General features: G+C 71.0%; 52 protein-coding genes and 1 pseudogene (2 of these 53 only partly in view). 22 read left to right on the top strand and 31 right to left on the bottom strand.

The genetic code is table 11. The features are described 5' to 3' along the window. The 3 genes in view from ABFX55_RS49340 to ABFX55_RS49330 are tightly spaced (at most 13 nt apart) and all read right to left on the bottom strand, a layout consistent with a single transcriptional unit that may run on beyond the window. A protein-coding gene (locus ABFX55_RS49340; protein ID WP_346131155.1) for a hypothetical protein crosses the window boundary here: on the bottom strand, positions 1-832 show its 5' portion. Its footprint begins 389 nt before the window's first position; the window shows 832 of its 1,221 coding nt (coding positions 1-832); it begins with the start codon at positions 830-832; its stop codon lies off the left edge, out of view. 13 nt (positions 833-845) lie between these two features. Continuing rightward, a complete protein-coding gene (locus ABFX55_RS49335; RefSeq protein WP_346131153.1) occupies positions 846-1,226 on the bottom strand; it encodes a cupredoxin domain-containing protein in 381 nt (126 codons plus the stop codon). Further along, complete coding sequence (locus ABFX55_RS49330; protein WP_346131151.1) at positions 1,223-3,181, bottom strand: right-handed parallel beta-helix repeat-containing protein; 1,959 nt, start codon at positions 3,179-3,181, stop codon at positions 1,223-1,225. Before ABFX55_RS49330 ends, ABFX55_RS49335 begins: the two co-directional genes overlap by 4 nt. A 106-nt stretch (positions 3,182-3,287) precedes the next feature. Between ABFX55_RS49330 and ABFX55_RS49325 the strand changes: the two genes are divergently transcribed. Beyond that, positions 3,288-6,146: an AfsR/SARP family transcriptional regulator gene (locus tag ABFX55_RS49325; protein WP_346131149.1), complete on the top strand. Its 2,859-nt coding sequence runs from the start codon at positions 3,288-3,290 to the stop codon at positions 6,144-6,146. Between the two features lie 197 nt (positions 6,147-6,343). Here the strand turns inward: ABFX55_RS49325 and ABFX55_RS49320 are convergent, their stop codons facing one another. From ABFX55_RS49320 to ABFX55_RS49310, 3 genes are all read right to left on the bottom strand, one after another. Next, a complete protein-coding gene (locus ABFX55_RS49320) occupies positions 6,344-6,949 on the bottom strand; it encodes a TetR/AcrR family transcriptional regulator (protein WP_346131147.1) in 606 nt (201 codons plus the stop codon). Positions 6,950-6,956: 7 nt separating this feature from the next. Then, complete coding sequence (locus ABFX55_RS49315; protein WP_346131145.1) at positions 6,957-8,495, bottom strand: MFS transporter; 1,539 nt, start codon at positions 8,493-8,495, stop codon at positions 6,957-6,959. A 94-nt stretch (positions 8,496-8,589) separates the two neighbouring features. Beyond that, positions 8,590-9,792, bottom strand: coding sequence for an MFS transporter (locus ABFX55_RS49310; protein ID WP_346131144.1), 1,203 nt, complete (start codon positions 9,790-9,792; stop codon positions 8,590-8,592). A 125-nt stretch (positions 9,793-9,917) separates the two neighbouring features. On the opposite strand from ABFX55_RS49310, the gene panB reads away from it, so the two are divergent. Beyond that, the gene (gene panB, locus ABFX55_RS49305; RefSeq protein WP_346131142.1) at positions 9,918-10,742 is read left to right on the top strand and encodes a 3-methyl-2-oxobutanoate hydroxymethyltransferase; all 825 of its coding nucleotides are present in this window, start codon (positions 9,918-9,920) and stop codon (positions 10,740-10,742) included. A gap of 4 nt (positions 10,743-10,746) precedes the next feature. Here the strand turns inward: panB and ABFX55_RS49300 are convergent, their stop codons facing one another. Both ABFX55_RS49300 and rph read right to left on the bottom strand, forming a co-directional pair. Beyond that, positions 10,747-11,646 carry a serine/threonine dehydratase gene (locus ABFX55_RS49300; protein WP_346131141.1) on the bottom strand — a complete coding sequence of 300 codons (900 nt, stop codon included), beginning with the start codon at positions 11,644-11,646 and terminating at the stop codon, positions 10,747-10,749. Positions 11,647-11,748: 102 nt separating this feature from the next. Continuing rightward, positions 11,749-14,367: a rifamycin-inactivating phosphotransferase gene (rph, locus tag ABFX55_RS49295; RefSeq protein WP_346131140.1), complete on the bottom strand. Its 2,619-nt coding sequence runs from the start codon at positions 14,365-14,367 to the stop codon at positions 11,749-11,751. A gap of 50 nt (positions 14,368-14,417) precedes the next feature. On the opposite strand from rph, the gene ABFX55_RS49290 reads away from it, so the two are divergent. Further along, entirely contained in the window at positions 14,418-15,233 is an 816-nt protein-coding gene (locus ABFX55_RS49290) for an oxidoreductase (RefSeq protein ID WP_346131138.1), read from the top strand. Positions 15,234-15,283: 50 nt separating this feature from the next. Here ABFX55_RS49290 and ABFX55_RS49285 read toward each other — a convergent pair whose 3' ends face one another. Continuing rightward, positions 15,284-16,456 carry a trans-sulfuration enzyme family protein gene (locus ABFX55_RS49285; RefSeq protein WP_346131136.1) on the bottom strand — a complete coding sequence of 391 codons (1,173 nt, stop codon included), beginning with the start codon at positions 16,454-16,456 and terminating at the stop codon, positions 15,284-15,286. A gap of 60 nt (positions 16,457-16,516) precedes the next feature. Between ABFX55_RS49285 and ABFX55_RS49280 the strand changes: the two genes are divergently transcribed. The 6 genes from ABFX55_RS49280 to ABFX55_RS49255 all read left to right on the top strand — a co-directional run bounded on the left by ABFX55_RS49280 (position 16,517) and on the right by ABFX55_RS49255 (position 22,137). Continuing rightward, complete coding sequence (locus ABFX55_RS49280) at positions 16,517-17,926, top strand: aminotransferase-like domain-containing protein (protein ID WP_346131134.1); 1,410 nt, start codon at positions 16,517-16,519, stop codon at positions 17,924-17,926. A gap of 169 nt (positions 17,927-18,095) precedes the next feature. Beyond that, positions 18,096-18,779, top strand: coding sequence for an alpha/beta hydrolase (locus ABFX55_RS49275; protein ID WP_346131132.1), 684 nt, complete (start codon positions 18,096-18,098; stop codon positions 18,777-18,779). Further along, positions 18,776-19,654, top strand: coding sequence for an ABC transporter ATP-binding protein (locus ABFX55_RS49270; protein WP_346131130.1), 879 nt, complete (start codon positions 18,776-18,778; stop codon positions 19,652-19,654). Before ABFX55_RS49275 ends, ABFX55_RS49270 begins: the two co-directional genes overlap by 4 nt. Then, the gene (locus ABFX55_RS49265) at positions 19,647-20,390 is read left to right on the top strand and encodes an ABC transporter permease (RefSeq protein ID WP_346131128.1); all 744 of its coding nucleotides are present in this window, start codon (positions 19,647-19,649) and stop codon (positions 20,388-20,390) included. Before ABFX55_RS49270 ends, ABFX55_RS49265 begins: the two co-directional genes overlap by 8 nt. A gap of 11 nt (positions 20,391-20,401) precedes the next feature. Continuing rightward, positions 20,402-21,535 (top strand): sensor histidine kinase, encoded by a 1,134-nt coding sequence (locus ABFX55_RS49260; protein ID WP_346131126.1) that lies wholly within the window; start codon positions 20,402-20,404, stop codon positions 21,533-21,535. Then, positions 21,532-22,137 (top strand): response regulator transcription factor, encoded by a 606-nt coding sequence (locus ABFX55_RS49255; protein ID WP_346131124.1) that lies wholly within the window; start codon positions 21,532-21,534, stop codon positions 22,135-22,137. Before ABFX55_RS49260 ends, ABFX55_RS49255 begins: the two co-directional genes overlap by 4 nt. A gap of 24 nt (positions 22,138-22,161) precedes the next feature. Here the strand turns inward: ABFX55_RS49255 and npdG are convergent, their stop codons facing one another. Beyond that, complete coding sequence (gene npdG / locus ABFX55_RS49250) at positions 22,162-22,824, bottom strand: NADPH-dependent F420 reductase (RefSeq protein WP_379479182.1); 663 nt, start codon at positions 22,822-22,824, stop codon at positions 22,162-22,164. Between the two features lie 118 nt (positions 22,825-22,942). On the opposite strand from npdG, the gene ABFX55_RS49245 reads away from it, so the two are divergent. Next, positions 22,943-23,521 (top strand): hypothetical protein, encoded by a 579-nt coding sequence (locus ABFX55_RS49245; RefSeq protein ID WP_346131120.1) that lies wholly within the window; start codon positions 22,943-22,945, stop codon positions 23,519-23,521. Here ABFX55_RS49245 and ABFX55_RS49240 read toward each other — a convergent pair. Next, entirely contained in the window at positions 23,462-24,415 is a 954-nt protein-coding gene (locus ABFX55_RS49240; RefSeq protein WP_346131118.1) for a LysR family transcriptional regulator, read from the bottom strand. The genes ABFX55_RS49245 and ABFX55_RS49240 overlap by 60 nt on opposite strands. A 71-nt stretch (positions 24,416-24,486) precedes the next feature. On the opposite strand from ABFX55_RS49240, the gene ABFX55_RS49235 reads away from it, so the two are divergent. After that, positions 24,487-24,732 (top strand): CBU_0592 family membrane protein, encoded by a 246-nt coding sequence (locus ABFX55_RS49235; protein WP_183658564.1) that lies wholly within the window; start codon positions 24,487-24,489, stop codon positions 24,730-24,732. Beyond that, positions 24,729-25,385 (top strand): cyclase family protein, encoded by a 657-nt coding sequence (locus ABFX55_RS49230; RefSeq protein WP_346131116.1) that lies wholly within the window; start codon positions 24,729-24,731, stop codon positions 25,383-25,385. Before ABFX55_RS49235 ends, ABFX55_RS49230 begins: the two co-directional genes overlap by 4 nt. Positions 25,386-25,421: 36 nt before the next feature. Here the strand turns inward: ABFX55_RS49230 and ABFX55_RS49225 are convergent, their stop codons facing one another. Next, a complete protein-coding gene (locus ABFX55_RS49225; protein ID WP_346131114.1) occupies positions 25,422-25,634 on the bottom strand; it encodes a hypothetical protein in 213 nt (70 codons plus the stop codon). On the opposite strand from ABFX55_RS49225, the gene map reads away from it, so the two are divergent. Then, positions 25,633-26,481, top strand: coding sequence for a type I methionyl aminopeptidase (map, locus tag ABFX55_RS49220; RefSeq protein ID WP_346131112.1), 849 nt, complete (start codon positions 25,633-25,635; stop codon positions 26,479-26,481). The genes ABFX55_RS49225 and map overlap by 2 nt on opposite strands. A 56-nt stretch (positions 26,482-26,537) precedes the next feature. On the opposite strand, the gene ABFX55_RS49215 is transcribed toward map, so the two are convergent. The 5 genes from ABFX55_RS49215 to ABFX55_RS49195 form a co-directional block, all read right to left on the bottom strand. Beyond that, positions 26,538-26,927: a sensor histidine kinase gene (locus tag ABFX55_RS49215; RefSeq protein WP_346131110.1), complete on the bottom strand. Its 390-nt coding sequence runs from the start codon at positions 26,925-26,927 to the stop codon at positions 26,538-26,540. 201 nt (positions 26,928-27,128) lie between these two features. Continuing rightward, entirely contained in the window at positions 27,129-29,120 is a 1,992-nt protein-coding gene (locus ABFX55_RS49210) for a bifunctional copper resistance protein CopD/cytochrome c oxidase assembly protein (protein ID WP_346131108.1), read from the bottom strand. Then, entirely contained in the window at positions 29,117-29,704 is a 588-nt protein-coding gene (locus ABFX55_RS49205) for a copper resistance CopC family protein (RefSeq protein ID WP_346131106.1), read from the bottom strand. Before ABFX55_RS49205 ends, ABFX55_RS49210 begins: the two co-directional genes overlap by 4 nt. 44 nt (positions 29,705-29,748) lie before the next feature. Continuing rightward, positions 29,749-31,032, bottom strand: a complete 1,284-nt coding sequence (locus tag ABFX55_RS49200) for a helix-turn-helix domain-containing protein (protein WP_346131104.1) — start codon at positions 31,030-31,032, stop codon at positions 29,749-29,751. A 264-nt stretch (positions 31,033-31,296) separates the two neighbouring features. Then, positions 31,297-32,805 (bottom strand): PucR family transcriptional regulator, encoded by a 1,509-nt coding sequence (locus ABFX55_RS49195; RefSeq protein ID WP_346131102.1) that lies wholly within the window; start codon positions 32,803-32,805, stop codon positions 31,297-31,299. A gap of 94 nt (positions 32,806-32,899) precedes the next feature. On the opposite strand from ABFX55_RS49195, the gene ABFX55_RS49190 reads away from it, so the two are divergent. The 3 genes from ABFX55_RS49190 to ABFX55_RS49180 are packed head-to-tail and all read left to right on the top strand — an operon-like array spanning position 32,900 to position 36,785. Beyond that, complete coding sequence (locus tag ABFX55_RS49190; protein WP_346131100.1) at positions 32,900-35,083, top strand: molybdopterin cofactor-binding domain-containing protein; 2,184 nt, start codon at positions 32,900-32,902, stop codon at positions 35,081-35,083. A 42-nt stretch (positions 35,084-35,125) separates the two neighbouring features. Further along, positions 35,126-35,359 carry an EF-hand domain-containing protein gene (locus tag ABFX55_RS49185; protein WP_183658544.1) on the top strand — a complete coding sequence of 78 codons (234 nt, stop codon included), beginning with the start codon at positions 35,126-35,128 and terminating at the stop codon, positions 35,357-35,359. A 52-nt stretch (positions 35,360-35,411) separates the two neighbouring features. Continuing rightward, entirely contained in the window at positions 35,412-36,785 is a 1,374-nt protein-coding gene (locus ABFX55_RS49180; RefSeq protein WP_183658541.1) for an NCS2 family permease, read from the top strand. Here the strand turns inward: ABFX55_RS49180 and ABFX55_RS49175 are convergent. Continuing rightward, positions 36,782-37,813, bottom strand: coding sequence for an excalibur calcium-binding domain-containing protein (locus ABFX55_RS49175; protein WP_346131098.1), 1,032 nt, complete (start codon positions 37,811-37,813; stop codon positions 36,782-36,784). The genes ABFX55_RS49180 and ABFX55_RS49175 overlap by 4 nt on opposite strands. A gap of 137 nt (positions 37,814-37,950) precedes the next feature. Here ABFX55_RS49175 and ald point away from each other — a divergent pair, with 137 nt between their 5' ends. After that, positions 37,951-39,066, top strand: a complete 1,116-nt coding sequence (gene ald, locus ABFX55_RS49170; RefSeq protein WP_346131096.1) for an alanine dehydrogenase — start codon at positions 37,951-37,953, stop codon at positions 39,064-39,066. A 94-nt stretch (positions 39,067-39,160) separates the two neighbouring features. Here the strand turns inward: ald and ABFX55_RS49165 are convergent, their stop codons facing one another. Continuing rightward, positions 39,161-39,880 carry a thioredoxin-like domain-containing protein gene (locus ABFX55_RS49165; protein WP_346131094.1) on the bottom strand — a complete coding sequence of 240 codons (720 nt, stop codon included), beginning with the start codon at positions 39,878-39,880 and terminating at the stop codon, positions 39,161-39,163. A gap of 95 nt (positions 39,881-39,975) precedes the next feature. Between ABFX55_RS49165 and ABFX55_RS49160 the strand changes: the two genes are divergently transcribed. Both ABFX55_RS49160 and ABFX55_RS49155 read left to right on the top strand, forming a co-directional pair. After that, positions 39,976-40,599 carry a DUF305 domain-containing protein gene (locus ABFX55_RS49160; RefSeq protein WP_346131092.1) on the top strand — a complete coding sequence of 208 codons (624 nt, stop codon included), beginning with the start codon at positions 39,976-39,978 and terminating at the stop codon, positions 40,597-40,599. Between the two features lie 14 nt (positions 40,600-40,613). Continuing rightward, entirely contained in the window at positions 40,614-40,907 is a 294-nt protein-coding gene (locus ABFX55_RS49155) for a DUF3467 domain-containing protein (protein WP_183658527.1), read from the top strand. Here the strand turns inward: ABFX55_RS49155 and ABFX55_RS49150 are convergent. The 4 genes and pseudogenes from ABFX55_RS49150 to ABFX55_RS49135 form a co-directional block, all read right to left on the bottom strand. Continuing rightward, the gene (locus tag ABFX55_RS49150) at positions 40,877-41,947 is read right to left on the bottom strand and encodes a threonine aldolase family protein (RefSeq protein ID WP_346131090.1); all 1,071 of its coding nucleotides are present in this window, start codon (positions 41,945-41,947) and stop codon (positions 40,877-40,879) included. The two genes, ABFX55_RS49155 and ABFX55_RS49150, sit on opposite strands and share 31 nt — an antisense overlap. After that, on the bottom strand, positions 41,944-42,573 hold the full coding sequence (locus tag ABFX55_RS49145) for an SDR family NAD(P)-dependent oxidoreductase (RefSeq protein WP_346131088.1): 630 nt from the start codon (positions 42,571-42,573) through the stop codon (positions 41,944-41,946). The genes ABFX55_RS49150 and ABFX55_RS49145 overlap by 4 nt, the downstream gene beginning before the upstream one ends. Then, on the bottom strand, positions 42,570-42,821 hold the full coding sequence (locus ABFX55_RS49140) for a DUF6421 family protein (RefSeq protein ID WP_346131086.1): 252 nt from the start codon (positions 42,819-42,821) through the stop codon (positions 42,570-42,572). The genes ABFX55_RS49145 and ABFX55_RS49140 overlap by 4 nt, the downstream gene beginning before the upstream one ends. 88 nt (positions 42,822-42,909) lie before the next feature. Continuing rightward, positions 42,910-44,535, bottom strand: a pseudogene (locus tag ABFX55_RS49135) (DUF6421 family protein); the annotation flags it as partial. Positions 44,536-44,778: 243 nt separating this feature from the next. Here ABFX55_RS49135 and ABFX55_RS49130 point away from each other — a divergent pair. Continuing rightward, positions 44,779-45,483, top strand: a complete 705-nt coding sequence (locus tag ABFX55_RS49130; protein WP_346131084.1) for a hypothetical protein — start codon at positions 44,779-44,781, stop codon at positions 45,481-45,483. On the opposite strand, the gene ABFX55_RS49125 is transcribed toward ABFX55_RS49130, so the two are convergent. The 3 genes from ABFX55_RS49125 to ABFX55_RS49115 form a co-directional block, all read right to left on the bottom strand. After that, on the bottom strand, positions 45,423-46,085 hold the full coding sequence (locus ABFX55_RS49125) for a response regulator (protein WP_183658513.1): 663 nt from the start codon (positions 46,083-46,085) through the stop codon (positions 45,423-45,425). The two genes, ABFX55_RS49130 and ABFX55_RS49125, sit on opposite strands and share 61 nt — an antisense overlap. Before the next feature lie 63 nt (positions 46,086-46,148). After that, positions 46,149-47,666, bottom strand: a complete 1,518-nt coding sequence (locus ABFX55_RS49120; protein WP_346131494.1) for a serine/threonine protein kinase — start codon at positions 47,664-47,666, stop codon at positions 46,149-46,151. Then, entirely contained in the window at positions 47,666-49,129 is a 1,464-nt protein-coding gene (locus tag ABFX55_RS49115) for a zinc ribbon domain-containing protein (RefSeq protein ID WP_346131082.1), read from the bottom strand. Before ABFX55_RS49115 ends, ABFX55_RS49120 begins: the two co-directional genes overlap by 1 nt. A 92-nt stretch (positions 49,130-49,221) precedes the next feature. Here ABFX55_RS49115 and ABFX55_RS49110 point away from each other — a divergent pair, with 92 nt between their 5' ends. After that, positions 49,222-51,228, top strand: coding sequence for a hydantoinase/oxoprolinase family protein (locus ABFX55_RS49110; protein ID WP_346131080.1), 2,007 nt, complete (start codon positions 49,222-49,224; stop codon positions 51,226-51,228). Then, the gene (locus ABFX55_RS49105; RefSeq protein ID WP_346131078.1) at positions 51,225-53,048 is read left to right on the top strand and encodes a hydantoinase B/oxoprolinase family protein; all 1,824 of its coding nucleotides are present in this window, start codon (positions 51,225-51,227) and stop codon (positions 53,046-53,048) included. Before ABFX55_RS49110 ends, ABFX55_RS49105 begins: the two co-directional genes overlap by 4 nt. On the opposite strand, the gene ABFX55_RS49100 is transcribed toward ABFX55_RS49105, so the two are convergent. The 5 genes in view from ABFX55_RS49100 to ABFX55_RS49080 are tightly spaced (at most 54 nt apart) and all read right to left on the bottom strand, a layout consistent with a single transcriptional unit that may run on beyond the window. Continuing rightward, positions 53,008-53,355 carry a Uma2 family endonuclease gene (locus ABFX55_RS49100; RefSeq protein WP_346131076.1) on the bottom strand — a complete coding sequence of 116 codons (348 nt, stop codon included), beginning with the start codon at positions 53,353-53,355 and terminating at the stop codon, positions 53,008-53,010. The two genes, ABFX55_RS49105 and ABFX55_RS49100, sit on opposite strands and share 41 nt — an antisense overlap. Before the next feature lie 24 nt (positions 53,356-53,379). After that, positions 53,380-53,592, bottom strand: a complete 213-nt coding sequence (locus tag ABFX55_RS49095) for a hypothetical protein (RefSeq protein WP_346131074.1) — start codon at positions 53,590-53,592, stop codon at positions 53,380-53,382. A gap of 54 nt (positions 53,593-53,646) precedes the next feature. Continuing rightward, positions 53,647-54,285, bottom strand: coding sequence for an adenosylcobinamide amidohydrolase (locus ABFX55_RS49090; protein WP_346131072.1), 639 nt, complete (start codon positions 54,283-54,285; stop codon positions 53,647-53,649). Continuing rightward, positions 54,282-55,046, bottom strand: coding sequence for an ABC transporter ATP-binding protein (locus ABFX55_RS49085; RefSeq protein WP_346131070.1), 765 nt, complete (start codon positions 55,044-55,046; stop codon positions 54,282-54,284). Before ABFX55_RS49085 ends, ABFX55_RS49090 begins: the two co-directional genes overlap by 4 nt. After that, positions 55,043-55,199, bottom strand: the 3' end of a protein-coding gene (locus tag ABFX55_RS49080; RefSeq protein ID WP_346131493.1) for a FecCD family ABC transporter permease. 803 nt of this gene lie beyond the right edge of the window; only the last 157 of its 960 coding nucleotides appear in the window; its start codon lies beyond the right edge, outside the window; the stop codon is at positions 55,043-55,045. The genes ABFX55_RS49085 and ABFX55_RS49080 overlap by 4 nt, the downstream gene beginning before the upstream one ends.

The raw sequence follows: 55,199 nt of genomic DNA, 5'->3' as shown, positions 1-55,199 counted from the left end.
CCACTCCCCCGATCGCCACCAGCAGGCCGAGCGTGCCGAGGCCCGTCCGGCCCAGCGGGCCGGTCTGCAGCGCGTTCACCCAGAAGGGGGCTCCGGCGAAACCGTCGTAGCCCGTGCTGCCGAGCAGCACGCACACGGTCGCCACCAGCCCGGGGGCCTGGGCGATGGCGTCGAGCCCGTTGAAGGGGCTGCGCAGCACGAGCGTGCCGTCGGCCCTGCGGCCGAGGGGCGACAGGTGACCGACGAGCGTGGAGTAGACCTCGAACGGGTCGCCTCGCTCGAGCCAGGCGTGGCCGTAGACGACGGTCCCCGCCACCTGCGCGGCGCCGTACGCCAGCAGGAAGATCAGCAGCGTCGCGGAGGCGGCGGGTTCGGGCGAGACCAGCTCCATCCAGGTGAAGGCGAGCAGCCCCGCCGCGGCGGGCCAGTACCCGAGGCGGGCGGGCAGCGGACGGCGCGGCCTGTCCGGCAGCAGCCTGAACGGGCCTGCCAGCCGCCACACGGGTCCGAACAGCAGTGAGGCGGGTACCAGCCCCACCCAGAAGATCACGTAGACCAGGTACGGCGCGGCGTTGTCCTCGGCGGGACCGAGGAGCAGCCAGCCGAGGGTGTAGAGCGCGAGGACCGCGGAGACCACGCGGATCGCCCTGGCGGGAGGACGCCACGACAGCACCCGCCCCGCCCTGTCGCCGCTGAAGCGGGAGTCCGCCCACAGCAGGCCCAGCGCGAGGAACGACACGACCAGCGCCGCGAAGGCCCCCGCGTAGGCGTAGAAGAGCGGGATCGGCAGGTCGCTGCGGTTGCCGATCCCGTGCGCCAGCACTCCTGTCATTTCCGCCGGCCCGTCATTTCACTGCCAGCTGGATGAGGACGAGCTTGCCGCCGTGGGTCTCCACCTCGAAGACACCCGACATATCAGCCTTGAACCTGATATTTGTGGGTTTCCCTGGCTGGAGTGTCTGCCTGATGTCGAAGCCGTGCACGTGCAGCTCGTCGGCGACGTCGCTGGTCACGGTCAGGCTGACGGTCTGGCCCCGCCTGACCTCCAGCCAGCCCGGCGGCGGCGTCACCCGCCCCCCGGCGATGGTGATCTCCGCGCTCGGCTCGCCGGGCCGCGGCGCGCCCGTGGCCACCTCGTGCCCGGTGCCCGGCTTGTGATGGGTCTCCGAGATCGGCCCGCACCCCGCCACCAGCACGCACGCCAGCAGGACCACCGCGCGCCTCACGCCGCCGCCTCTTCCCGCTCGGCCCTGCGCCTGGGCGCCACCACGACCACCGCGCACAGCACCCAGACGCCTGTGAGCAGCCCGCGGACCCAGCCGGGCCCGATCGGGATCAGCGGCAGCATCCACACCGCCCTGTCGAAGGCGTCGACCAGGTGCAGCAACCCGAGCACGACGGTGAACCAGCCGAACGCGCCGCGCATGATCCAGCCCGCGCCGAGCAGCCAGAGCCCGGTCAGCGCCAGCGCGGCGGCGGGCAGCACGGAGTAGCCGTCGAGCGCGCCGAGCACGTCGAGGGCCAGCCCCGCCAGACCCACCACGGTCAGCGGCAGCGCCCAGCGCGAACGCAGACGGCGCCGCCACAACAGCACCGCCATCAGGGCGAGCACGAGAGAGCCGCCCAGCGCGAGCTGCACCTCCACCCTGGCCAGACCGCTGGAGCCGAACCACCAGCAGCCACCGGGCAGCCGGCGCTCGCCGATGCTGTAGTCGTTGCACAGGTACATCTGCACGAGCTTGACCGGCTCGGCCACGACCCTGGCGGGTCCCGTGGCGCCGCAGCCCGGCAGAGCGGCGGGGCTGGCGACCCGCACGCCCTCCCAGCAGTTGGCGCTGCCCTGGCCGTCCCAGTAGACGTCGGCGCCGTTGTCCTTCAGCAGGTTGCCCGTGTAGAGGTTGTGGTGGGAGGTGTCGAACTGCTTGTCCCACGCCTCCTCGCCCCTGATGAAGGCGGGTACCGCCATCAGGTTGAAGGCGGCGTTGTCGTGGCCCCAGATCTGGTTGTTCCTGAAGACGTTCCAGTTGCCGCCCGCGGTGATGATGCCGCTGCCGGGTGGCAGGCCGATCTGCGGGCAGACCACGCCCTTCTCGTAGCCGCGCTCGGCGGGAGGCTTGGCGCAGGTGCCGTCCCTGACGTGCTCGTAGTAGGCGGCGTTGTTGTCGTAGATCTTGTTGTTCTCGAACTTGGCGTGGTTCTGCGGCAGGCCGGGGTGTCCGGGAAAGGCGCTGTCCATGGTGGCGCCCGCGAGGTTGCCCCAGAACTCGCTGTCGTGCACCCAGACCGAGTCGCCCGCCGTGCCCGAGTAGCCGACCATGTTGTGATGGCTCTTGCAGCGCCTGATCTCGATGGCGTAGCGCGGCACCTCGTAGCCGAGGCCGTCGTTGATGTTGGAGGCGCTGCCGGGGTAGATGCCCGAGTCACCGTTGCCGTACGACTCGCAGTCGGTGTAGAGGCCGTGGTCGCTGGCGAAGGTGAGGAAGCCGTACTCGTCGTTCCACCTGGTCAGCATGCGGTCGATGACGAAGCCGTCGGTGGCGAGGATGTAGAGCGAGTTGAAGGTCGTGCGCTGGGCGGTGAAGTTCCTGAAGTAGACGCCGTCGGTCATGTCGGCGCGGATGGCGTTGAGCTTGCGGTACTGCGCGTCGATGATCACGTCGAGCGGGCCCGCGCCCGTGCCCTCGATCTGCAGGTCCTTCTTGCCGAGGATGGCGACCAGGTTCTGGTTGTGCGGGCACTGGACCTGCTGCTCGTAGGAGAGGATCTGGTAGCCCCAGCTCGACCAGCGGGCCTTGAGGTCGGCGCACTCCCCTGTGGGCGCGGGCTGACCGGGCTCCTCCAGGTAGAGGCCGGGCAGGATGGCGATGTTCATCCCGGGTCCATCGACCCTGTCCACCGCTTCCTGCAGGTGCCTGAACCCCTCTTTCTGGCACCTGGCGAAGAGCCTGAGGTTGCGCTGACGCAGCTCATCCGGGAATTTCGCGATTCGCCGTTGGAAATCTGACTTGTCCGTCTTGCAGACCAGCAGGTCGGGCTCGCCCTGCCGGTACACGGGAACACTGCCCGTGCCGTCCGGCAGCTTCACCTCCCGCTCTTCGTGGGCGAGGGCCGCTGAGGCCGGGAGCAGGAGGACGAGGACCAGGCCCAGGAGGGATAAGGTCCGGCGCGCGATGAGGGGCATGGCGGCGAGACTAGAACATTGCTCACGTTCTGCCTAGAGCCTGGCTGAAACGCCTGCTCAGATGACCCAATGCCGACCCAACGCCCGCTGGCTACGGTGGCGTGCCATGTCCTTCGCCACGGTTGAGTTCGGGATCCTGGGCCCGCTGGAGGTTCTCGTCGGCGGTGAGCCCGTGCACGTCGGAGGCCCGAGAGCGCAGGCCGCGCTGGCCCTGCTGCTGCTCGGCCCCGGCAGAGCGGTCTCCGTCGAGCGGCTGGTCGACGTGCTGTGGGGGGAGGATCCTCCGAGCTCGGCCCGCGGCCAGGTGGCCATCGTGGTCTCCACGCTGCGCAGGTCGCTGAGAGAGGCGGGCGCCGATCCCAGCGTGATCGAGACGGTCGCGGCGGGCTACCGGGTGCCGCCCGCCGTACGGCTGGACGCGCTCGAGGCGGAGCGCGGCATCGCCGATGCGCGCGCCGCGGCCGCCGCGGGACGGCAGGCGGAGGCGGCCTCGGCCATGCGGCGGGCGCTGGCCCTCTGGCGCGGCCCCACGCTGGCGAACCTGGGCAGAGCGGTCCCCGGCACCGCCGTCTGGGAGGAGCTGCGGCTCGCCGCCACCGACGAGTGCGTGGAGCTGGAGCTGGCCCTCGGCAGGCACGGCGAGCTGGTGGCCGAGCTGACGGCCCTGGTGGCCGAGCACCCGCTTCGCGAGCGCGGCCGCGCCCAGCTGATGCGCGCCCTCTACCTGAACGGGCGCAGGGCGGAGGCGCTCGAGACCTACCAGGCGGCACGCGACCTGCTGGGCGCCGAAACGCTCGGCCTGGAACCCGGACCCGAGCTGCGGCGCGCGCAGCGGGCCGTCCTCACCGACGAGCCCGCGCTCTTCCGCTCCCCCGCCGAGCCCGCGCTCCCCCAGGGCTCCTCCCCCCATGAGCACGCCGCCGCGTCCTGCTCGCCCGACGCCTGCGACGCAGGTGACCAGGACGATCCGGGCGTCGTCACGCGCCCCGCCGAGCTGCCCGCCGCCGCGGCGGCGGGGTTCGTCGGCAGGGCGGTGGAGCTCAGGTACATCCACAAGCTGGCGGGCGAGGACCTGCCGATCGTCGCGATCAACGGCCCCGGCGGGGTGGGCAAGTCGACGCTGGCCGTGGAGGCGGCCAGACGGCTGACCGAGCGCTTCACCGACGGCCAGCTCTACGCCGACCTGCACGGCGCCACGCCTGGCCTGGCCCCGCTCGGACCCGCCGAGGTCCTCGGCAGGTTCCTCCGCTCGCTCGGCAGCCCCGACGTGCCCGCCGAGGTCGACGAGGCGGCGGCCAGGTTCAGGTCGCTGACCGCGCACCGGCGGATCCTGGTGCTGCTCGACAACGCGACAGGGGTGGCGCAGGTGCGGCCGCTGCTGCCCGCGGGGCCGAGGTGCATGGTCGTGGTCACCTCGCGGCGCCCGCTCACCACCCTCGACGGCACCGCCCACGTGCACCTGGAGGCCATGGCGGACGACGAGGCGCTCAGCCTGCTGGAGAGCGCGCTCGGCGACTCCCGTGCCGCGGCCGACCCCGAGGCTGCGCGGGAGATCGTACGGCTGTGCGGCGGGCTTCCGCTGGCCGTCCGCATCGTGGGTGCCAGGGGGGCGGCCCGGCCGAGCCATCCGCTGACCGAGCTCAGGACCGCCCTGGTCGAGGCCAGGACCAGGCTCGACTCGCTGGAGTACGCCGACCTCGCGGTCCGCACGAGCTTCTCCGTCGGCCTGCGCGACGAGCCTGACGCCCCGCTGTTCGGCCTGCTCGGCGCCCTCGACGCGCGCACCTACACCCCCGGCGTCGCCGCCGCGCTCCTCGACTGCGACGAGGCGGAGGCTGCCGCCGCACTGAGTCGTCTGGCCGACGCCAGGCTGATCGACAGGGTCGCCCCGCACAGGTACGCCATGCACGACCTGCTGCGCCTGTACGCCAGGGAGCTGGCCCCCTCCGACGCGCGAGCCGCGCTGGGCAGGACGGCCCACGGCTATCTGGCCACCGTGCTCAGGGCCAAGGAGGTGATGAAGGCGGGGCCTGCCACGCTGCCCGAGGGCTTCGGAGTCGAGCGGCCCTCTCAGCCCCTGGCCGGCAGAGCCGAGGCGATGGCGTGGCTGGACGCGGAGGGCGACAACCTGCTCTCCGTCATCCCCCAGCTCCTCGGCTCCCTGGACGGCTACGCCCTCGGCGCGCTGCTGTGCGTGAACGTCTCGACGCCGCTGTTCGTCAGGGGGCGCATCCACGAGCTGCTGGCCCTGCACCAGCACTTCCTCGAGGCGGCTCGCGCCGGGCAGGACCGCGAGGGCCAGGCCGACGCGCACAACCACCTCGGCATCGCCAACCAGGGTCTCGGCCGCGCGGAGGCGGGCGCCACGCACTTCGAGAAGGCGGCGTCGCTGTGGAAGGAGCTCGGCAGGGACGACCGCGAGGCCAGTGCGCTCAGCAACCTGTCGATCCCCTACCGGTGGCTGGGGCGGCTGGAGGAGTCGATGAGGTGCGTCCTGCACGCCATCGAGCTGTTCCAGCGCCTCGGCCAGCGCGGACCTGAGGCGGCGAACTGGGACAGCCTGGGGCTCACCTACCGGGCGCTCGGACGGCTCGACGACTGCCTGCGGGCGCTCGAGAGAGGGCTGGCCATCCGCAGGGAGCTCGGCAAGGATCAGGAGGTCGGCATCTCCCTCAGTCACCTGGCCGAGACCCACCTGCGGCACGGCGACCCCGCGATGGCACGCGAGCAGTTCGAGCAGGCCCGGCGGCTGGCCGTCGCCGCGGGAGACAGGTACGGCGAGGCGCTGTGCCTGTGGGGGCTCGGCCGGGCCGCGCACGCGCTGGGCGAGCCTGCGGCGAGGGAGCACTGGGTGGCCTCGGCAGGGCTGCTGCGCGAGCTGCGGCTGATGACGCCGGAGGAGGCGCGTCAGCTGCTCAGGCAGCGGGTGCCTGCCACCCCCTCCGCGATCAGGCGGAGGATGTGACAGGACCGCGTCGACGCGGGAGGCGAGAGCGGCCGGCGGCGAACCCCTTAGCCACCGACCGTGCTCACCGGGTCAGTTCCAGTCGACGTCCATGGAACTGATCTTCTCCTTGCGCATCATCGCCTCCCGCCATCCCTCAAGGACGGGATGAGTGCACGATACGAGCCCCCGATATCAATCCGCTTTCGGTGGGGTTCTCACGGCGCAAGGCCGCGCAGGACGCTGTCGACGATGCGGCCGGGCAGGTCGTCGGCGAGGTCGTCGTCGCCGCCCGCCCGCTTGATGTGCCACATCATCGCCCCCGCCAGCGTGCCGAGCGACAGCCGCACGTCGAGGTCGGCCCGCAGCTCGCCGGTCTCGACGCCGCGCTCCAGGACCGCGACCATCGCCGCGGTGCGCGGCTCGACGGCCTGCTTCATGAACTTCTCGAACAGCCGGGGATAGCGATCGGACTCGCTCATCGCGATGTTCATCACGCAGCGCGTGCGGTCCTGGCCGGCCTCGCGCATCATCGTGTCGAGCAGCGCGATCAGGTCGTCACGCACCGAGACGCCCGCCAGTGTGGGAACCGGCGCCTTGAGCGAGGCCAGCGCGTCGGCGACCAGGTCCTCCTTGTTGGACCAGCGCCGGTAGATGGTCGTCTTGCCGACGCCTGCCCGAGAGGCGATCGCCTCGATGGACAGCTCGGAGACGCCCATCCCCTCGCCGATCAGATCGAGGGTCGCCTCGATGATCGCCTTCTCGGCCTTCTCGCTGCGCGGACGGCCCGCGGGGCGGGCCGTGGCGCTCTCTGTCGTCGTCATCGCCGGCTCACACTACCGCTGGTTCCTTCTCTTCGACCTTCTGGACGGCCCTTGTCTTGCCGGGCATCCAGACGGCCACCACCACGACGCCCACCAGGGCGATGACGGCCGAGATGAGGGCCGTGGTGTGCATGCCGTCGACGAAGGCGCGGTAGGCGGGCTGCAGGATCGCCTCGTTGCCCTGGGCCACCCCGACGGTGGCCATGATGGACTCGCCCGCGCGGTGCTGGACGTCCTCGGGGAGCCCGGCCAGAGCGGGGGCGATCTCGCCGCGGTAGGAGGAGGACAGCACCGAGCCGAGCACGGCCACGCCGAGCGCGCCCGCCACCTGGCGGACGGTGTTGCTCATGGCCGAGCCGACGCCCGCCTTCTCCCTGGGCAGCGCCTCCATGATCGCGGTGGTCGCGGGCGGCATGATGTTGGCCATCGCCGCGCCCTGGACGAAGAAGACGACCTCGATCAGCCAGATCGGGGTGTTCTGGTCGAACAGCGCGTAGGCGGCCAGCGCGAGGGCCACGACGAGCATGCTGACCGTGGCGGCCGTCTTGGCGCCGAGCACCTCGTTCACCCGCTGGCTGAGCGGGGCGAAGATGAGCTGCGCCGCCGCGAAGGGGATCATCAGCGCCCCCGCCTGGATCGGGCTGAAGCCCAGCACGATCTGCAGGTAGAAGGTCAGGAAGAACATCCCGCCCATCATCGCGAAGAAGACGATGCCCATCATGCCGATGGCGGAGCTGAAGCGGACGTTGCTGAAGTTGCGCACGTCGAAGGCGGGGTGGTCGACGCGCCGCTCCCACCAGACGAACGCGGCCAGCACCACCACGCCGAACAGGGTCGGGACGAGGACCTCGGCGCTGGCGAACGTGGCCAGCTCGCCGCCGCGGATGATGCCGTAGACGACGGCGACCAGACCGATGATCGACAGGATCACGCCGACGGGGTCGAGCCTGGACGGCTTGGGGTCACGCGACTCCGGCACCACGGTGCCGATGAGGAACATGCTGATCAGCACGATCGGCACGTTGATCAGGAAGACCGAGCCCCACCAGAAGTGCTCGATCAGCAGGCCGCCGGTGATCGGGCCGATCGCCACCGCGAGGCCGACGCCGCCGGCCCAGACGCCGATGGCCTTGCCGCGCTCCTGCGGAGGGAAGACGTTGGAGATGATCGCCAAGGTGGCCGGCATGATGGCCGCGCCGCCGATGCCCATCGCGGCCCTCGCCATGATCAGCTGCATGGGGTCCTGCGAGTAGGCGCTGGCCAGGGAGGCAAGTCCGAACAGCGCCATGCCGATGAACAGCATGCGCTTGCGCCCTGTGCGGTCACCGATCACGCCGAAGGTGAACAACAGGCCGGCGAACACGAGGGTGTAGGAGTTGATCGCCCACTCGAGCTCGCTCTGTGTCGCGCCGAGCCCTTGTACGGGGTCGGCGATGGTCTTCATGGCGACGTTCAGGATCGTGTTGTCCAGGACCACCGCGAGGAGGCTGAAAACGAGCACGCCGAGGATCGCCCATCGGCGGGGGTGGCCCGTCTGTGGTTCCATCAGAAAGCTCCAATTTCGATACGACGTAGTTTCGCAACGCTACCGTAGCGCAAGGCATTCCGATACGCAACGGTCTCGTTTCATAAGTCGTCTCTCAGGAGGCCACGCTGACGGGCTCGGGGACGGCCTCGGGCTCGGCCGCGCCCTTCCAGAACGGCAGTGCGGCCAGCACCATCACCACGCCCACCAGGCCGGCGACCGCGAACGCCCATGCGGGCCCGTGCGCGTCGATGATGGCCCCCGCGATCGGCGCGGACGCGGCGCCGCCGATCAGCAGGGCGGTGCCGTGCAGGCCCATGGCCTCGCCGCGCGCCGCGGCGGGGGTCCATCTGCTGAGCGTGTCGACGGAGGAGGAGAGCGCGGGGGCGCAGAGCACCCCGGCGGGCAGCAGCGCCACGAGCAGCCATCGCCAGTCGCCGCCGACCAGGCCGACGGGGATGGTGAGCGCGCCCATGAGTCCGGTCAGCACCAGGACGGAGAAGCCGCGCGGCAGCCCGCCGTACACGAAGCCGCCGACGAGGGAGTAGACGCACCAGATGGCCACGGCCAGCCCGATCCACGCGGTCTGACCCGCGTGCTCGATCGTGGCCACCAGCGACAGCTCGGTGGCGGTGAGGATGAAGGTGGCGGCGGTGACCGTGCCGAGCAGCGCGATGAGCGAAGGGGTCAGCCACGTGCGGCGCGAGACCTTGCCCGCGGGCGCCTTCAGCTCATCGGCCGAGCGGATGGGCGGGTTGAGCACGATCAGCGCCACACCCGCGCACGCCAGCCCGACGGCGATCGTCGCCATCGTCCACGTGCTCCCCAGCGAGGTGATGCCCACGACGGCCAGCGCGGGGCCGGTCATGTAGGACAGCTCGACCATCATCGAGTCGAGCGAGAAGCCCATCCTGCGCTGCTCGAGGGGGACCATCGCGGCCAGGCACTGCCTGATGACGCTGAAGATCGGCAGCGCCAGCAGGCCCGCCACGCCCGCGGCGGGCACCAGCACGGCGAACGGCAGCAGCCACGCCGTCGACCAGAACAACACCTGCGCGACCGTCGTGACGGCCAGCACGGGACGCAGCCCGTGCCTGTCCACGAACCTTCCCGACAGCGGGGAGCCGACGGCCATGCCGACCGTGCTGGCCATGGCGACCATCCCGGCCTGGGTGAACCCCATCCCCGGGAGGTTCACCACGTGCAGCGTCAGTGCCATCGCCGTCGCCGTGGCGGGGATCCTGGCCACCAGGCCGACCAGGAGCAGCGTCCGTACACCGGGGATCCTGAACAGGCGCCGGTAAGGTTCAATAGCCATCGTTATTACTTACCTCCGCGCCTATTGTGTCGTCTGGCACCGACAGAACCTTCATCGCATGCCATCATCAGGAATGTCCGGATACGCCACAGGGGCGATTCGAGACTGTTCTGGAGGTCGGACTCATGTCCTCTTCTCTGTACGGCGGCGCCTCGGGCCGCAGAGTCACCGTCCGCGACCTGGCCTCGGCCAAGGAACGCGGCGAGAAATGGCCGATGCTGACGGCCTACGACGCCATGACGGCCAGGGTCTTCGACGAGGCGGGCGTCCCCGTGCTCCTCGTCGGCGACTCCGCCGCGATGGTCGTCTACGGCTACGACTCGACACTGCCCGTCACCGTCGACGAACTCCTCTCGCTGACCGCAGCCGTGGTGCGCGGTTCGTCACGCGCGCTGGTGGTCGCCGACCTGCCCTTCGGCTCCTACCAGTCCTCCCCTGCGCAGGCGCTGGAGTCGGCGGCGCGGTTCATGAAGGAGGCGGGGGCCCACGCGGTCAAGCTTGAGGGAGGGCGGCGCGTCCTGCCGCAGGTCGAGGCGCTGGTCGCGGCCGGAATCCCGGTCATGGCGCACCTCGGGCTGACGCCGCAGTCGGTCAACACCTTCGGCGGCTACCGGGTACAGGGACGAGGCCAGGACGGCGACGAACTCCTGTCGGACGCGAAGGCGCTGCAGCAGGCGGGCGCCTTCGCGGTGGTGCTGGAGTGCGTGCCCGCCGAGCTGGCCGAACGGGTGACCACCTCGCTGGCGGTGCCCACCGTGGGCATCGGCGCGGGCGCGGGGACCGACGCGCAGGTGCTCGTGTGGCAGGACCTGATGGGCCTGACCCCTAACCCCGCGAAGTTCGTCCGGAAGTACTCCGATCTGGCCACCGAGATGGACAGGGCGGTGCGCGCCTTCGCCTCGGAGGTCTCCTCAGGCGCGTTCCCCACGCGGGAGCACGCCTACAGCTGAGCCGTCACACCAGGGTCGCGGGGTCGGTGTTGGCGCCGCACACCACCACCGCGACCCGCTCGCCCTGCTCGCGGGCGTAGACGCCCTGCGCCAGCGCGGCGTAGGCGGTGGCGCCCGCGTGCTCGGCGGCCACGCGGTGCTCGGCCCAGAGCGCGTGGCGCGCCGCCTCGATGGCCTCGTCGGTGACCAGCACGCTCTCGACGCCCGCCGCCGAGACGATGTCGTAGGCGAGCGCGCCCAGCCTGCTGGCGCCCAGCGCGTCGGCGGCGACACCGCTCACGTCCACCGGGACGGGCCCGCCCGCCTTCAGCGCCTCGTGGAGTGTGGGGATCAGTTCGGGTTCCACGGCGACCACCCTCGGTCCGCCCCTCACGCCCACGGTGACGCCCGCCACGAGCCCGCCGCCGCCCACGGCGACCAGGATGGTGTCGACGCCGCCCGTCTGCTCGACCACCTCGAGGCCGAGCGTGCCCTGACCCGCCACCACGTCGGGGTGGTCGTAGGCGTGCACCTGCAGCGCGCCGGTCTCCGCCGCCCGCTTGGCCGCGGCCTCGGCCGCCTCCGAGTAGATGGCCCCCGTCCTGGTGACGTGCGCGCCGAGGGTTCGCAGCCCCGCCACCTTCACCGGGGCGCACACCTCGGGCACGAAGATCTCCGCCCGCACCCCCAGCGCCCTGGCCGCGTAGGCGACCGCGAGCCCGTGGTTGCCACCGCTGGCCGCGATCACCCCGGCGCCGGGGACGTGCGCCGACAGCATCCTGTTGAAGGCCCCTCGGGCCTTGAACGAGCCCGAGTGCTGCAGCGTCTCCAGCTTGAGGAACAGGCCTTCGGAGATCTCGACGACGGGGGTGCGCACCGCGTGTCCCTCGATCCGCCCGGCGGCCGCCACCACATCGTCGTACATGACCGTCATCACAACCCCCACTCGGTCGCGCGGTTCAGCCCGGCGATCCTGGTCTCGCCCCCCGCATGAGCTTCGCCACTTTCCTCACTACCCGGGCGCCTGTCAATCCGAGAGGAGCTCGACGTAGCCCTCGCCGCCGTTGAGGCGGATGCGCTGGCCGTCCCTGATGCGCCTGGTGGCGCCCTCCACGCCGACGACCGCGGGCAGGCCGTACTCGCGCGCGATCACCGCGCCGTGCGTCATCACGCCGCCGACCTCCATGACCACGCCCTTCACCGAGACGAACAGCGGCGACCAGCTGGGGTCGGAGAAGACGGTGACGAGGATGTCGCCCTCGCGCACGTCGGCCTCCTCCAGGCTGAGCACGACCCTGGCCGTGCCCTCCACGACGCCCGACGACACCGCGACGCCCGCCAGCGCCCCCTCCGGCAGGGCCCCTGTGTCGTACGCGCCGCCGATCACCTCGCCCTCCGAGGTGATCACCCTCGGCGGGGTCAGCTTGCCGTACTCCTCGAACTCGTCGCGGCGCCTCTCGATGACGGCGTAGTCCAGCTTCCCCGTGCGCACGGCCTGCCTGAACTCCTCGAAGTCCAGGAAGTACACGTCCTCGGGCCCGGCGATCACTCCCTTGGCGACCAGCTTCCTCGCCTCGCCGAGCAGCGCCTCCTTGTACAGCCAGTACCGCTGCAGGCAGGCGTGCTTGGAGTACTCCCTGTAGCCGATGAAGTGGCGCAGCACGTTCATCTTCCTGGCCGCCTTCCTGGCCCTGCGCCCGCTCAGACGGCCCAGGAGTTCGGCGATCTTGTTCTCGGCCTCGAGACGCCCGCGCTCCTCGCGGGCCCGTCGCGCTCCAGGAGGGAAGTTCTCGATATTGCCCAGGATGATCGGGACGAGCAGCGTGGGGTCCTCGCTCCACCGCGTCCTGGTGATGTCGATGTCGCCCGAGCAGTGCATGCCGTACTTCAGGAGGTAGTCGTCGATGGCGCGGCCGACGACGTCACCGCCCTCCGCCCTGGCCAGACCCGCGCGGAACGTCTCCCGCTCGGCGCGCTCCAGGTAGGCCACGACGGCGGGGTGGCGCCTCGCCACGTCGGCGACGTCCATGAGGTCCAGCCCCATGGCGGCCACGACGTTGTGGTCGGCGGACTGGGCGATGACGTCGGCGGCGTTCTTCTCGCCCAGCCAGGCCTCCATGTGCTTGTTGACCCAGTTCGCCGCCTGGATGCCGGCGAACGCCGCGGCCACGCTTCTCGGCTCGAACATGATCACCGTCAGCTCGCGGTGGTCCTCCAGGATGAAGGCGAACAGCTCGTCGCCCGACCTGGCGGCGATGGCCCGTCCGAGCTCCTGCACCGACCGCTCGTTCCGCGCGATGAGCGAGGGCACGACACCCGGATCGTCCTGCCTGGTGAGCTTGAGGTACTGGCGGGCCATCGGCAGCGGGCCGCCTTCCCCGAAGTTCATCACCGCCGCCCTGCCCCGCGCGAGAGGGAAGTCCTTCCTGGCCGCCACCGCGGTGAGGGCGTTGGCCATCAGGACGTCGACCTGGCCGAGGCTCTTGAGCGTGACGGGCCTGGCCCACCACGAGGACAGCTCGTGGGACATGTCCTTGTAGAAGCGTCCGCCCGCCACGCTCATCGGAGGGCGGCCGAGCGCCTCGTCCAGCAGCATGAAGAACGACAGGCCGAGCGGGGTGAAGGCGTCGGTCATCATCTGGCGGTGACCGTAGGACATGAAGACGCGGTTCTCGCCGTCGGACACGGCGGGGACCGGGTAGAGCGTGGTGATCGGACGGCTCTGGAGCACGTGGAAGTCCCCGTCGCACAGGCCCCACTCGATGTCCTGGGGGCGGCCGAAGTGGGCCTCGATCCTGCGGCCCAGGCGCTCCAACCGGAGGATCTGCTCGTCGGTCAGGGTCTGCGCGCTCTGGCGCGCCGCCTCGACGGGCCGCTCGCGCGTGCCGCCGTCGGGCGCGGCGTACAGCTCCCTGGTCTGGACGCTGACGTTCCGCTCGACGACGCGGCCCGCCTTCACCCGGTAGGTGTCGGCGTTGACCAGGCCGGAGACCAGCGCCTCGCCCAGGCCGAAGCCGGCGTCGATGGAGACGACCCTGCGGTTGCAGGTGACAGGGTCGGCGGTGAACATGATGCCGGCCGCCTCCGGGAAGATCATGCGCTGGACGACCACCGACACCCGCACGGCGCGATGGTCGAAGCCGCTCCTGACGCGGTAGGCCACGGCGCGGTCGGTGAACAGTGAGGCCCAGCACCGCCTGACGGCGCGCACCACCGCCTCCGCGCCCCTGACGTTGAGGTAGGTGTCCTGCTGGCCCGCGAAGGAGCTCGACGGCAGGTCCTCAGCGGTGGCGCTGGAGCGCACCGCGCAGGCCACGTCGCCGCCGAGCGCGGCGAGGCGGCCGACGATGTCGCGTTCTATCTCCTCCGGCACGGGCAGGTCCTCGACGGCGGCGCGCAGGCGGGCGCACGCCTCGGCGATCGCCTCCCTGTCGTCGGCCCGGAGCCCCGAGAGGCCGTCGATCAGCAGGCCGACGGCGGGGTCGCGCTCCACGACCGCCCGGTAGGCCTCGGTCGTGACGCAGAACCCCTCGGGCACGCGGACGCCGTCGATCGCGGACAGCTCTCCGAGGTTGGCCCCCTTCCCTCCGACCGTGGCGAGCAGGGTCTTGTCGATCTCGTGGAATCCGAGCACGTAGGCGCCCATGGCAGCGTCCCTCCTATTTCAATACAGAACAGTACTGTATTGTAAATAGCATGACAGCCAAGGTATGCCTTGTCACCGGCGCCTCCTCGGGTATCGGCCACGCCACCGCGCTGGAGCTCCTGCGCGCGGGCCACATCGTGTACGGCGCCGCGCGCCGCCTCGACAGGATGGCGGCCCTGCGCGACGCCGGCGGCCGTCCCGTGGCGATGGACGTCACGGACGAGCCCCACGTCGAACGCGCCGTGCGCGCGATCCTCGACGAGCACGGCAGGATCGACGTGCTGGTGAACAACGCGGGGGCGGGACTGCACGGCGCGATCGAGGACGTCCCCGTCGAGCGGGCGCGCCGGCTGTTCGACGTCAACCTCTTCGCCGTGGCCAGGCTGACCCAGCTCGTGCTGCCGCAGATGCGTCAGCGGGGCTCCGGCCTGATCGTGAACGTGTCGTCGATCGCGGGTGAGATCTCCCTGCCGCTCGTCGCCTGGTACCACGCCTCCAAGCACGCGCTCGAGACGTTCTCCGACTCACTGCGCCAGGAGACCCGGCCGTTCGGGATCGACGTCGTGGTCATCCAGCCCGGCCTGATCAGGACCGAGTTCGAGCAGGGGGCCGCCCGGGAGCTTCGCGAGCTGTCGGGGGGCGGGGCCTACGCCGCTCTCGCCGAGTCGATGGCGCGCAGGGCCGAGTCACCGGCGGCGGCGAGGGCGTCGGACCCCCTCGTGGTGGCCGCGGCCGTCAGGAAGCTCGTCGAAGGGGCGCGGCCGAGGCCGCGCCGTCCCGTCGGGCACATGGCCAGGACCCTTCTGACGCTCAACAGGATCCTGCCCGACCGCCTCTTCGACAGGCTGGTGACGAAAGTGGACTGACCGCCGCTTCCCCGCGGCCCTCTGTCGATCCGCTCTGTCGGTTCAGGCTGTCAGGCCAGTGCCTGGGCGAAGTCCGCCCAGAGGTCCTCGGCGTGCTCGATGCCCACCGCCACGCGCACCGTGCCCTCGGAGATGCCGTGCCGCGCCAGCTCCTCCGCGCTCAGCGACCTGTGCGAGGTCGTCGCGGGGTGCAGCACCAGCGTCTCCACCCCGCCGAGCGAGGGGGCCAGCAGCGCCAGCTTCAGCGCGCTCATGAAGCGCTCGCCCGCGGCGCGCCCTCCCGCCAGGTCGAAGGAGAACACCCCGCCGAACTCGGGCATCAGCTTGACCGCCACCTCGTGCGAGGCGTGCGTCGGAAACCCGGGCCAGTGGACGGCGCTGACCGCGGGATGCCCGGCCAGGCGGGTGGCGAGCACGCGGGTGTTCGCGCAGTGCCGCTCCATCCGCAGGGGCAGGGTCTGCATGCCGCGCAGGGTCAGCCACGCGGCGAAGGGGTCGGGCGTCGAGCCGAGCTCGATCGCGTAGTGCCACACCTTGCGGTAGAGCTCGTCGGCGGCGAAGACGGCGATCCCGCCGAGCACGTCCGTGTGGCCGGACAGGTACTTCGTGGTCGAGTGGACCACGATGTCCGCGCCGTGCTCCAGCGGACGGCACAGGATGGGCGAGGCGAAGGTGTTGTCCACCACGGAGACCAGGCCGAACTCCTTGGCCGCCGCGCACATCGCGGGCAGGTCGGCGACCTGGCAGACGGGGTTGGCGATGGTCTCCAGGTAGACGAGCCTGGTCTCGGGGCGCACCGCCGCCCTCAGCGCCGCGGGGTCGTCCTCAGGGACGTGGGTGACGGCGATGCCGAACCTGGACGCCAGGTCGTTGATCATGGCGGCCGTCCCGCCGTACAACGCCTTCTGCGCGATCAGGTGGTCACCCGGCTTGAGCAGGCCGAGAAGCACGGAGTTGATCGCGCCCATCCCCGAGGCGGTGGCCACGGCGGCCACGCCGCCCTCCAGTCCGGCCACGGCCTCCTCGAGCGAGCGGACCGTGGGGTTGGAGAGCCTGCCGTACACGAAGGCCCCGTCGGGCCTGCTCATCCCGTCGGCGAAGACCTCGGGATCGTCGAAGACGAACCCGGAGGTCTGGTAGATCGGCACCGAGATCGGGACGCTTCCCTTGATCACGGGTCGGGGCAGGTGGACGGCTCGGGTCTCAGGGCGTAGTTCGCTCATACCGATAAGGATGTCCTGGTTTCATGTTGATTGTCAGATCCAATCGCCGATAATTGGTCCATGAATGAGGCCAATAGTGCGGAGCTCATTGAGCTGCTCGGCCGGTGGGCGACCGGGAGGGGCCCGCTCTACCTCCTGCTCGCCGCCCGGCTGCGCGACCTGATCGACGACGGCCTGCTGCCGCCCGACACCGCGCTGCCGCCCGACCGCGTCCTCGCCAGACGGCTGGCCGTGGCGAGGGGCACCGTCGTCGCCGCCTACGACCTGCTCCAGCAGGAGGCGCGCGTGGTCAGGCGCAGAGGCAGCGGCACCCGCGTGGCCGCCGCCGACCTGCCGGCCACCCGCGCGGCCAACGAGGTCGCCAGCAACCCGCTGCTGTCGCACATCCTGCATCCGCCGGACGGCGTCACGCTGCTCACCTGCGCCGCACCGGACGAGCCGCCGCCGCTGCTGGCCGAGGCCTTCCGGCAGGCGGTGTCGTTGCTGCCCGAGCGCGACCTCGGCTACCACCCCGCCGGCCATCCCGCCCTCCGCGCGGCCGTCGCCGCCTACTACACCGACCGCGACCTGCCCACGGACCCTTCGCAGATCATGGTGACCACCGGCGCCCAGCAGGCCATCACGCTGCTCACCGACCTGCTGGTCAACCCGGGCGACGTGGTGCAGACCGAGTCGCCCACCTATCCTGGCGCGCTGGAGGTCTTCCGCCACGCCGCCGCCGTGATCCGTCCGCGCCTCGACCCCGCCGAGCGCCCCGCCCTGATGTACGCCATCCCCACGGCCAGCAACCCGGCGGGCACGATCATGGACACCGCCACGCGCAGGCGGCTGGCCGCCGCGGCCACCGAGCACGACGTGCCGCTCATCGACGACGAGGTCTGCGCGGAGCTGTGCTTCTCGGGCTCGGCGCCGCCTCCGCTGGCCTCCTTCACCTCGGGCGAGCAGATCATCACGATCGCCTCGCTCAGCAAGCTCGTGTGGGGCGGGCTGCGCGTGGGCTGGATCCGCGCCGCTACCCCGCTGGTCTCCAGGCTGGCCAGGCTGCGCGCCGTCCACGATCTCGGCGGTGACGTGCTGTCCCAGCTGGCCGCCGCCTCGGTGCTGTCGCTCCTGCCAGAGGTCCGGCAGGCGCGCGTCGAGGCTCTCCGTCACCGGCACGACCACCTGCTGTCGCGGCTGCGGGCCAGGCTCCCCTCGTGGGAGGTCTCCCCCGCGCTCGGCGGCCAGACCGTGTGGGCCCGGCTCCCGCGCGGCGACGCCGACACCTTCGCGCAGGTGGCGCTCAGGCACGGGGTGGCCATCCCGCCTGGGCGCTCGTTCGATCCGCAGGGCGGGCACGCCGACCACCTGAGGCTGCACTTCCTCTTCCCTCCCGAGGAGTTGACGGCGGCGATCGACGCGCTGGCTCAGGCGTGGGCCGCCTACGACGGCGCCCGCCACCCCGCCTCCCGCCACACCCTGATCGTCTGAACGCTTTCCTCTCCGGGCGGGAGAACGCTCTCCTGGGCGAAGGGACGCTCTCGCGGGCGGGAGGACGCTCTCGCGGGCGGGAGGACACTCTCGCGGCGGGGGGACACTCTCGCGGCGGGGGGACGCTCCCCTTGGCGGGGGAACAGGAGATGCTGACGGGATGGAAGCGATGCCCGTTCTCATCCACAGCCCGTCCGTCGGCCCGTCCACCTGGACCCCCGTGGCCGAGCTTCTTCCCCGCGCCTGCGTCCCCGACCTGCGCCAGGCCGTCGCGGGCGGCCCGCCCTACCCGGAGCAGATCGCCGAAGCCGTCCGCGACCAGACACCCGAGGGCCCGCTCGTCCTGGTGGCCCACAGCAACGCCGGCCTGTTCGTGCCGATCATCAGCCAGGCGGTCGAGGTCGTCGCCTGCCTGTTCGTGGATGCCCACCTGCCGCCCGCGGCGGGGGTCGCGCCCGTGGTCCAGCCCGCGTTCCTGCCGTTCCTGCGCGAGCTGGCCGACGCCGACGGCCTCCTGCCCCGGTGGACCGACTGGTGGCCGGAGGAGCAGGTCGCGCCCATGTTCCCCGACCCCGTCACCAGGGAGCGCGTGAGCGCCGAGCAGCCGCGCCTGCCGCTCGCCTACTTCGAGCAGCGGGTGCCCGTGCCCCCGGGCTGGGACGGCGTGCCGTGCGCCTTCCTGTGGTACGGCCCGCCGTACGACACGGTGGCCGAGGAGGCGGCGCGGCGAGGCTGGCCGGTGACGCGCCTGCCCGGTCTGCACCTGCACCAGCTCATCGATCCTGAAAGCGTCGCAGGTCATGAATTCTTCACTGCCCACGCGGGAGGCGAGCCAGAACAATCACAGACATGATCCAGGTAGACGGACTCACCAAGAGCTACGGGGACTTCCAGGCGGTGAAGGGCATCTCGTTCGAGGCCCTTCCCGGCGAGGTCTTCGCGCTCCTGGGCAGGAACGGCGCGGGCAAGACCACCACCATCGAGGTGCTCGCCGGCTTCCAGCCTGCCGACGCGGGCCAGGCGCGCGTGCTCGGCCTCGACCCGACGAAGGACCGCAGGCAGGTACGGCGGCGCACCGGCATCATGCTGCAGGAGGCCGGGTTCTTCCCCGACCTGACCGTCGTCCAGACGGTCGAGTCGTGGCGCGCCTTCACCCCCGCGGCCAGGCCCGCGCACGAGGCGCTCGAGCTCGCGGGGCTGCTGGACAGGGCGGCGACGAAGGTCAGGCAGCTGTCCGGGGGCGAGAAGCGCAGGCTCGACCTGGCACTGGCCCTGCTGGGCCATCCCGACGTGCTCTTCCTCGACGAGCCGACCACCGGCATGGACCCGGAGGCGCGCAGGAACACCTGGGAGGTCGTCCGCGCTCTCGCCGCCGAGGGCACCACGATCCTGCTGACCACGCACTACCTGGACGAGGCCCAGCGGCTGGCCACCCGGATGGCGATCATGGACCGCGGCGAGATCGTGGCCAGCGGCGGCATGGCCGAGACGCTGGCCGCGCAGGCGGGCAGGGTCTCCTTCGAACTGCCCGAGGGGATCTCGCCGCAGGAGCTCCCGCTGCCGGTGACCATGGCGGGCGCGGTCGCCACCTGCAGGGCCGAGGACCCCGACCTGGCCGCGCAGCGGCTGCTGAGCTGGGCGGCGGAGAAGGGCCTGCGGCTGCGCGGGCTCGAGGTGCGGACGGCCTCACTCGAAGACCTGTTTCTCGAAGGGATCGGCAATGCGTGACTTCATGGCGGTGGCGAGGTTCGGCGGCAGGCTCTACTGGCGCGACAAGGTGGCTCTGTCCACCTCGGTGGCGCTCTCGCTGGGGCTCGGCATCGGCATGCCGTTCCTGATGGCGAAGCTGCGGCCCGGCGACTCCGGCCTGCTGCTCGACATGCACCTCGGCCTGCTCGCCATGATCATGACGATCGCGGCGCTCCTGCAGGCCGCGGTCAACCTGAGCGCGCGCAGGGATCAGCTGATTCTCAAGAGGATGCGGGCCACGGGGCTGAACGACCGGGAGATCATCGGCGGCGAGCTGGCCAACATCGCCGCGCAGGCCGTGCTGCTCGCGCTGGTCGTGACGGTCGTGCTGTACGTCGCGGCGGGGATGCCGACTCCGGGCAACCCGCTGGTGCTGGTCGCGTTCGTGGTGGCGGGCGCGGGCGTGCTGTCGCTGCTCGGCGCGGCGTGGACGGTGGCGATCTCGCGGGCGGAGCTGGCGGCGGCCGTCACGATGCCGTGGTTCATGCTGGCGGGGCTCGGCGCGGGCGGGTTCGGGCCGATCACCCAGCTCCTGCCCTCGTGGGTCGGCACGGTTCTGAACCTGCTGCCCACCGGTGGCATCGTCGAGGGAGCCCGCTTCGCCTACACAGGCGAGGGCAACGTCCTGCTCGCCCTGCTCAACCTGGCGGTTTGGACCGCTATCGGGCTGATCGTCCTCCGCTACCGGTTCAGGTGGGAGCCCAGGAAGTCATAATTGACCCCACTATGACCTCCGCAGCTCTCCGACGCTTCGCCGTCATCGTGATCACCGCGGTCTCCGTCTGCTACACGATGATCGGCTTCGGGCTCTACCTCGCGGCGGCCGATCTCGCGGTCACAGCGGGCGCCCTGGTGGTGACCGCGGGCACCACCGTGCCGCACTTCCTCCACGTCAGGGCGGGACTGCGCGGTACCCGACCACGCTACCTACCGCTGACCCTCTCGGTACAGGCCATCGCCACCTACCTGCCCGACTTCCTGCTCCCCTACGGCTGGTCGGGCAACGTCGCGCCACTGTTCGCCGGGTCGCTACTGGTCCTGCTGCCGCTCTGGCTCAGCGGCCCACTGGCCGGGCTCGTCATCCTCTACCAGGGCGTGGCCATCATGGACGCGACGGGCGGCTTCAATCCGATCCCGATCTTCTACGCCGTCACGGTTCTCACCACCGGCGCGATGATCTACGCGTTGGTCAGGAGCAGCCGCATGGCGGGCGAGCTGGACCAGGCCAGGGCGGAGCTGGCGGAGGCCGCGGTGCTCAGGGAACGCCTGCGGATCTCCCGCGACCTGCACGACGGCCTGGGCCGCAGCCTCACCGCGATCGCGCTGAAGGGCGACCTGGCGGCCAGGCTGGTCGAGCGCGACCCCGCCTCGGCCAGGACCGAGGTCACCGAGCTCGTGCAGGTCGCCCGCGAGGCGGTCCAGGACGTACGGCACGTGGCGCGCGGCTACCGGGAGATGTCGCTGAAGGGCGAGACGGACAGGGCCGTGGCGCTTCTGGAGGCGTCAGGGGTCGACTGCCAGGTCAACCTCACGGCGGCGGCGCTGCCCCGCTCGTCGGAGGAGGCGCTGGCCTGGGGCGTGCGCGAGGGCGTGACGAACGTCCTGCGGCACAGCCGCGCCACCACCTGCTCCATCACCACCTCGGTGCGGGCGGGCGCGGCGCGCCTCGAGGTCGTCAACGACCGCACCACCGCGGACCTCGCGGACCCGGCGACGCCCCGGTCGGGCGGGGAAGCCCCGGTGACGCCGGGCAACGGCCTGACCGGGCTCGGCGAGCGCGCCTCCCAGGCCGGCGGCACCGTCACCGCCGAGACGACCGCCGCGGGCGGCTTCCGGCTCACCATGGAGGTCCCCGCGTGATCAGGGTGCTGCTGGCCGAGGACATGCACATGATCAGGGCGGCCCTGACGGCGCTGCTGCGCCTGGAGCCCGACATCGACGTGGTCGCCCAGGTGACCAGGGGCGACGAGATCGTCCCCACCGCGATGGAGGTCAGGCCGGACGTGGCGATCGTGGACATCGACCTGCCCGTCGTGGACGGCATCACCGCCGCCGCCGAACTGCGTACCCGCCTGCCGTCCTGCCGGATCCTGGTGCTGACCGCGATGGGCCAGCCGGGCCAGGTGCGGCGGGCCCTGTCGGCGGGCATCGAGGCGTTTCTGGTGAAGGACGCGCCGGGCGACCGCCTGGCCGACGCCATCAGGCGCACCGCCGCCGGGCTGAGGGTGCTCGACGCCGACCTGGTGACCTCGGCCATGGAGTACGGCGAGAGCCCCCTCACCCAGCGCGAGCGCACGGTCCTGGACGAGGCGGCGAGGGGCGCGACGGCCGAGGAGATCGCCGCGCGGCTGCATCTGTCGGCCGGGACCGTGCGCAACTACCTGACCGGCGCGATCACCAAGACGGGCGCCAAGAACAAGATCGACGCCATCCGCATCGCCCAGGACGCGGGCTGGCTCTGAGCCGGCGCGGGGAGGGCTCCGCGATCAGATGTCGGTGAGGCGGATTCCCGCGTGCGCCTTGTAGCGGCGGTTGATCGAGATGAGGTTGGCCGTCAGCGCCTCGACCTGGTGGGCGTTGCGCAGGCGCCCGCCGTACACCCCGCGGACCCCGGGGATCACCGAGGCGAGGGCCTGGACGGTGCCGGTCGCCTCACGGTCGTCGCCCAGGACGAGCACGTCCAGGTCCACCTTGTCCACCGCGGGGTCGAGCAGCAACACCGCGGAGACGTGGTGGAAGGCGGCCACCACGCGGCTGTCGGTCAGCACCGCCGCGGCCTGCTGGGCGGCCGAGCCCTCCTCGACCGGCAGCGCGTAGGCGCCCTGCTTGTCGAAGCCCAGCGGGTTGACGCAGTCGACCACGATCTTGCCGGCCAGCGGTTCGCGCAGCGCGGAGAGGGTGGCCTTGTGGCCGTCCCACGGCACGGCGACGATCACGATGTCGGCCTCGGCGGCGACCGCGGCGTTCTCCGCGCCCCTCGCGCCGTTGCCGATCGAGTCGGCGGCCTCCTGAGCGCGCCCTGCGTCACGGGAGCCGATGAGCACGGGGTGTCCCGCCAGGGCGAAGCGCCGGGCCAGCCCCTTGCCCTGGTCGCCGGTCCCGCCCAGGATGCCGATGGTCAAGCCGCTCACTTCGGGAAGGTCAGTCATACGGCGAATCATGCCAGGGCGGAGTTCACGGGCCGAACCCAGCCCCGCCGGGCGGGCGGTGATCGGCCAACGCGGCAAACGGGCAGCAGAGCAGGCACAGGTCAGGCACCATGGACGAATGGACGCAGGGTCGGTGGCTTTCCTTCGCGAGGTTCTGGCCGAAACCGGCTGGCTGGAGCGCACCAGGGAGCTGGGAACGGCGCTGAGGGCCACCCGCTCCCCCGGCGGCCTGCTCCTGGTCGGCACACCCGGCGGCGAGCCGTGGCATCTCACCGCCCACCTGGGCGACGAGGCCCGGCTGACGGGGCTGCCCCAGCTGGCGCCGACGCTGGTGCGGTGGAGCCCGCCCGCGCAGGCCCCCGCCCACCTGAGGGTCGGCCTCGACCGCATCGAGCGCGCCGGCAGGGGCGAGACCCTGTTCGTGGTGGCCGAGCGGCAGGCGCCCGTGCCGCTGCTCGAACGCGTCGACGACGCCAGGCGCACCGGCGCGACGATCCTGGCGCTGGAGAGCGGCGATCCCGAGCTGGCCGGGCTGGCCCACGACGCGCTGGCGATCCCCTCCGACGGGCCCGTCAGCTTCGACGGCGCCCAGCACCTGGTGAGCGCCGCGGCGGCCGAGCTGCCCCAGCGCCCGGGGCTACGCGACAGGCTCGCCAGGCTCCTCGAGCGGGTCAGCGGCCCGCAGGTGGTTGACTAGCGCCTCCTCGATCGCCGCGATGACCACGGCCTGCACGGGGTCGGGCTCCCCCGAGCGCGTACGGCTGACGCGGGTGACGGCGTCGAGCCCCCGCGCGCCGATCTCCCCGATCTCGCTCACCCTCACGAACCCCTCCGGCACGTCGAGCAGGGCCAGCTCGGGCACGATGGCCACGCCGTGTCCCGCGGCCACCAGGGCGAGCGTGGGAGGGAACTCCTCGATGACGTGCACCCGCCTCGGCTCGAAGCCGTGCAGCGCGGCCAGCCGTTCGAGCGCCTGACCGCAGGCCTGCTCGGGCAGGCCCGCCACCCACGCGGCCCCTGCCAGGTCGGCGACGGTGCGGGGCATGGCGGGCCAGTCCGGCGGCACCACGATCCTGTACTCGTCGATGTGCAGCGTCCTCGACGTCAGCGAGGGCCTGGCGGGCGCGGGCAGGCCGGCGTCGCGCTCGGTGATCAGCACGTCCACCCCGCCGAGACGCAGCTCACGCAGGGCGGGAGCGCCGTACGTCTCCTGGATGACGGGGGTGATCTGCGGATGCCTGACGGCCAGCGACCGCAGGGCGGGCACGAGCAGATGCGTGATCACGGTGGAGAAGGCGGCGATCGTCACGGGCCCCGCGAGCCGTTCGGAGAAGTGGGTGAGCTCGCGCTTGGCCTCGGCCAGCTCCTCCTCCACCCGCTCGGCGTATCCGGCCAGCACGCGGCCCGCGGGGGTGAGGGAGACCCTGCGCTGGGAGCGGTCGATGAGGGCGAGGCCGACCTCGCGTTCGAGCTGCGCCAGCTGCTGGGAGACGGCCGAGGCCGTGAGGTGCATCGCCTCGGCCGCGCGCATGACCCCGCCGCGGCGGGCCACCTCGTGCAGCACCCGCAGGCGACGGGGGTCGATCTCCATTAGCTCAGCTTACGTCAAAGTGTAGATTTCATTATTTGTGCTTGAGGAAGCGGGCTCATCACAATGTCCGTATGGATCTCCTTGTGGCCGCCGTCGGCTGGATCGGCGCGGGCCTGATGCTCTACGGCTACGCCAGGGTCTCGGCCGGGGTGATGGCGGGGGATGGCCTGCCGTACCAGCTGATCAACCTGGCGGGATCCCTCGCCCTCATGGTCAACACGGCCTACAACGCGGCCTGGCCCTCGGCGATCCTCAACGTGGTGTGGGCGGCGATCGGCGTCGTCTCTATCGTCAGACTGAAAGAGGCCGTTCGATGATCATCGAGCTGAGTCACCGGATCACCGAAGGCATGACCACCTACCCCGGCATCCCGGGGCCCGTGCTCGGCACGCACCTGAGCAGGGAGGACTCCCGCGAGGTCTACGCGGAGGGCACCGAGTTCCACATCGGCACCATCACGCTGACCGCCAACACGGGGACGTACCTGGACACCCCGTATCACCGCTACGCCGAAGGGCCCGACCTCTCGCAGCTGCCGATCGAGCGGATGGCCGACCTGCCGGGGCTCGTGGTGCGCGCGGAGGGCAGGCCGAGCGTGGGCCTCGACCTGCTGCGAGAGCTGGACGTCCGCGGCAGGGCCGTGCTCCTGCACACCGGCTGGGACAGGCACTTCGGCACCGACGCCTACCTACGCGACCACCCCTACCTCGAGCCCGAGGCCGCGGCCTGGCTGGCCGAGCAGGGCGCGGCGCTGGTCGGCATCGACTCGCTGAACATCGACGCGACCCCGCCCAAGGGCGAGCGCCCCGCGCACACGCTGCTGCTGGCGGCGGGGATCCCGCTGGTCGAGCATCTGACAGGACTGGCGCGGCTGCCCGTCAGCGGGTTCCGCTTCCACGCGGCGCCACCCATGATCGCCGGTCTCGGCACCTTCCCCGTGCGCGCCTACGCGGTGGTGCGGGCGGCCTAGCCGGTCGCCCTGCCGGTCATCAGGTCGATCATCCGGTCAGTCATCGTCGTCCTGGTCCTGTTCGTCCCAGGCCTTGTTGCGGTCGGCGGCGCGCTGCAGCGCCCCGGCCGCTTCCTGCTCGGTCGCGTAGGGGCCCATGCGGTCCTTGTTCGGGCAGCCCTGCTCGGGCTCGACGCGCATGTGCTTGAGACAGAACCACCATTGACCTTCGCTCACGGGGTGAATTGTGCCCCGTAAACTCGTTTTCATGACCACACTGCTCCAGCCAGGGCGGATCTCGCCCATGCGCAAGGTTCCCGCCCACATCCAGCGGCCGGAGTACGTCGGCAAGAAGCAGCCCAGGACCGGAGAGGCCGACGTCAAGACCCCCGAGCTCATCGAGCGGATGCGCGTCGCGGGCAGGATCGCCGCGCAGGCCCTCGAAGAGGTCGGCAAGCACGTCGCTCCAGGAGTGACGACCGACGAGCTCGACAGGATCGGCCACGAGTTCCTTCTCGACCACGACGCCTATCCCAGCACGCTGGGTTACCGCGGCTACCCCAAGTCGCTGTGCACCTCGATCAACGAGGTCATCTGCCACGGCATCCCCGACGACACCGTGCTGCGCGACGGCGACATCGTCAACATCGACATCACCGCCTACATCGGCGGGGTCCACGGCGACACCGACGCCACCTACCTGGTCGGCGAGGTCGACGAGGAGTCGCGGCTGCTGGTGGAGCGCACCCGCGCGGCGACGATGCGCGCCATCAAGGCCGTCGCGCCAGGACGCCAGCTCAACGTCGTCGGCAGGGTCATCGAGGCCTACGCCAAGCGCTTCGGCTACGGCGTGGTGCGCGACTTCACCGGGCACGGCATCGGCACGACGTTCCACTCCGGCCTGATGGTGCCGCACTACGACGACCCCACGCTGCAGGTGGAGCTGGTGCCCGGCATGACGTTCACGATCGAGCCGATGCTGACGCTCGGCACGATCGACTACGAGATCTGGCCGGACAAGTGGACCGCCGTCACCAAGGACCGCAAGCGCACCGCCCAGTTCGAGCACACCATCCTCGTCACCGACACGGGGTCGGAGATCCTCACCCTCCCCTGATCCGGCGCGGCGAGCCAGGCCCACGCCGGGCCTGGCTCGCCGTACTCGCTCCGCCCTCAGCGTGGCCGGCGCGGGACCGCCGCCGAGACCGTCGTGCCCTCCCCCTGAACGCTGTTGACGGACAGGGTGCCGCCGACCTCGGCCATCCTCGCGCGCATCCTGGCGATGCCCCTGCGCTCGTGCGGCACGCCGAACCCGCCGCCGTCGTCGCTCACCGTCAGCCGCAGCCCACTGGCGCCCACGGTGACGGCGATGGACACCGTGCCCGCCCTGCTGTGCCGCTCGACGTTGAGCAGCGCCTCCTCGACCACGGCCATGACGCTGCTCGCGATCGTCGGGGGCACGTCGCTCCGGGGAAGCGCCCAGACCTCGACCGCGATCCCTGTGCGCTGCGACCACTCCGCGAGATGGCTGTCCAGAGCCTCGGCGAGGCTCTGCCCCCCCACGCATGCGCGTCTCATCCACCAACTTGGCACTCGCCTTCCTGAGCACACACCGGGCGATCACCGCGGCCGTGTCCCTGGGCGCCTCCCCACGATGGCGCTGGCTGACGGCCGTACAAAGGTGATGCCCGTCACCCCCGCTCGCAAGGTTACCGGGCGGTTCGGAGACGCGTGGGGTGAAGACAGAAGGCCATGGCCTCGCGGCTACTCGACCTGGTCGCGTCTGTTCAGTTTGGCCAGGTAGTCGTTGTAGGAATCGAGCTCCGCGTCGCCCGTGCCGCCGGTGCGCGCGGCGACCGCGTCGGCCCTCCTGTCGGCCGTGCGCGCCCTCCTGTCGTCGTCGCGATACCACTGGAAGGCCAGTGCCAGCAGCACGATCAAGGTCGGGATCTCGCCGAAGCCCCAGGCGATGGCGCCGCCGTCCTGCTGGTCGAGCAGCGGCGAGACACCCCACGTGCGGCCGAGCTGCTCGTACCAGTCCGAGGCGATCACGGTGCCCATCATCATCAGTGCGATGCCGAAGAAGGCGTGGAAGGGCATCGTGACGAAGAGCGTCAGCAGGCGGCCCACGTGCGGCAGCTTGTGCGGGGCCGGGTCCACGCCGATGATCACCCAGAAGAACAGCGAGCCGCTCAGCAGGAAGTGCAGCGTCATCACGATGTGCCCGAGATGCTCCTCCATCGCCGCGCCGAACAGCGGCGTGAAGTAGAGCGCGTAGGTCGAGACGATGAAGATCGTCGTGGCGACCGCCGGGTGGGTGAGCACCCGGACGAAGGCGCTGTGCAGCACGACGTTCAGCCACTCGCGCGGCCCCCTGTCGCCGCGCCGGGCGGCGGGCTTGAGCGCGCGCAGCGCCAGCGTGACGGGGGCGCCGAGGACCAGGAAGATCGGCACGAGCATCGCCAGCGTCATGTGCTCGATCATGTGCACGCTGAACAGCACCTGGGCGTAGCGGGCCATGCCGCTCTGCGTGGCTATCACCAGGATCACCACGCCGACGAACCAGGCGGCGGTACGGCCCGCCGGCCAGGCGTCGCCACGTCGGCGCAGCCTGATGACGCCTCCGGCGTACAGGCCGGCCAGCGCGGCGGCGACCAGCGCGAAGAACAGGTCGAGCCACCACAACGAGGCCAGGTTGCCGAGCGTGATCGGCGGCGGCATCGGGAAGCCGAGCAGCTCGAAGGCGCGGTCGGCGGGCAGGGTCACCGCGGGCGGCTGGGTGCGGGCCAGCGCGACGGCCAGGCCCATGGTCGCGAACATCAGGACGAGTTCGCCGACCGCCAGCCGGGTGAACGCGCCGGGCTTGCCCTTGGCCAGCTCGCCCATCGTGCGCTGGCGGTGCCACCAGCCGACGTAGCCGAGCAGGACGAAGGCGACGGTCTTGACGACGAGGAGCACGCCGTAGGGGGAGGTCCAGAGGTCGCTGATCGCGGTCAGCCTGGCCAGCACGCTGAAGACGCCCGACAGGCCGACGCCGACGTAGCACCACACGGCCATCCTGGAGAAGCGGGCCGCCGCCACGTCCAGCTGCGGCTGCTTGCGCATCCCGTGGGTCACGAGCACGGTCAGGCCGCCGACCCACAACGCCAGCGAGATCAGGTGGACCGCGACGCCCGTGGTGGCCAGGTCGTGGTTGGGCGAGGAGGAGGCGTGACTGGTCAGGGCGGGCGGCAGCAGCGTGACCAGGGCGAGCGCCAGCAGCCCCGCCGACGCGCCGGCCGTGATCGCCCCCCGCGAGAACAGCGCGATGGACACGCCGAACAGGACCACCAGGGTCAGCGCGATGCCCTGGCCCACCTGGCTGGCGAAGCTGGTCAGCTCGTTGCCGCCGAGCACGTCGGCCACCGGCAGCCCGAGCGTCTCCGACAGCGTGAACACCATCGTGAGCGCGCCCGCCCCCGCCCAGACCAGCGCCGTCCACGAGGCGGCCTTGACATAGCCCAGGGCGGACTTGCCGAGCAGCCCCTTGTCGTTGGGCAGGAAGGCGGTGGCGGCCAGCAGGAGGCCCACGGTGAGCAGGCCCGCGACGTCCATCGCCAGCTTCGAGACGGGCAACGCCCACCTGGTCAGCGTGCCCTCGTCGGGCAGGCCAGGGATGATGCGCGGGAACGCCGCGCCTCCAGCGATCATGGCGGCGACCAGCGCGGCGAGCGCCGCGGCCGTCAACGCCAGTGCGAGACGGGCGGTCCTGGTCACGGCTTCTTCTTCCTCGCGCTCAGCAGGAAGCCGATGCCGACGCCGACGAGGGCGCCGATCACGATGATGAGCCAGATCGGGAAGCCGGGCGCGCTGTCCTGCTCGGCCGCCTGTTCGCTCGGCTGGGCGACGGGAGCGGCTGAGGCCGTCGCGCTGGGCTGGGCGCTCTCACTGGCGGCGGCCGTGGGCGTGGGCTCCTCGGTCGGGGTCGCCTGCGGCGCGCCCTTGACCTTGAACGGGATCTCACCCTCGATGGGGTGCCCGTCGGAGGAGACGACCCTGTAGGCGATCGTGTAGGCGCCGTCGGACAGCGTGCCCTTGAGCTTCTGTGTCACGACGGGGCCGTCGATCTCGGGCTTGCCCAGCTGCTGCTCGGTGCCGTCGGCGGCGCGCACGATCACGAAGGGCAGCTTCGGAGCCGCGGTGAACTCCAGCTCGACCTGTTCCACCTTCTTGACGGTGGCGTCCTTCTTCGGGTTGCTGCTCTTCAGGGCGTCGTGGGCCAGTGCGGGCGGCGCCAGGACGACGGCGGCGACCAGGGCGGCGAGCAGGGCGGTGAGGGCCGCGCGTGGGGATCTCTTCATGGCAACCCCAAGGCTACCCACCGCCCCGCCCGGTGCCGACTTCGCTACAGCCCGACGCAGGCAAGCGCCTGCTGGTACGCCTCGACGGCACGCTCCTCGTCGCCGAGTTCGTCGATGGTCTCGGCGAGGGCGTACCACTTGCCCGCGGCCTGGCGCGAGGCGGGCGACTGCTGCATGAACCGCAGCGCCTCGCGGGCGCTGGCCAGCCCCTGCTCCCTGTCGCCCAGCGCGCCCTGCGCCCTGGCGAGGATCATCCGTCCCTGGGCGTCGAGCTCGGGGGTCTCGGCGGCCAGGAGCCCGTCGGCCGCCTTGGCGTGCTCGATGGCAAGCTCGAGGTGGCCTGCCGTCAGCTCGACCTTGGCCAGCTCGAGCTCCGCGATGGCCTGGTCGGTCACGCCGGCCGAGCTCTCCGCCACGTCTCTGAGCGTCTGGCCGAACAGCTCCCTGAGCTTGTCGGTGTTCTGCGGGTTGAGCCTGGCGTGGTGGCCCGCCACGGCACCGCGCAGTCTGGCCAGGTTGCGGGGGGCGCCGGTCTCGGAGTGGATGGCGTAGGCGCGCTCCACCAGAGCCAGCGCCTCCTCGCCCCTGCCCACGGACTCGGCGACCCTCGCGGCGTTCCAGCTGGCCGCCACGGTCGCGCGGGGCGTGCCGAGGAGCTCGGCCGCGGCCAGCAGCTCGGCGGAGAACTGACGGGCGCGCAGCAGGTCGCCGCGCACCCAGTAGGCCGCGAGCAGGGTGGCACCGAGCTCGACCAGGCCGTCAGTCCACGCGGGACGGACGGCGCCGGACAGGATCCGCTCCCCGACCTCCACGGCCGCGACCAGGTCGCCCTTGTCGCGGTGGCAGCGGCACAGGGCCAGCGCGATCTCGACGTGACGGTCGGCGCTGAGCTCCTCGCCGTCGAGCCGCCTGAGGATCTCGATGGCCTGGCTGAGGTCGCCTGTCGCCTCCGTCGCCAGGGCCAGGCCGTACTCGGCCTCTTGACGAAGAGCGGTCAAACCCGCCAGGTTGTTGTCCGCAAGGAGCTCGGCGAACCTGGTCCGGGCCTCGTGGACCTCGCCGTTCTCCAGGGCGAGCCGCGCGTAGCCAAGGCCGAGCTCGATGTCGTTCATCTGCTCGGCGGTGACGCCGTTGACGAGGTAGCTGAGCGAGCAGTCCAGCTTCTGGGCCAGGAGCTCGAGCACCGCAGGTGTTGGAGTACGCTTGCCGCTCTCGATCAGAGAAACATAACTGTCAGACAACTCAGGGTGAGCGAGCTGGGCCTGTGAGAGCCCCCGCTGGCGGCGGACTGTCTTGATGCGCAGCCCGACCAGGTCAGATGTGGTCACAGCAATGTCTCCCTGGGATGATGAAGCCAAGCACCACCTGAGCGAGGGAGAACCCCCCCATGCGCAAGCGTCTTGTCATGTCCGCACTCGCTGTCTTCATCGCGGCAATTGCCACAGTTGGAGGCAATGTTACGACCGCAGGTGCCGAAGTGTCTCCTGCTCGTTCGAGCTTCGACTACCTCTGCTGCTAGTGCGGCCATGTTCACTCGAACATGCCGCTCCCCACAAGCCCCCGAATGCTCATATTTCGGGGGCTTACGGCTGTCAGCCTGACCGCAGGGCCAGGAAGAAGTCCACCCTGTCGGCCATCGTCGACAGGTCCCTTCCGGTCAGCTCCTCGATCCGCCTGATCCGGTACCTGACGGTGTTCACGTGGACGTGCATCCGCTCGGCGCAGGCGTTCCACGACCCCGCCGTGTCCAGGAAGGTGCCGAGGGTGCGCACCAGCTCCGACTGGTGCCCCGCGTCGTAGTCGAACAGCGGCGCGAGCAGCCGGTGGGCGAACGAGCGGCGCACGTCGCCCGGCACGGTGGCCAGCAGGAGCGCGTGGGTGTAGATCTCGTCGCTGGTGACCACCCCGCCCGAGCGGGCCTCGGCCAGCCTGCGGGCGTGGCCGGCCTCCTCGACGCCGCCCCTGATCGCCGCCGCGCCGGTGAGGGCGCCGCTCACGCCGATGGAGACCCTGGTGTCCCTGAGGGCCGACAGCACCTCGAGACCTGAGCGCAGGCGGTCTGCCAGCACGGAGACCGGGCCCTGCAGCGCGACGAGGGCGACCGCGCCGTCCGCGCCCGCGGCGGCCACGACGCTGCGGGCCAGCAGCTCCTCCAGGACCTGGCCGCCCAGCGTGGCGGGGTCGGGCCCGCGGGTGGCCCCAGGGCGCGCGGCCGTCGCCGTCACCACCGAGTACGGCTCGGCCGCCCCGAGCCCGCACATCCGCAGCCTGGCGCTGAGCTCGGCGGGGTCGGCCTCGGCCGCGAAGGCCGCGCTCACGAGCTGCTCGACCAGGCGGCGCTCGACCCTTCTGCCCTCCTCCATCCTGGTGCGTTCGAGCGCGACGCAGGCGGCCAGCTCGAAGCCGAGGTCGGCGCGGCCGAGCAGGTCGCCCTCGCAGGCCAGCGCCCAGCCTGCCGCGCGGTGTCCCCTTCCGACGGCGAACAGGGTGTGGCCCTCGGCGACGCAGGGCAGCCTGGGAGCCGACAGGAACGCGCGGGCCAGGCGGAGCGGAAGGGCGGGCGCCTGCTCCGGCGCGGGATCGGTCACCGAGCCGACGACCAGCTCCCCCGTGGTGGAAAGGACGGCGCCGCTGACGCCGAGCTCGGCGGCGGTGAGCGCGAACAGGTCGGCGAGGTCGGCGCCCTCGGCCACCGCGTCGACGATCCTGCGCTGACGCCCGAGCGCGGCCCTGACGTCGCCGGACAGCCGGGGAGCCGCCACCTCGCCGACCACGCGGAAGGAGACGGCGGTCGGGATCTCCAGCAGCGGCAGGCCCGCCTCCGCGCACGCCTCCACCAGGTCGTCAGGGACGTGACCGAGCCACGCCTGTCCCGCGCCGAGCGCCGCCACGCCCGAGGAGCGCAGCGCGGCGACGAAGCGGGCAGAGTCGGCGGGTTCGTGCCGCCACATCAGCCCGCTGAGCACCAGCTCCCCACCCGTCAGGTAGCGGCCGGGGTCGGGCAGGTCGGTGACGTGCACGGCGGTGAACTCGGTGTCCTCGTCCCCCACGAGCAGGGTGAGGCCGAGTTCAGAGGCGGCGAGCAGGTCACTGATGCGCACTTGGAGGAATATACAAGTCCGGTCAAAGCGCGGCTTACCGCGATTTCACATCGCGCGCATAGGACGCCCAGGCCGTGGGTGCTGTACTCGGAGCATGACGCAGACGGCCAGCACAGGGACGGCCGGCCCGGAGACGGTCGGCAGGGTCCAGCAGGGGGTGGGCGAGAGCGCCGGCCGCCCCGACGCCACGCTGAAGGTGACGGGCGAGTTCGCCTACTCCTCCGACCTGTGGCTCGAGGGCATGGTGTGGGGCGTGACGCTGCGCAGCCCGCACGCCTCGGCGTGGATCCGCTCGATCGACATCGGGCCGGCGCTGGCGATCCAGGGCGTGCTCGCCGTCCTCACCCACGAGGACGTGCCGGGCGAGAAGTTCTACGGCCTGGAGCACAAGGACCAGCCGGTGCTGGCCATCGACCAGGTCCGTTACCAGGGCGAGCCGGTGGCCCTCGTGGCCGCCGAGCACCCGGAGACCGCGCGCAGGGCCGCCGCGGCCATCGTGGTGGACTACGAGGTCCGCGAGGCCGTGACCGACCCACGCCTGGCCACGGAGTACGTCAGGAGGCAGCCCGTCAGGGTCGGCGACACCTTCGAGGCGGAGGTCGTGGTCACAGGCGAGTACGAGGTCGGCATGCAGGACCAGGCCTTCCTCGGCCCCGAGTCGGGCCTCGCCGTGCCCGCCGAGGACGGCGGCGTCGACCTCTACATAGCCACCCAGTGGCTGCACGTGGACCGCGACCAGCTGGCGCCGTGCCTGGGGCTGCCGCCCGAGAAGGTACGGCTGTCGCTGGCAGGGGTGGGCGGCGCCTTCGGCGCCCGCGAGGACCTGTCGATGCAGGTGCACGCCTGCATGCTGGCGCTGCGCCTGGACCGGCCCGTCAAGATCGTCTACGGCCGGGAGGAGTCGTTCTTCGGCCACGTGCACCGCCACCCCGCCTGGATGCGCTACGAGCACGGCGCGACCCGCGAGGGCGAGCTCGTCTACGTCAAGGCCGAGATCCTGCTCGACGGCGGCGCCTACTGCTCCTCCTCCCCCGCCGTCGTCGGGAACGCCGCCTCACTCGGCGTGGGTCCCTACGAGGTCCCGAACGTCGACATCGTGGCCACGGGCGTCTACACCAACAACCCGCCCTGCGGCGCCATGCGCGGCTTCGGCGCGGTGCAGGCCTGCTACGCCTACGAGTCGCAGATGGACAAGCTGGCCGCCGCCTGCGGCCTGTCGCCCGTCGACATCCGGATCCGCAACGCCGTCTCCCAGGGCTCCGCGCTGGCCACCGGCCAGATCATCGACTCCCCCGCCCCGCTCGCCGACATGCTGCGCGAGCTGGCGGCCATGCCGATGCCGCCCGCCGCCACCTCCGACCTGCTTGACCTGCCGGGAGGTGTCTCCCAGACCACCCACGGCGAAGGCGTACGGCGAGGCGTCGGCTACGGCGTGGGCATCAAGAACATCTGCTTCTCCGAGGGCTTCGACGACTACTCCACCGCCAGGGTGCGGGCCGAGCTCATCGGCGGCGAGCCCCACGTCACCGTGCACACCGCCGCCGCCGAGGTCGGTCAGGGCCTGGTGACGATCCAGGCCCAGATCGCGCGCACCGAGCTGGGCATCGAGAGGGTCACCGTCGCCACGGCCGACACGCAGGTCGGCTCGGCGGGCTCCTCGTCCGCCTCCCGCCAGTCCTACGTCACGGGCGGGGCGGTGAAGGCGGCCTGCGAGGCCGTGCGCGCGCGGTTCGACGGGCTGCCCGCCGCGCAGGCGCTGGAGAAGTTCGGCCCCATCGAGGAGACGAGGGAGTACAGGCACCGGCCCACCTACCCCATGGACCCGGTCACGGGGCAGGCCGACTCCCACACCCAGCTGGCGCTGTGCGTGCACAGGGCGGTCGTGGACGTGGACGTGGAGCTGGGCCTGGTGAAGGTGGTGGAGCTGGCGGCCGTGCAGGACGTCGGCAAGATCCTCAACCCGCTCGCCCTCGAGGGGCAGATCCACGGCGGCTCGGCGCAGGGGCTCGGCCTCGCACTGATGGAGGAGATCCAGGTGCGCGAGGGGAAGGTGCTGAACCCGTCCTTCACCGACTACCTGATCCCCACCATTCTCGACATGCCGCCCATGCGCCTTTCCATTCTGGAGAACCCCGACCCCGCCGCGCCGTACGGGCTGAGGGGCGCGGGCGAGCCGCCCACGCTGTCGTCCACCCCCGCCATCGTGGCGGCGGTCAGGGACGCCACGGGCGTCGCCCTGACCAGAGTGCCGGTACGTCCTGAACACCTTGTAGGGTGAGCGGTCCGTAAGGGTCGACTATCACCGGAGGAAGCAGCCCCCATGTCAGATGCGCGCGAGGCGGCCAAGGCCGAGTTCGAGAAGTTCGACACCGACCACGACGGCGTGCTCACGGCGGGCGAGATCAGGCAGGTGAACCAGGCCCTCGGCGGCCACGGTGTCACCGACGAGGAGATCGAGGCGTTCGTCGCCTCCGCCGACCGTGACGGTGACGGCGGCATCACGCTGGACGAGTTCGTCGCCCTGGTCGGCGGCGGCAAGCACGAGCAGCGGTAGCCGCACGGCAAAGCGGGTAAGAACGCGATCATCCCCCTGAAGGCTAAGGGGGATGATCGTGCTCGAGAGGCTCTTCGAGCTGACCGCGCGTGGCGCGACGGTCGGCCGCGAGGTGCGTGGTGGCATCACGACCTTCATGGCCATGGCCTACATCATCCTGCTCAACCCGATCATCCTGGCAGGGGCGAAGGACGTCACGGGGGCCCAGCTCAGCATCGGGCAGCTGACCACGGCGACCGCGCTGGCCGGAGCGGTGAGCACGCTGCTGATGGCGTTCGTGGGCAACGCGCCCTTCGGCCTGGCGGCGGGGCTCGGGCTGAACGCGGTGGTGGCCTACCAGGCGGCCCCCTTCATGACGTGGCCGCAGGCGATGGGCCTGGTGGTGCTCGAAGGCCTGGTGATCATCATCCTGGCGGTCTCGGGCGTCCGCAGGCTGATCATGGACTCGATCCCTCTGGCGCTGAAACACGCCATCAGCGTGGGCATCGGCATGTTCATCACGCTGATCGGCCTGGTCGACGCGGGCTTCGTCTCGGGCACCGGCGGCACCCCCCTGCAACTGGGGACGGCCGGGCACCTCACGGGCTGGCCCGTGACGGTCTTCTGCTTCGGACTGCTGCTGATGATCGTGCTGTTCATCCGCAAGACGCCCGGCGCCATCCTGCTCAGCATCGTGATCACCACGATCCTGGCGATCGTGGTGAACTCACTGGCCGTGATCGACCCGAAGACCTGGGGCGTCGTCGTGCCGAGGGTGCCCGACTCGATCGTCTCGACACCCGACTTCGGGCTGGTCGGGCAGTTCGACCTGTTCGGCGGCTTCGTGACGGCGGGCGCGCTCACGGCCACGATCGTGCTGTTCACGCTGGTGCTGTCGGGCTTCTTCGACGCGATGGGCACGATCATCGGCGTGGCCGACGAGGCGGGCCTGGTCGACACCAGGGGCAGGGTGCCGCGCCTGGGCAGGATCCTGACCGTTGACGGCGTCGCCGGCATGGTCGGCGGCTCGGTGAGCGCCTCGGCCAACACCGTCTTCGTGGAGTCGGCGGCCGGCGTGGGCGAGGGGGCGCGCACCGGCCTGGCCAGCGTGGTGACCGGAGCGCTGCTGGGGCTGACGATGCTCTTCACCCCGCTGGCGGAGGTCGTGCCCGCCGCGGCGGCCGCGCCCGCGCTGGTGCTGGTGGGCGCGCTGATGATGACGCAGAGCCGCAAGGTGCCGTGGGACGACCTCGAGCTGGCCGTGCCCGCGTTCCTGACGATCGCGCTGATGCCGTTCACCTACAGCATCACCAACGGCGTCGGCGCGGGCGTGATCGCCTACACGCTCATCAAGGCGGCTCGCGGCAAGTGGGACGAGATCCCCTGGCTGCTGTGGGTGGTCTCGCTGATCTTCCTGGTCTATTTCGCGATCGACGGGCTGTTCTAGCCGTCCTGGGGGTCGCAGGCGAAGCCGTCGCGGTCCTTGTCGGCGTACCAGTGATACTGCGGGTGCCTGCCCTTCTGGTACGGCCCTCCGTAGCCGGCCGCCTTGGCCTGCGCGCAGTCGGCGTACTTCCTCTCGCCTCCCGCGCTGAGGGAGGAGCCGGTGGACTGCGTGCCGCCGGTGGGGGCGCCGCTGCCCCTCTCCGCGCCCGTTCCCGTCCCCGTCGTTCCCGTCCCCGTGCCTGGCGGCGTGGCGCCCGTGCCCGGTGGCGTGGCGCCGCTACCCGGGGTGGTGCCGGTGCCGGGCTGTGTGGTGCCGGTGCCCGGCTGTGTGGTGCCGGTGCCCGGCTGTGTGGTGCCGGTGCCCGGCTCGGTGGCCGGCGAGGAGGGCGTCGGCGAGGAGGGGCCGGAGGCGCCCAGCATCGCCCGCACCAGCTCGTCGGCCTTCTCCTTGGTGAAGCCCGCGATGCTCAGGCTGTCGCCGCTCATGGTCTGGGCGACGGTCGGCGCGGCCAGCACGGTGGCGCTCTCGTTCTGACCCACCATGATGGCGATCTGCTGGTCCACCCGCTCCTTGAGCAGCGCGGCCAGCGCGTCGCGGAAGGCGGGCGCCACGGCGATCCTGACGCCGTAGCCGTCCTTCTCCTTCACCGTCTCGATCGCCTGGACCGCCGAGACCGCCACCGCGTCGGACAGGAAGTAGCAGACCGTCCTGTCGAGGGACAGCGCCACCTTCTCCCCAGGACAGGGGGCGGCCTTCTGGTCCTCGACGGGGGCGAAGTAGATCGGCTGCCCGAGCCTGGTGAGGGGCTTGCCGCCGAACAGCGGAGAGTCGGGGTTCCTGGTCATGAGCACCGCGACGGTGCCCAGCACGCCGGCCGTGAGCACGACCAGGACCAGGGAGACGATGAGGACGATGGTGGTGAGCCTGCTCGCCCTGGGTCCCGCGGGGCCCGCCGGTGGCGGGGGTGACGCGGGTGACGCGGTGGGCGGCGCCCCGGACGACTCCTCCGGCGGCGACGGTTTCTCCATCGGTGAACCCCATCCTGACTGTTGCTCTCGCAGAGCCTAGCGAGGACGGCAAAAAGCGGGTAATCCTCGACAGAGTGCAAAGAAGATTGGCACGGTCCATACAGAATGTCGGGCCGGGTGGAGGGAAGATGGATCGTATGAGAGTCGGAGTCCCCCGCGAGGTGAAGAACCACGAGTATCGCGTGGCCCTGACACCGGCGGGCGCACATGAACTGATCAGGCATGGACACGACGTCTTCGTCGAGCGCGACGCGGGCCGCGGTTCGGCCATTCCCGACGAGGATTTCATCTCGGTGGGCGCCGTCGTCCTCGACAACGCCGACGAGGTGTGGACCACGGGCGACCTCATCCTGAAGGTGAAGGAGCCCATCGCCGAGGAGTACCACCGGATGCGCAAGGGGCAGGTGCTGTTCACCTACCTCCACCTGGCCGCCTCACGGCCGTGCACGGCGGCGATGCTCGACGCGGGCGTCACCGGCATCGCCTACGAGACCGTCCAGGCGGACAACGGCGCGCTGCCGCTGCTCGCGCCCATGTCGGAGGTCGCGGGACGGCTGGCGCCGCAGGTCGGCGCCTACCACCTGATGCGCCCCGAGGGCGGCAGAGGCGTGCTGATGGGCGGCGTCTCGGGGGTGCGGGCGGCCAACGTCGTGGTCATCGGCGCGGGAGTGTCGGGGATGAACGCCGCCGCGATCGCACTCGGCATGCAGGCCGAGGTGCTGCTGCTCGACCGCAACATCGACAAGCTGCGCCAGGCCGACGTCATCTACCAGGGGCACTGCCAGACGATCGCCTCCAACACGCTGGAGATCGAGCAGGCCGCGCTCGAGGCCGACCTGGTGATCGGCGCCGTGCTGGTGCCAGGGGCCAAGGCTCCGACGCTCATCAGCAACGAGCTGGTCAGCAGGATGAAGCCCGGCTCGGTGCTGGTGGACATCTCCATCGACCAGGGTGGCTGCTTCGAGGACTCCCGGCCGACCACGCACGCCGAGCCCACCTACCCGGTGCACAACTCGATCTTCTACTGCGTGGCGAACATGCCGGGGGCTGTGCCGTACACCTCGACCTACGCGCTCACCAACGTCACCCTGCCCTACGCGCTGGCCATCGCCGAGCAGGGGTGGCTGGGCGCGCTCAGACGCGACCGCGCCCTCGCCCGTGGTCTGAGCACATATGAGGGGCGCCTGATCAGCGAGCCCGTGGCCGAGGCGCACGGGCTCGCGTCGACGCCCCTGGAGGAGGTGCTCGCCTAGCCATCAGGGCAAGGACCGCGAGATCCAGGACCGCGCGGCCCTGAACCGAGTTCAGAACCGCCTGACTCAGACCGCCTGGCTCAGGACGCTCGGGTCAGGACTGCGCGGGTGAGGGAGAGGTCGAGGGCGCGAGCGACTCGCTCGGCAGCGGCGTGGCCTCGCCCTTGGGCTCCGGCGGCAGCGGCTGCTGGTCGGCGGTCGCGGTGATCGCGTACTCACCGCCGCAGGTGGCGCCGAGCTCGGGGGTGCCGGGCCCGTTCTGGTACTTGGTGATGAACTTCGGCAGCTTCGGGTCGTCGGCGTTCTGGAAGGTCAGCTGGTGGCCCCATGAGCTGGCCACGATGGGCGCAGGCAGGTTCGGGTAGGGGCTGACGAGCATGTAGTTGGCGTCGCCCGTGGACCCGGCGATGCTCTTGATCTTGTCGATCTGAGCCTTGGGCAGGTCGGGACGGTAGGTGATCCAGATCGCGCCGTGCTCGAGCGAGTGGACCGCGTGCTCGTTGTGGATTGGCTTGTCGTAGATGTCGCACTGCTGCCAGTAGTTGTTGTGCTGGCCGCCGACCGGCGGGTTCTCCTTGTACTTCACCGCGTTCCAGACGTGCTCGCCACCGGCGTAGGAGACGCTGGAGACGGCGTCGAGCGAGGTCGCCTGGCGGTCCTTCACCACGTAGAAGCCGACCCCGCCGATGAGCAGGAGGATGACGAGTCCACCGACGCCCCACATCAGCATCGCGGTACGGCGCTCCTTGGCCTTCTGTTCGGCGCGCATCTTGTTGAGATGCTCGCGCCGGGCCTGCGCCTTCTCCTTCGTCATCGTTCCTCCACATGGGTGACCAACTGCGGGTCACCTTATGCCCTGCGGGCGTATGTAGCGAATAAGGACTGTGCCATGAGTAGTCTGGAAAAACGATGACCAGAAAGCCTTTCCAGCTGGCGGCGTTCGCCGTGCTCGCCGTCGCCGCTGTCCTCTTCTTCGTCCTCGGCAGGAGCGGCACGCCCACCGACTCCTCGCCTGAGGCGGGTTTCGCCCGCGACATGGGCAAGCACCACGCGCAGGCGGCCGAGATGTCGTTCATCGTGCGCGACAGGAGCACCTCGCCCGACATCAGGAACCTGAGCGAGGACATCATCGTCACCCAGACGGCCCAGCGAGGCATGTTCATGGGATGGCTGCAGCAGTGGGGCCTCAGCCAGTCGAGCGAGCGTCCCGAGATGGCGTGGATGGTCGGCCACGCGGGCCACGGCGGCACGCAGGACAAGCCCGAGCCGATGCCCGGCGTGGCGAGCGACGAGGAGATGGCCAAGCTCAGGAGCCTGCGGGGCGCGCAGGCCGAGGTCTACTACCTGCAGCTGATGACCCGCCACCACGAGGGCGGCGTCGACATGTCGAAAGGGCTGCTGGAGCTGACCGACAGGGCCGAGGTGAAGGGCATGGCGCAGCAGATCGTCAACAGCCAGACCAGCGAGATCAAGCTGATGGGCGACCTGCTGGCCAAACGCGGCGCGGTGGCGCTGCCCTCGATTCTCCAGTAAGGGACGATGGCCGCATGGAAGAGCCCGAAAGCCGCCTGGAGGTCAGCATCACACCTGAGGTCGAGGCGGGGCACTACGCCAACTTCGCCTCGGTGTGGCACACCCGCGACGGGTTCGTGCTCGACTTCGCGGTGATCACCCGCCCCCCGCAGCTGACCGAGGAGCCGGGGTCGGGACAGGCCGTGGTGCATGTCCCGACCAGGATCGTCAGCCGCGTGAGAATTCCGCCGAGCCAGGTCTTCGAGCTGATGAAGGCCCTGGAACAGCAGCTGTCGGCCTACGAGAAGGAGACCGGCGGCTCGCCGTGAAGCTCCTCGGCGATCGCGGCGGCGAAGGCGTCGACGTCGGCCTCCGTGGTGTCGAAGGCGCACATCCAGCGCACCTCCCCGATCGCCTCGTTCCAGGTGTAGAAGCGGAAGCGCTTCTGCAGGCGCGCGATGGCGTCCTTGGGCAGCCGGGCGAAGACCGCGTTGGCCTCCACGGGGCGCGGCACCTCCAGCCCCGGGATGTCCTTGACGGCCTCGGCCAGGCGCCTGCCCATGGCGTTGGCCTGCCTGGCGTTGCGCAGCCAGAGGTCGCCCGAGAGCAGCGCCTCGAACTGCGCGGAGACGAAGCGCATCTTCGACGACAGCTGCATGAACGTCTTGCGCAGGTAGTCGATGCCGCTGGCCGCCTCGGGGTTGAGCACCACGATGGCCTCGCCGTACAGCAGGCCGATCTTGGTGCCGCCGAAGGAGAGGACGTCCACGCCCGCGTCGGTGGTCAGCGCGCGCAGCGGCACGTCGAGCGCCGCGGCGGCGTTGGTCAGCCTGGAGCCGTCGAGGTGGACGGTCATGCCGAGCGCGTGGGCGTGCTCGCAGACGGCCGCGATCTCGTCAGGGGTGTAGAGCGTGCCGAGCTCGGTGGTGTTGGAGATCGAGACGACCTTGGGCTGGGCCCTGTGGACGTCGCCGAAGCCCCACGCCTGCGTGTCGATCAGCTCAGGGGTGAGCTTGCCGTCCGGCGTCGACACGGTGAGCAGCTTGATGCCGCCGGCGACCTCGGGTGCGCCACCCTCGTCGGTGTGGATGTGCGCGGTGTCGGCGCAGACGACGGCCTCCCACTGCCTCGTCATGGAGCGCAGCGACACGACGTTGGCCGCGGTGCCGTTGAAGACGGGGAAGACCTGGGCCGTGTCGCCGAAGTGGCGCTTGAAGACGCCCTGGAGCGCCTCGGTGTAGACGTCCTCGCCGTAGGAGATCTGGTGTCCCTCGTTGGCCACGGCGATGGCCTGGAGGATCTCCGGATGCACGCCCGCGTAGTTGTCGCTGGCGAACGCCTTGAGGGCGGGGTCGTGACGGGGAATCACTGGGTGAGGTCCAATCGCGTGCCGTTGATCTCGTGGGCGGGGCGCTCGTAGAGCCCCGCGACCGCCTCTGCGAGGGCGTCGACGTGGGTGTAGCCGGCGAACGCCGCCTCCGGCTTGGCCGCCTTCATGGCGTCGTTCAGCAGGGCCTTGACCACCAGGATGGTCGCCGCCGAGCCGGTGTCCTTCAGCGCGTCGGCCAGCGACAGCGTCCAGGCCTCCGAGGCGGCCTTGGCGGCGGCGTAGCAGGCGCCTCCCGCAGTCGGCTGCTGCGCCGCCTTGGCCGACACGATCACGAACCGGCCGTTGTCCGACTTCCTGAGCAGCGGCTCGAAGGCCAGCGAGACGTGCTGGAGGGTGCGGACCAGCAGGTCGTGCAGGACGGTCCAGTCGTCGAGGTCGGTGTCGGCGAAGGTCTTGCCGCCGCGCCAGCCGCCGACCAGGTGCACCACGCCGTCGACGCGTCCGTGCTCACCCTCGATCCGCGCGGCGAGGTCCTGTACGGCCGCGCGGTCGAGCAGGTCGACGTCGTCCTTGTCCACCCCGATCACGGTGTGACCATTCCGCTGGAAGTATCCAGTGATGGCCTGGCCTGTCGGGCCCGCCGCACCCGTAACAAGAATGATCATGCTCCAGTGATCCCCTTCGTGGACTCTACGACGTCACCGAGCTTACGGCGCAGCGCCTCGTAGAACATGCTCAGGGGGAACTCGTCGGGCAGCACCGCGTCGACCATCGCCTTCTGCTCCTCGGGCAGCTCGCCTCGCTTCCACGCCGAGCGCGGGTGCGGCTCGACGTACGCGGTGACCAGCTCGTAGGCGGCGATCCAGTGGGCCAGCTTGGCGCGGTCGATGCTGTCGCGGTAGAGCTTCTCCACCTCGGCGCGCAGGTCGGCCACGCCCCCCCGCGACGCGGTTCCAGTCGATCGACAGCCTGTTGTCGGTCCACCTGATGATGTCGTTGCGGTGCAGGTAGGCGAAGAGCAGCTGCCCGCCGAGCCCGTCGTAGTTGCGCACCCGCTCGCCGGTGATCGGGAAGCGGAAGAGCCTGTCGAACAGGATCGCGACCTGCACGTAGCGGGCGTGCGGCACCCCCGCGGCCTCGAGCTTCACCGCCTCGCCGAAGGCGGTGAGGTCGCAGCGCAGCTCCTCGAGCGAGTACAGCCAGTACGGCATGCGCTGCTTGATCATGAAGGGGTCGAACGGCAGGTCGCCGTGGCTGTGCGTGCGGTCGTGGATGAGGTCCCACATGACGAAGGTGTCCTGGGCCAGCTCCTGCGACTCCAGCAGCCTGGCCGCGTCGGGCGGCAGGTCCAGCTTGAGCGTGGTGGCGGCGGCGCTGCTCACCCTGCGGAAGCGGGCGGCCTCCCTGTCAGCGAAGATGCCGCCCCAGGTGAAGCGCTCGGGCGCCTTCCTGACCGCGACCGTCTCGGGGAACAGCACGGCGGAGAAGGTGTCGTAGCCGGAGGTGAAGTCCTCGAAGGCGATGGGCACGAACAGCGGGTTGTCGTAGCCGTTCGCCTCGAGCTCGGCCAGCCACGACGGCCAGATGGTGCGGATCCAGACCGCTTCGAGGTTGCGGTTGGGGTTGCCGTTCTGGGTGTACATGGGGAACACCACCAGGTGCTCCAGGCCGTCGACACGCTGGGTGTCGGGGTGGAAGAGGTCGAGGGAGTCCAGGAAGTCCGGCACGCCGAGGTCCTGCTCGACCCACTTGGCGAGGTCGGCCTGGACGGCCCGCAGGTAGGCGGCGTCATGGGGGAAGTACCCCGCGAGCTCGCCGACCAGCTGGGAGACGCGGGCGACCAGCGCGGCGGCGGCCGGCTTGTCGTCGGGGACGGAGCCGTCCTTGACCTGCAGCGGGCGCAGCTCCTCCACGACGGCCTTGAGGCCGGCGAACAGCTCGGCCTTCGCGCCGTCCTGCGAGCCGGACGCGCGGACGGGGGCGGGCACCCTGGCCGCCCAGGTCACGACGTTGCTCCACAGCGTGCGGTGGTCGTAGTCGTCGATGGAGTCGTCGCCGAACAGGTCGGAGTCGGCGAACGCCACGACCTTGCCCTTGCCGTGCTCGACGGCGACGGCCAGCGGCGCGCCCGCCGGGTCGGCGGTGGCGGAGGTGGTGAACAGCACGGTGGCGTCTTCACCTGCGGTGAGGACGCCCGAGCGGTAGAAGCACGCGGTGCCGACGCCCGCGAGGAGGCCTCCACCGGCCGGGGTGCCGAGGACCCAGGTGGCCACGCCGCGGTGGGAGTTACCGGGGTCGCGCACGGTGGTGTGGGTCACGCCGATGCCGAAGCGGGCGAGCAGGTCGGCCAGGTTGTTGCCGTACTTGTCCTGCTCCTCCTCGGCCAGCACGACCAACCCGCCGCCGCCGGCCACGAAGGACTCGATCGCGTCCAGTTCCTCGGAGCTGAACACCGGGCTGCCCTGGCCCGTGGTGCGCTCCCAGCGCTGCTGCGACGGGTGGGCGATCACCAGGACATCCTGCTCACCCAGCGACTCCAGGCCGCCAGAGGTCACCTGATGTCCCAGCCGGCGCAGCAGCTCGGCCGCGCGGGCGTAGCTGTTGTCGTCGGGATGGGCGGGGTTCATGGCCTCGGCGGTCTCACGCCTGATCGTCCACGACTCGCTGTGCCCCTCGTCGAACAGCACCCTGGGGAACGCTCGCATGAAAATCTCCTGGATTAGACGCCTTATAACGGAAAATATACACACAGATGAGGCATGCACCGCCATACCCTCCCGAATCGCGAGACAGCCGTCCCCCTCCAGAGTGAGAGCGGGTCGGCCAGGAGACGGACGACTTCGGCGCCGCGGATGCCTAGCGTGCCGGGCATGCTCAACAACCACGTCACCTTCCGCAGAGTCGTGTCAGGCGCGCTCCTCGTCGTCGCACCGCTGCTCCAGGCGCTCGCCGTCACCGTCGATCCGGGCACGTGGGGAGACGACAGGGAGGCGGTCAGCTTCGGCGCCAACCCGACGCTCGCCCAGGTGCAGTCGGCGCTCTACCACTGGAGCTGGCTGCTCATGGCGGTGGCCGTCCTCGGCCTCGTCCACCTCACCCGGCAGCGCAACACCAGGCTGGGGCACGTCTCCGGCGCCCTGACGGTCCTGGGCTACAGCTCGCTGTCGGGCATGCTGATCATCGACCCGGTCGAGTGGTGGCTCGGCAGGCACTATTCGCCCGAGCGGGCGCAGCAGATCATGGACGAGATGCTGGACCTGCCGATCACGGTCGGCGCGTTCCAGATGCCGTGGATCTTCCTCGGCTTCGTCGGGCTGCCGCTGCTGGTCGCCGCGGTGTGGCGGACGGGGTTCGTCGGCTGGTGGGCGCCGCTGGTGGTGGCGGCCGGATACCTGGGGTCGTTCGCGGTGCCGTACGGGCCGCTGACCCTGCCTTTCTGGTACGCGCCCGTGGTGGCCCTCGGCTGGGTGGGCGTGAAGATCCTCAGGATGGGCGACGAGGCGTGGGCCTCGTACTACGCGATGGCGGCGCCGGGCCGCACGACGCCCGACTCGTACGCGAACACGACCGCCTGAGCGCGGTCGCGCAGGCCCAGCTTCATCAGCACGCGGGCCACGTGCGTCTTGACCGTGGCCTCGCCGACGAACAGCTCGCGGGCGATCTCGGCGTTGGTGAGGCCCCTGGCGAGCAGGCGCAGCACCTCGAGCTCACGAGGGGTCAGCTCGGCCAGTTGCGGCGGCGGCGAGGGGTCGTGCCTGCCCGCGAAGGAGGCGATGACGCGGCTGGTCACCGCGGGGTCGAGCAGGGCGTCGCCGGAGTGCACCACCCTGATCGCCTCCACGAGCTGCTCGGGGGGCGAGACCTTGAGCAGGAAGCCGCTGGTGCCCGCCCGCAGCGCCGCGTAGAGGTTCTCGTCGGTGTCGAAGGTCGTCAGCATCACGACCTTGGGCGGCGCCGGATCCTCGAGGATCTGCTGCGCCGCGGCCAGGCCGTCCATGCGCGGCATGGAGATGTCCATCAGCACGATGTCGGGGCGGGTCCGCCTGACCACGGCCAGCGCCTCCAGGCCGTCGGCTGCCTCGCCGACGACGTCCATGCCCTCTTCGCTGTCGACGACCATGCGAAGGCCCACCCTGACCATGGCCTGGTCGTCCGCGATGACGATTCGAATGCCCACACGCGGAGAGTAGACGTTTCAGCCGCGCTTGCCCATGGGGGTACAGCGGCCTCCAAGTCAGGCTCAAGTCAGCGCGACGCTCTCCCTGATCTTCGCCAGCAGCGCGGGGTCGCAGGCGCTCTCCGCGCAGAAGTAGAGGACGAGCGCGGGCCTGGTCGGCGTCTCGACGAGGTAGCCGGTCACCCTGAGCTGGCCCGTGCCCGTCGCGCTGCGCAGGTAGCCCTCGAACCTGGTGGCCGTACGGCCCGCGATCAGGTCGGCGGCGGGCTCGTTGGTGAAGGTGACCTTGCCGGGCAGCATGGTGTTGAGCGTCTCCTGCATGCTCTGCAGGTCGGCCTTGGGGTCGAAGGTGTCGGCGAGCTGCACGTAGAGGCCGGTGGCGTCGGTGGGGTCGAGCGCGTTGACCTCGCTCCAGTCGGCGTTGGCCGCGGCGACGAACAGCGACTCGAACTGCGCGGCGCTGGGTGAGGCGAGCGCGAACAGGTCCACGTGGGTCGTCGCGGTCCAGCCCTCGGGATAGGTGAACGTCATCGGCACGGCGGAGGTCGGCCGGTAGGTCAGCACGCCCTCGCCCCTGTTGGCCAGCACGAGCAGCACCGCCAGCGTGATCGCGGCGACGGCGGCCGTGACCCCGATCAGGACGGCGGGCAGCCTGCGCCTGCCCGTCGTGGCCGGCTTCGGCGCCCTGCTCGGCCTGTGCATCGGCTGCTGGGGCCTGGTCGGCGCCACCTCGCCGCTGATGGCGTCGCGCAGCGCGCCGACGAAGGCCGTGCAGGACGGGTAGCGCTGCTCGGGCGACTTGGCCAGCGCCTTCATCATCACGCCGTCCACCTCGAGCGGCAGCTCGGGGCGCAGGTGCGAGAGCGGGGCGGGCGACTCGGCCAGATGGGCCCACAACAGCGCGACGTCGTTGTCCCTCTCGAAGGGCATCCGCCCGGCCAGCGCCTCGTAGACGACGCAGGCCAGCGCGTACTGGTCGGCCCTGCCGTCGATGTGCTCCTTGTTGATCTGCTCGGGCGACATGTATCTCGGCGTGCCGATGAACTGGTCGGTCTGGGTGAGCCCGGAGATCGAGGTGCGGTGCTTGGTGATGCCGAAGTCGGTCAGGTAGACGTGCTGGCTGGCGTCGTCGCCCGCGAGCAGGATGTTGGCGGGTTTCACGTCGCGGTGGATCAGGTCGTGGGCATGGGCGGCGTCGAGCGCGGCGGCCACCTGGGCGGCGATGCTGTTGACCTGGCCGACGGGCATCGGGCCCCTGTCGTAGATGAGGCGGCGCAGGTCGAGCCCGTCCACGTAGCGCATGGCGATGTAGAGCACGCCGTGGTCGTCGGAGTTGGCCTCGTAGATCGGGATGATGTTGGGGTGCTCGATGCTGGAGGCGGTCCTCGACTCCAGGATGAAACGCTGGCGGAAGCGGTCGTCGACGCTGAGGATGGGGTTGAGAATCTTCAACGCCACCCTGCGGCTCAGCCTGGGGTCGAGGGCCAGGTAGACCACCGCCATGCCGCCCTTGCCGATGACGTCCTCGATGTAGTACCCGGCGACCTCCTGGCCGATCAGGGATCTCTCGTTCAAGTGCATCACGTTTCGATCGGGTGGCCGCAGTAGCCACAGAACCGGTGCGCGGGGCCCAGTTTCATGCCGCAGGCCGTACAGAACTTCACCTGTTGCTGTGCGGTCAGCACAGGTTGCGGCTGCGGTTGGTGCGGGGGGACGACAGGGAAGGCCTGGGAACGTCTGACCATCACGGTCGGGTTGGCGCCGTCGTCGGGAGGAGGCGACGGGATCTCGATGCGCGGCGGCGTCTCCTCGGTCGCGGCCCTTCGCCGCCACAGCAGGAACCCGCCGCCCAGGGCGATGACCAGCACGACGGCGGCCGCGACGATGAACGGCCACAGCGGGATCGTGGTGCCCCTCGGCTGCGCGGCCTTGCGCACCCCCGTGTCGGCGGCGCTGCCCTTCTTGGCCAGCGACTCCTTCAGGTGCGCGGCGGCCACGGGCTGACCGGGGTAGAGGTCGAGCACGCGCTGGAAGGCGGGGCCCGCGTCGGTGTAGTTCTTGGTGTGGAAGCGGGTGAGGGCGGCCTCGAAGGCGGCGTCGAGCGGCCCCCTGCGCGGCGGGGTCTTCGCCGCCGTCAGCGCGGAGGTGATCTCGCGGACGCCGATCATCTTGGCGTCCTTGCCGCCGCCGATGAGCAGCCCGATGACGTGGCCGTCCTTGTCGCCGATCACGGGGGCGCCGAGCATGCCCTGGTCGACGAGCTTGCCGAGCTTGGCCGGCTCGTCGACCTTCTTCTCCGGGTCGGCGAAGGGCCGTCCGCCCTCGCCCGCGCCGCCCTGGCCGAGGTGGGCGATGTCGAGCTTGACCGGTTTGTCGGCGGCGGGCCTGGCCAGGAATCCGGCGACCGAGGTGGGCGAGCCTGGCTTGTCGGGCACCTTGTCGGCCAGCGGGGCGGTGGGCAGGCCCACGCCGCCGTCGGCGCGGGAGGTGGGCTTGAGCACGACGGGGCTGTCGGGCTTGTCGCCCAGCTTCACGACCTCGGCCTTGAACCCGCGCCCGTCGGCGGGCGCGATGTTCGGGAAGATCGTGATGTCGGGCTTGATGTCGATGATGCAGGTCGACATCTTGCTCTTGAGGTCGTAGCAGAGCTCCAGGTGGTGGTTGAGCGTGTCGTCGGAGACCTCGTGCCTGGCGAAGTCGGCGGGGATCTTCGCCTTGTGGTGTTCGGCGAAGACCCTGTTGGCCGCGTAGACGGCCAGGTCCTTGTCGGTGCTGACCACCCGGGTGAGCGTGACCACGCCGCCCTCGGGGTTGACGACGATGCCGGTGCCCGTCCCGATCGGCACCTCGTAGGTGCGCTCGACGTGGAGCAGCTCGCCCACGTGGTCGAGCAGGGTGATGTCGATCTTTGCCGTGGCCTCGACGCGCACCACCGCGGGCGTGACGAGGTCGGTGATGCCGCTGGGGTGTTCGTGCGCCATGGCCAGGGGCGCGCTCACCAGGACGACGGCCACCGCCATCGCAGGCACTGTGAGACGTCTCATCGTGAGCTCCCTACGTGCGACAAGACCAGACTGCCTGCGGTCCGCCGAAAGTCAATCGTGACAAGCGCTTGCTTGAGTCCTACGTTATCGGCGTGGGATACCAGTTGGGTGTCGATGTCGGCGGCACCTTCACCGACGTCGTGCTGCGCGCTCCTCATGGCGAGGTCTCGGCCGTCAAGTGCCTCAGCACGCCCGACGACCCTCTCTTGGGCATCATGAGCGGTATCGCTCAGGCGCTCGGCGACGTTACTCCCTCACTGATCACCAGGGTCGTGCACGCCACCACGCTGGCCACGAACGCGGTGCTGGAGCGCACGGGCGCGAGGGTGGCGTTCGTGACGACGAAAGGCTTCCGCTCCCTGATACTGCTCGGCCGCTACGCACGGGTCGAGGAGGACCGCTACGACCTGCGCTTCACCCCGCCCGTCCCGCCCGTGGCCGCCGAGGACTGCTTCGAGGTGGAGGAGCGCGTGGGCGCGGACGGCTCGGTACTGGCTCCCCTGTGTCCGGAGTCGGTACGGCGGGCGGGCCGCGAGATCGCCGCTCGCGGGATCACCTCGGCCGCCGTGTGCCTGCTGCACTCCTATGCCGACTCCTCGCACGAGCGCCAGGTGGCCGAGCTGCTGCGGGAGTTCGTGCCCAGCGTGGTGATCTCCTCGGAGGTGTGGCCGGAGCTCAGGGAGTATGAACGAGCCACCACCACCATCATGTCCGGATATGTCGGGCCGCTCATGGCGTCGTACCTGACCAGGTTCCAGGACGAACTGCGCTCCTTCGGCATCACCGCCCCCGTGCACGTCATGGAGTCGGGCGGCGGCGTCATGTCGGCCGCCCAGGCGGCGCGCAGGGCGGTGGCCACGATCGAGTCGGGGCCCGCGGCTGGCGTGCTGGCCGCTACGCTCACCGGGCACCCCGACGTGATCTCCTTCGACATGGGCGGCACGACCGCCAAGACGTGCGTGATCAGGAACGGCCGGCCCGAGATCACCCACGAGTTCCACGTCGGCGGCAAGGGCAGCTTCGGCGGCCGTCGCGCGGGAACCGGCGTCCCGGTGAAGACCCCTGCCATCGACCTGGCCGAGGTGGGCGCGGGCGGCGGCAGCATCGCCTGGGTGGACGCCGCGGGCGCGCTGCGCGTGGGCCCCCGCTCGGCGGGCTCCTCCCCCGGGCCCGCCTGTTACGGGCTGGGCGGCTCCTCCCCCACCGTCACGGACGCCAACCTGATCCTCGGCTACCTCTCTCCTCGCTCGTTCGCCGCCTTCCCGCTCTCCGCCGAGCTCGCGGAGAAGGCCGTGGACAGGGTGGCGGGCGTGCTCGGGGTGGCGAGGGAGGCGGCGGCGCATGCCGTGCACGAGATCGTCGGGGCGGCGATGGGCTCGGCGGTGCACGTGGTGACCGTGCAGCGCGGGATCGACCCTCGGGGGTTCGTCCTGGTGGCCTTCGGCGGCGCGGGCCCGATGCACGCCGCCAGGGTGGCAGGGAGGTTCGGCATCGGCACCGTCGTCGTGCCCGCCCTGTGCGGGGTCGCATCGGCGGCGGGGCTGCTGGCCGGTGAGCTGTCCACCGAGCGGGTCCTGTCGGCCCTGTCCGTCCCCGATCCCGGCGCGGTCTTCGCCGGTCTGGAGGCCGCCGCCCTGGCCGACCTCGGGGTCGCGGCAGGCGCGGCGGGCCTGCGGGTCGAGCGCTCGGTCGACGTGCGCTTCCGTGGGCAGGCGCACGAGCTCACCGTGCCATGGGGCCCGTCCGTGGACTCCGCGTTCTTCCTGAAGTACCACCAGGTGTACGGCATCGCCCAGGAAGGCGAGATCGAGGTCGTCAGCTACCGCCTGCGGCTCACCATCCCGGCCGGGCGGCGGACGGCGGGCGACCCCGGCACCCGAGAGGGGCCCACCGGCCAACCGCCCCGCAGCCGCCTCGCCTACTTCGCCGAGTGCGGCGGCTACGTCGACGTCCCTGTGCTCACCCGCGCCGCCGTGGGAGCCCTCCGGGGGCCCGCGATCATCGAGGACCCCGAGTCCACCATCGTCGTCCCGCCGGGCTGGAGCGCCGCCCTGTCGCCCGACGGCTCCGTCACGCTCAGAGGGGAGGGCGGCGCGTGAACGACGCCCTGACCGCCGAGGTCCTGCGCAACGCCCTCGTCGTGACGGCCGAGGAGGCGAGCGTCGTCGTCGTCAGGTCCGCCTACTCCACCTTCATCGTCGAGGGCTCCGACGCCAGCGCCGCCGTCCTCGACGTCCGAGGACGCCTGATCGCCCAGTCCATGGCGACCACGCTCATGAACAGCATGGCGCTCAAGGTCGCCCTCCCCTTCCTGCTGGCCGACCACCCGCCGGGCACCATGGCGCCCGGCGACGCCTACGTCATGAACGACGCCTACAGGGGCGGGGTCCACACCAACGACCTGCTCGTCTACCGCCCCGTCTTCGTGGAGGGCGAGCCCGCCTACCTCACCGCCACCATGATCCACGTCTCGGACCTCGGCGGCCTGTCGGCGGGCGGCATGGCCCCTCTCGCCACCGACATCTTCCTCGAGGGCCTCCAGCTGCCCCCTGTGCGGCTGGCCACCGCCGAGGGGATCGTGCCCGCCGTCGAGGCGATCCTGCGCGCCAACTCACGCACGCCCGACAAGGTGATGGGCGACGTCCGCGCGCTCCTGGCCGGCACCGCCGTCGCCGCGGCCCGCCTCTCCTGCCTGGTCTCGGAGTACGGCGCCGCCGGGCTGGCCGAGGGGATCGACGCCTACCTCGACTACACCGAGGCCCGCACCCGCGCCGCGCTCGCCGAGCTGCCCAGAGGCCGTTTCACCGCGTCGTACCCGATCGACGACGACGGCATCCACCCCGGCCGCCCGCACACCGTCCGTGTCACCGTCACCCTCCCCACCCATGGCACGGAGGCTCCGCAACCGGACACCGGGCAGTCGCGAGCTCGGGGGACGGCGGAACGCGGAGAGACCGAACGCGGAGAGAGCGGGGGCGGAGAGAGCGGGGGCGAGGGCGGGGCTTCGGCGGGCGCTCCCGTGGTGGTGGACTTCGAGGGGACCGGCCCTCAGGTGCCCGCCGCCATCAACTCCTCCGCCTCCCAGTCGATGGCGGCCGCCGTCTTCGCCGTGCGCTGCTTCCTCGATCCCACGATCCCCATGAACGACGGCTGCCTGCGCGCCATCGACGTGCGCCTGCCCGTCGGCTCGCTGCTCAACGCCACGCCCCCGCACCCCTGCGGCGGTCGCTTCGTGCCGATCTACGCCGCCATGGAGGCCGTCTTCCAGGCCCTCTCCGAGGCGGTGCCCGAGCGGGCCATCGCCGCCAGCGGCATCCTGCAGCCCTTCTCCATCGCCGCCGTCGGGGCGCCGTACTGGATCCACCTGTCCTACGACTTCGGCGGGGTCGGCGCCCGCCGCGGCCTGGACGGGCCCGACGCCACGGGCGTGCACTTCGGCATCGGCCGCAACTCCGTGCCCCAGGCCGAGCCGGTGGAGACGCGCTGCCCGATGATCGTGGAATCGGTCGAGACCATCCCCGACTCCGGAGGGCCAGGCACGTTCAGGGGCGGGCTCGGCTCCCGTACGGTGCTGAGGTTCCTGGCCCCCTGCCACGTCACCACCCGCGGCGACCGGCTGAGCCTGGCCCCGCAGGGCCGCGAGGGCGGGCTGCCCGGCAGGCTGGGCGGCTTCTACAAACGGCACCTGGACGGCACGCTGGAACGGCTGCCGTCGAAGGCCAACAACGTGCGGTTCGAGGAGGGCGAGGCGTTCGTCGTCGAGACGACGGGGGGAGGCGGTCTCGGACCCCCGCTGTCGAGGGAACGCGCCCTCGTCGAGGCCGACCTCAGGGCGGGCCTGATCACCGAGCAGGGCGCCGGGCGCGACTACGGACTGGTCATCCCCGCCGCTTCACCAGCTCGCCCGGGTCGAAGCTGACCTCGAACGGCGTGGACAGGGTGGCGAGCTCGCCCGCCTTGTGGACGACGGGCGGCTCGTAGGCGTGGCCGTCGAGCCGGTAGACGTAGAGCGCGGGCCCCTCGGACAGCTCGATCCGCCAGTAGACGGGGATGCCGGCGGCCGCGTAGGCCTCGGTCTTGAACCCCCGGTCGCGCGCCTGGGTGCTGGGGCTGACGACCTCGACGGCCAGCAACAGGTCGTCCGGAACGAACATCAGCTTGTCGTCCTCCATGGACTCAGCAGAGACGACGACGAGGTCGGGGATGTAGAAATCCTTGTCGCTCACCCGGAGGTTGACTGTGGGCAGCGGCTACATCTCAGGTGGAGCGGCGTCCTCCAGAATCCGTCCGAGACGGATGATCGCCAATTGGTGGAAGGAGGTGGGGGCAGGGCTCACGAGTAGGTTCCCGTTGAAGAGCTCGTAACGGTTCCCGTCGTCAGGGAACTTGAGCAGGTCGTCGACGGTGAACGGCGGCTCTCCTGGAAGAACCGTGCGCCTCGTGGTCGGTTCGGTCGTCGCCATCGCGGTCACCCACCCAGTCTCGCCCTGTCACACATGCTACTTCCCCCGATTCGGCTACTTTCCGTCACGAGGCCGCCACGAAAGCGCGCCCTGCCGTACCGCCGCGTGGACGGCGCGGGCGACGCGGGCGCCGTACGGCGAGCGGGGCCCGCCGAAGATCTCCTCGGGCCCCGAGGAAGGGACGGCCACGCAGACGGCGTCCGAAGCGGTTCCCGTACACGGATAGCCCGCCTCGACCAGCGCCTGCGTCTTGGCCTCCGTGGCGGTCATCACCACGTTGACCAGCGCCGCGTCGGTCATCGCGACAGGCACGGTCACCATGATGTTGATCGTGCCCACCCGCATGGGCGCCAGCTCGGCATCGACGTGTCCCTCGGGGGCGGCGGCCCAGGTGGGCACGCGCAGCCCGACCGTGGCGACGGCCTCGACGCCGCCGTCCGAGCCCGTCGCGTAGCGGTCCACCGAGGCGGCGGTCATCATGCCCACCCCCTCACCCGCGGGGCCGAGCGAGACCAGGTGCTCCACCGGGTCCATGCGTGAGTATCCCGCCGCGACCTGGGCGTTCAGCACCCAGGAGCGGGCTCCGATGCCCCCTCCGAGCATCGCGGAGGAGATCATCCGCCAGCCCGGGCCGAACTCCCACAGCAGCGCGCCGAGGCGCTCGCCCTCCTCGATGCGGTACGACAGGTTCAACGGCCCCTCACCAGGTGGACGACGGGCCGCCCGTCGGGGCCCGGCTCGATCTTGACGTGCGCGTCGAAGTGCTTGCCCACCAGCGCCTCGGTCAGCACCTGGGACGGCCTGCCAGAGGCTATCGCGCGACCGTCGGCCAGGAGCAGGAGCCTGTCGGCGTACTGCCCCGCGAGGCTGAGGTCGTGCAGGGTGGTGACGACGGTGAGCCCGTCGGCGAGCCTGAGGTGGTCGACGAGTTCGAGCACCTGCTGCTGGTGGCCGAGGTCGAGGGCGGTGGTGGGCTCGTCGAGCAGCAGGACGGGCGCCTCCTGGGCCAGCGCCCTCGCCAGCACGACCCTCTGCCGCTCGCCGCCCGACAGGTTCTCCACCCGCCGCCCCGCCAGCGCCGTCAGATCGAGCCTGTCGAGCACCGAGGCGGTCACCTCCCTGTCCCTGCGGCTCTCGCGCCCGAGGTAGGGGATGTACGGCGTGCGTCCCAGCAGCGCGTAGTCGAAGACCGTCATGTCCGACGGCAGTCCGGGCGTCTGCGGGGCGAAGGCGACCGTCCTGGCCCGCTCCCTCGGACGGCCCAGCGGCACCGAGTCGAACAGGACCGAGCCCTCGCAGGGGATCAGCCCCATGATCGCCCGCAGCAGCGTCGACTTGCCCGCGCCGTTGGGGCCGATGACGGCCAGCCACTCGCCCCGCCGCACCGTCAGGGCGACGTCGGAGAGGACAGGCCGCCCTCCCAGCGCGACCGACAGCCCCTCGACCTCGATCACATTTCCGCCTTCCTGGTCATGCGCAGGACGCCGACGAAGAAGGGGGCGCCGATGAAGGCCGTGACGACGCCGATGGGCAGCTCGGCGGGGGCGATGACGGTGCGCGCGGCGAGGTCGGCCAGCACCAGGAAGGCGCCGCCGCCGATCAGTGAG

The sequence above is a fragment of the Nonomuraea roseola genome (genome assembly GCF_039535395.1).
GTDB lineage: Bacteria > Actinomycetota > Actinomycetes > Streptosporangiales > Streptosporangiaceae > Nonomuraea > Nonomuraea roseola.
Note: the sequence above shows the minus strand (reverse complement) of the source record. Positions and strands in the feature narration are given on the sequence as shown.

Bases quoted from the DNA above. Each gene is read 5' to 3' on its own strand.
- ABFX55_RS49230 (WP_346131116.1), top strand. From the start codon at position 24,729: ATGATCATCGAGCTGAGTCACCGGATCACCGAAGGCATGACCACCTAC.
- ABFX55_RS49325 (WP_346131149.1), top strand. From the start codon at position 3,288: ATGTCCTTCGCCACGGTTGAGTTCGGGATCCTGGGCCCGCTGGAGGTT.
- ABFX55_RS49160 (WP_346131092.1), top strand. From the start codon at position 39,976: ATGACCAGAAAGCCTTTCCAGCTGGCGGCGTTCGCCGTGCTCGCCGTC.
- ABFX55_RS49290 (WP_346131138.1), top strand. From the start codon at position 14,418: ATGACAGCCAAGGTATGCCTTGTCACCGGCGCCTCCTCGGGTATCGGC.
- panB (WP_346131142.1), top strand. From the start codon at position 9,918: ATGTCCTCTTCTCTGTACGGCGGCGCCTCGGGCCGCAGAGTCACCGTC.
- ald (WP_346131096.1), top strand. From the start codon at position 37,951: ATGAGAGTCGGAGTCCCCCGCGAGGTGAAGAACCACGAGTATCGCGTG.
- ABFX55_RS49130 (WP_346131084.1), top strand. From the start codon at position 44,779: ATGCTCAACAACCACGTCACCTTCCGCAGAGTCGTGTCAGGCGCGCTC.
- ABFX55_RS49190 (WP_346131100.1), top strand. From the start codon at position 32,900: ATGACGCAGACGGCCAGCACAGGGACGGCCGGCCCGGAGACGGTCGGC.
- ABFX55_RS49315 (WP_346131145.1), bottom strand. From the start codon at position 8,495: ATGGAACCACAGACGGGCCACCCCCGCCGATGGGCGATCCTCGGCGTG.
- ABFX55_RS49270 (WP_346131130.1), top strand. From the start codon at position 18,776: ATGATCCAGGTAGACGGACTCACCAAGAGCTACGGGGACTTCCAGGCG.
- ABFX55_RS49320 (WP_346131147.1), bottom strand. From the start codon at position 6,949: ATGACGACGACAGAGAGCGCCACGGCCCGCCCCGCGGGCCGTCCGCGC.
- map (WP_346131112.1), top strand. From the start codon at position 25,633: ATGACCACACTGCTCCAGCCAGGGCGGATCTCGCCCATGCGCAAGGTT.
- ABFX55_RS49260 (WP_346131126.1), top strand. From the start codon at position 20,402: ATGACCTCCGCAGCTCTCCGACGCTTCGCCGTCATCGTGATCACCGCG.
- ABFX55_RS49235 (WP_183658564.1), top strand. From the start codon at position 24,487: ATGGATCTCCTTGTGGCCGCCGTCGGCTGGATCGGCGCGGGCCTGATG.
- npdG (WP_379479182.1), bottom strand. From the start codon at position 22,824: ATGACTGACCTTCCCGAAGTGAGCGGCTTGACCATCGGCATCCTGGGC.
- ABFX55_RS49275 (WP_346131132.1), top strand. From the start codon at position 18,096: ATGCCCGTTCTCATCCACAGCCCGTCCGTCGGCCCGTCCACCTGGACC.
- ABFX55_RS49120 (WP_346131494.1), bottom strand. From the start codon at position 47,666: ATGCACTTGAACGAGAGATCCCTGATCGGCCAGGAGGTCGCCGGGTAC.
- ABFX55_RS49300 (WP_346131141.1), bottom strand. From the start codon at position 11,646: ATGTACGACGATGTGGTGGCGGCCGCCGGGCGGATCGAGGGACACGCG.
- ABFX55_RS49175 (WP_346131098.1), bottom strand. From the start codon at position 37,813: ATGGAGAAACCGTCGCCGCCGGAGGAGTCGTCCGGGGCGCCGCCCACC.
- ABFX55_RS49330 (WP_346131151.1), bottom strand. From the start codon at position 3,181: ATGCCCCTCATCGCGCGCCGGACCTTATCCCTCCTGGGCCTGGTCCTC.
- ABFX55_RS49280 (WP_346131134.1), top strand. From the start codon at position 16,517: ATGAATGAGGCCAATAGTGCGGAGCTCATTGAGCTGCTCGGCCGGTGG.
- ABFX55_RS49310 (WP_346131144.1), bottom strand. From the start codon at position 9,792: ATGGCTATTGAACCTTACCGGCGCCTGTTCAGGATCCCCGGTGTACGG.
- ABFX55_RS49285 (WP_346131136.1), bottom strand. From the start codon at position 16,456: ATGAGCGAACTACGCCCTGAGACCCGAGCCGTCCACCTGCCCCGACCC.
- ABFX55_RS49240 (WP_346131118.1), bottom strand. From the start codon at position 24,415: ATGGAGATCGACCCCCGTCGCCTGCGGGTGCTGCACGAGGTGGCCCGC.
- ABFX55_RS49180 (WP_183658541.1), top strand. From the start codon at position 35,412: ATGATCGTGCTCGAGAGGCTCTTCGAGCTGACCGCGCGTGGCGCGACG.
- ABFX55_RS49185 (WP_183658544.1), top strand. From the start codon at position 35,126: ATGTCAGATGCGCGCGAGGCGGCCAAGGCCGAGTTCGAGAAGTTCGAC.
- ABFX55_RS49145 (WP_346131088.1), bottom strand. From the start codon at position 42,573: ATGATCATTCTTGTTACGGGTGCGGCGGGCCCGACAGGCCAGGCCATC.
- ABFX55_RS49095 (WP_346131074.1), bottom strand. From the start codon at position 53,592: ATGGCGACGACCGAACCGACCACGAGGCGCACGGTTCTTCCAGGAGAG.
- ABFX55_RS49155 (WP_183658527.1), top strand. From the start codon at position 40,614: ATGGAAGAGCCCGAAAGCCGCCTGGAGGTCAGCATCACACCTGAGGTC.
- ABFX55_RS49245 (WP_346131120.1), top strand. From the start codon at position 22,943: ATGGACGCAGGGTCGGTGGCTTTCCTTCGCGAGGTTCTGGCCGAAACC.
- ABFX55_RS49265 (WP_346131128.1), top strand. From the start codon at position 19,647: ATGCGTGACTTCATGGCGGTGGCGAGGTTCGGCGGCAGGCTCTACTGG.
- ABFX55_RS49115 (WP_346131082.1), bottom strand. From the start codon at position 49,129: ATGAGACGTCTCACAGTGCCTGCGATGGCGGTGGCCGTCGTCCTGGTG.
- ABFX55_RS49205 (WP_346131106.1), bottom strand. From the start codon at position 29,704: ATGAAGAGATCCCCACGCGCGGCCCTCACCGCCCTGCTCGCCGCCCTG.
- ABFX55_RS49225 (WP_346131114.1), bottom strand. From the start codon at position 25,634: ATGAAAACGAGTTTACGGGGCACAATTCACCCCGTGAGCGAAGGTCAA.
- rph (WP_346131140.1), bottom strand. From the start codon at position 14,367: ATGGGCGCCTACGTGCTCGGATTCCACGAGATCGACAAGACCCTGCTC.
- ABFX55_RS49165 (WP_346131094.1), bottom strand. From the start codon at position 39,880: ATGACGAAGGAGAAGGCGCAGGCCCGGCGCGAGCATCTCAACAAGATG.